We start from the raw sequence: 57,671 nt of genomic DNA, 5'->3' as shown, positions 1-57,671 counted from the left end.
TATGTTCGGATCGGACTGATCATTATCGCCTTGATCTTATTGTTCGGCCAACTCATTTACATGCTTGAACCGAAGCAATTCACGTCTGTGTTTGAAGGGGTTTGGTGGGCGGTTATTACGGTGGCCACGGTCGGCTACGGCGATTACGTTCCCCAGACGCCGCTCGGGCAGATTGCCGGCATGGTGCTTGTATTAAGCGGAGCGAGTTTTGTGACCGCCTATTTCGCCACGCTTTCTTCAGCCGTATTCAGCAAACAGCACCGCTATGTCGAAGGGAAGGTCGCCTTTAAAGGCAAAGGGCACGTCATTCTTATCGGATGGAATGAGAAATCGCATATGCTGCTGAAAGAACTGCAGCACATCGCGCCGTCAAAAACTGTCGTCCTGATTGATGATTCATTAAGGGAAGGGCCGCTTATTGAAAACGTCCATTTCATCCGCGGACATGCCGCTGATGACAGTACGCTCAATAAGGCGAATGTTACGGAAGCCGATACCGTCATTCTGACAGCGGATCAGCAGAAAAATGAATCCGAAGCTGATATGCTGTCGGTATTAACGCTTCTCGCCATCAAAGGGCTGCATCCGTCCGTTTATTGTATCGTGGAAATTTTAACGGAACGGTATGTCAAAAACGCCGAGCGCGCAGGAGCTAATAAGATTCTGTGCACATCACGGCTGTCGAGCCGGGTGATGTTTGAGCATTACCGGGTCAAGCTGCAGCTTGCCAAACCGCAAACGCTGTCAGATCTGACGCTGGAGAAAAAGGTTCGCATCATTCCCGTTCCCGGGGAATTAAAGGGGTCATCCTATCATGACTGTGCGCTCTATTATCTCAAACGGAATACCACGATCATCGGCATACAAAAAGAAGAGGGGCCGATGCTGACCCCTCCCCTGTCATACAAGGTGCTCGATACTGATCTGTTTTTGGCTCTTTAATGCAGCAGGACGTCTTCCAGCTCTTTCACAAGCGAGATGCCGATATCTGTATATGAGCGGTCAATTGCCGCATCCCGCCGTTTCGGCTCGGAGAATTGGTTGAATAATGACTCAAAAACACCGCCGCCTGCGTGATCATCCGTTTCCTGCTGATAGACGTGCCTCAGCAAAAAGGGTGTGCCGATTGTAACGGCGGCCCCCCGTTCATCCAGGTGTCCCTTATTTGCTTCAACAGGGATGCGGAGAAATAAATAGCCGTCCTGATCGGAAATTTTGTAATCAAAGAACCCGCGGTCATACTCCCAGCCGCCTCCGATGGTATAACCGATCGGTTTCAGCACCTGTTCCAATTCGCGGAGTAAAAACGATTGCCCTTCAAGTGAAGATGGAATGCTGATCATGTGCATATGCTCCTTTTTGTCTTTAGCGTCCCCGCTCTGCGGCATCTTCATACGGCGCCCGGGAAGAATCGGGAGCGGCAGACAGACGCCGGAAAGAGGTGACGGCGCATTCAATCAGAACATACGTCACAATTGCGGAGAGAACGGCTTCCGTTGAAATATAGAAAACGGCGGCATAGAGACAGCACTTCGTGATCAGCGACTGCATCCGGCCAATCTTCAGTTTCAGCCGGACCATGTCCGTAAACAAGCCGAGAGGGAAAGCGAAAAACAGGATGGTTTGTAAGAGGGATTCAGGAGACAGTTTTAGTGCCGAATAGACAATAACGGCGGAACAGACGGAAATGACGGCATGCTTACATAAGAGTCGTATCATTCATCAACACACCTTTCACGGTTTAAAAAAGGCTGACCCGTCATGCTGAGGGCCAGCCCTTCTTTTTATTTTTCAAGGCGTTTTTCAAGCTCTGCTTTTTTCTCTTCAAAGCCCGGTTTGCCGAGAAGCGCGAACATATTCACCTTATAGGCTTCAACACCCGGCTGATCAAACGGGTTGACTCCGAGCAGATAACCGCTCATCGCCACCGCTTTTTCAAAGAAATAGACGAGATATCCAAATGTATATGCATTAAGCTCCGGAATGTTGACAATTAAGTTCGGCACTTTTCCGTCTGTATGGGCAAGCATCGTGCCTTCGAACGCTTTTTTGTTGACGAAATCGACCGTTTTTCCGGCTAAGTAATTTAAGCCGTCGAGATCATTTTCCGCTTCTTCAATTGTCAGCTCATGCTTCGGTTTTTCAACGTTTAATACAGTTTCAAACAGATCGCGTCTGCCTTCCTGCACGTATTGACCGAGAGAGTGAAGGTCTGTTGAGAAGTTAGCGGAAGAAGGATAGATGCCTTTTTCATCTTTTCCTTCACTTTCGCCGAAGAGCTGCTTCCACCATTCCGCAAAGTATTGCAGCGCAGGCTCATAGTTGATAAGCATTTCAATGGTTCTTCCTTTATTATACAGAACGTTGCGGACGACGGCGTATTGGTAAGCCGCGTTCTCTTCTAATTCCGAGCTGGAAAAGTCTTTGCTTGCATCAAGAGCGCCTTTCATCATTTCATCGATATCAGCCCCGCTTACCGCAATCGGCAGAAGGCCTACCGCAGTCAGAACGGAGAAACGTCCGCCGACATCATCAGGAATAACGAATGATTCGAAGCCTTCTTCATTAGAAAGCGTTTTTAAAGCGCCGCGCTCTTTATCTGTCGTCGCGTAAATCCGCGCTTTCGCTTCTTCTTTTCCGTATTTTTCTTCAAGAAGTTTGCGGAAAATCCGGAAAGCGATTGCAGGTTCCGTCGTCGTGCCTGATTTAGAAATGACATTGATAGAGAAATCAGCGTCTTCTAAAAGATCCATAACATCTTTCATATAAGTTGAGCTGATATTGTTGCCGATAAAGATAACTTGAGGGTTTTTGCGCTTGTCTTTCGGCAGAACATTATAGAAAGAATGATTGAGCGCTTCAATCGCCGCGCGGGCGCCTAAGTATGAACCGCCGATACCCACGACGAGAAGCACGTCTGAATCTGATTTGATTTTTTCAGCGCTTTTTTTAATGCGCGCGAATTCTTCTTTATCGTAGTTTTCAGGGAGGTCCACCCATCCTAAAAAGTCGCTTCCGGCGCCTGTTTTTTCATGGATATTATGGTGTGCCGTTTTTACGAAATCACGTGCGTATGTAAGTTCATGTTCATTGAAAAAAGGTAACGCTCTTGAGTAATCAAAGCGTACATGCGTCATTTGCTTGTCCCTCCATCACGGTGAATTGTTTTCTCTTTCACTTTATATGAACTCACCCGCTAAATCAAGTCATGAAGAAGGCCGGATGAATACGGGATTTGCGCTAAAGATGCGTTCATTTTTTATACAATATCCCGGATTCGATATGGTTATATTTGTAATAATCGTGAGAGGGGTAACGAATCGAATGTTGATGATCCAGGAACGTATCACCTTTACTTTGGAGCAGGATGACATCCATCGCCAATCCCGATGGGCCGGTTCTTTTTATATAGTACTCCTCTTGAGAGGCTGCCGCGAAGGCATATTAAGGCATAAATGTCCATTTTTAAAAATAGTGTCTATATTTGGAGTATCATGTTAAGATGAAAGTGATTTTAAACCGGGAGGTGATTTTATGACTAAAACCATTGGTCTTATTTGCGGAAGTTTACGAAAAAACTCGTATAATCGAGCAATTGCTCAATCATTGATTGACTTCGATAATGCGGCTCAATTTCGTTGGGTTGAAATAGACAGTCTTCCTTTTTTTAATGAAGATTTAGAAATTGCCGGAGCACCAGACTCCGTAACATCCTTTAGAGCTGATATACAAAACGTTGACGGCGTCATCATTGTAAGTCCAGAGTACAATTCCGGAATTCCGGGGGTATTAAAAAATGCATTGGACTGGGCATCGAGACCGCGGACCTCTTCTGTTTTAAACAGAAAACCGGTTGGCTTAATCGGAGCAACCCCCGGAGGGTTCGGTACTGCCTTTGGTCAAACGCAAATGAGAGAAGTACTCGAAGCTATGCAAGTCAATGTTTTGCCATTTCAAAAAATGCTGATTTCGCAAGTCCATGAGAAAATTGATTCCGCTCAAAACATACTTACGGATGAACAAACAAAACGTTATCTTCAACGCTATTTACAACAGTTCATCCATTGGATTGATCATGCTCCGGTTCCCGTTCCAGATTAATTGAAGGATCATCACCCTCACGAAAAGTCACCTCAGAAATAACTTTCTATCTATACAGCATATGAATAGATTTACCGTTTTCAATTCACAAACTTACTTGCCTTAATTCAAGGAGGATTATAAAATGTCTGATCTTTATTCCCGTCTTTCAAAAGATGATGCTGCCGTGCTTTTAGTTGACCATCAAACCGGCCTTATTTCCGGTCTCGTGCGTGACTATGGCGTTGATGAATTTAAAAACAATGTATTGGCTCTCGGTGATACGGCTAAATTCTTTGATTTACCGGTTATTTTAACAACCAGCTTTGAAAACGGACCCAACGGACCGCTCATGCAAGAACTCGTTGATCTCTTTCCTGATGCGCCAAAAATAGCCCGTCCCGGACAAATTAATGCATGGGACAATGAAGACTTTGTTAAAGCCATTGAAGCGACTGGCAAAAAACAGCTGATTATCGCGGGGGTGGTAACAGACGTCTGCGTTGCTTTTCCTGCGCTTTCTGCCATTAAAGCAGGCTACGAAGTGTTTGTTGTGACAGATGCTTCAGGGACGTTTAATAAGCAAGTAGCAGATGCATCATTAACCCGTATGGCTCATGGCGGCGCGCAGCTTATGAACTGGTTCAGCGTAGCGTGCGAGCTTCAGCGTGATTGGCGCAACGATGTTGAAGGTTTTGGCGCATTAATCTCCAGTCATCTTCCCGGTTATCAAAACTTAATGGGAAGCTATATGGGGGCTCAGCGGGACCTTAGTACACAAAATGCATAAAAGGAGCGCTGATTGAATCAGCGCCCCTTTTTTAAATTCGAAGTATAGCAAGGCTCTTCATGATTTAGATTTTGTGTAAATAGATGATCGGCAATCGCAAAGTTAATTAATCCTTTTCTGCTAAATGTACAGAAACAGGGAGTCAAATCCGCAGCATGTGATTACATCTGCAGCTTGAAAATCTATTTCATCTTCACCCCGGCCGGGAATGTATCTTACAGTGACGCCTTTAAGATGGCAAGTACGTCATCTTTGTTCAGTTTTTGGAAATTGCCGAATCCGCCGTATTCCATTTCTTTTGCGGCGATGTCTGCGATCAGCTCAAGCTTGTCTTCACCGATGTCATAATCCGCAAGGCGGGACGGTGCACCGAGGCTTGTCCAGAACGCGGACAATTTATCGATCCCTTCAAGCGCAATTTCTTTATCCGTTTTGCCTTCAGTATCAATGTCAAACATGTTGAGCATCAGGTTTTTAAAACGGTCTACATTTGTATCCAGCGTGTATCTCATCCAGTTCGGGAACAGAATCGCAAGTCCTCCCGCGTGAGGGATGTCATACACCGCTGATACGGCGTGCTCCATCGTATGGGAAGCCCAATCGCCGAAATAGCCCATTTGCAGCGTGCCGTTTAATGCGATCGTACCCGCGTATAAAATCGTTTCACGGTGCTTATAGTTCTCAAGGTCTTCCAAAAGTTTCGGCGCTGTTTCAATTACCGTCTGAAGGACCGCAAAACACATTCTGTCCTGAAGCGGCGTGTTTTCAACATTGTGGAAGTATTGTTCAAATACGTGGCTCATCATATCCACCATGCCGTATACGGTTTGGTTTTCCGGAACGCTGAAAGTATTCTCAGGATCTAAAATGGAGAAACGCGGATGAGTGACATTGCTGCCCCATACGAATTTTTCGTTTGTTTCCCAATTTGTGATAACGGAATCAGGGTTCATTTCAGAGCCTGTCGCCGCAAGCGTCAGCACCGTGCCGAACGGGAGTGCGTCCTGCGCCGTTACTTTTTTGCTGTAAATGTCCCATGCGTCGCCGTCATATTTCGCACCGGCCGCAATCGCTTTTGTACAGTCGATGACACTTCCGCCGCCGACTGCGAGAAGGAAATCAATCTCATGCTGTCTGCACAGCTCAATTCCTTTATTTACCGTTTCCAGACGCGGGTTCGGTTCAACGCCCGCAAGCTCATGAACGGTTGCGCCTTCTTCTTTTAAGATGCCTGTTACTTGGTCATACAGGCCGTTTCGCTTAATGCTGCCGCCTCCGTAAACAAGCAGCACGTTTTTCCCGTATTGCTTCAGCTCTTTTTTCAATTGGTCGATTTGACCTTTTCCGAAAATCAGTTTCGTCGGATTGTAGTACGTAAAGTTCTCCATTTATCATGACCTCCAAAAAAATCGTAAGGGAATTACTATAACACAGAAAAAAAGGAGCTGCCAATCCGGCCGCCCCCTTTATGTTATTACAATGATGCTTTCAGTATCGCAAGCACGTCTTCTTTCTGCAGTGACTTGAACTGTCCGAATGCTCCGTTTGCCATCGCTTTATCTGCAATCGTATCCAGCTTCTCATCAGAAATATCATAATCAGCGAGTCTGTTCGGAGCGCCGAGGCTCGTCCAGAAATCAGACAGCTTGCTGATTCCTTCAAGTGCGATCTCTTCATCTGATCTGCCTGTCTCGTCTATATCGAAAACACGGACGGCAAGCTGTTTAAAGCGGGCCGGATTTTCTTTGAGCACATGTCTCATCCAGTTCGGGAACAGAATCGCTAAACCTCCGGCGTGCGGTATATCGTAAACCGCTGATACCGCATGCTCGATGTTGTGTGTGGCCCAATCCCCTCTTGCGCCCATTGACAGCATTCCGTTTAATGCGATCGTGCCTGTATATAAAATCGTCTCACGAAGCTCGTAGTTCTCCAGATCATTGATCAGCTTCGGCGCTGTTTCAATCACCGTGCGCAGAAGCGATTCACACATCCGGTCCTGATACGGCGTGTTTGACGTGTGGTGGAAATATTGTTCAAACACATGGCTCATCATATCGACCATGCCGTAAATGGTGTGGTCTTTCGGAACGGTAAATGTGTTTACCGGATCGAGAATAGAGAATTTAGGGTAAACGAGCGGGCTCCCCCATCCGTATTTCTCTTGTGTCTCCCAGTTTGTGATGACTGATCCGGAGTTCATCTCTGAACCGGTTGCCGCAAGTGTCAGCACTGTTCCGAACGGCAGCGCTTCTTTCGGCTGGTGTTTTTTCGTGACGATATCCCACGCGTCGCCGTCATATTTAGCGCCAGCCGCGATGGCTTTCGTGCAGTCAATGACACTTCCGCCGCCGACGGCCAATAAGAAATCGATGCTGTTTTCTTTACAGAGCGCAACACCTTTGTTCACCGTTGAGACACGCGGATTCGGCTCTACGCCTGCCAATTCATGTACGGTAACTCCTGCTTTTTTCAGCAGTTCGGTTACTTGATCATAAAGACCGCTGCGCTTAATGCTGCCGCCCCCGTATACGAGCAGTACGTTCTTTCCGTACGGCTTGATTTCTTCAGGAAGTTTTTCGACCTCTCCCTTTCCGAAAATCAATTTGGTCGGATTCCAATATGTAAAGTTTTGCATGACATCTCCTCCTTTGGATTTATATTATGCAGAAAGATGACATTCAATGTAAAGCAATCCGCTTTTTTGACGGCACATCACACGGTTTACAGACAGCGGCTTCCCGGGAAAGGCACTTGTACAGCTTGAGACAGTGTGTGATTTACACGGCGGAGAATGTAGTATGCATAGATTCTTTGCTTTGTCACAATCTATAACTGTTTCACGAATTCATAGAGGAGGTTGTTTACATGAGTGTTATTCAGCGTATCTGTCTCGTATTAACGATTATCGGCGCTATTAACTGGGGACTGATCGGATTTTTCCAATTTGATTTAGTAGCAGCCATCTTCGGCGGCCAAGGATCAGCTCTGTCGCGGATTATTTACGGTCTTGTCGGCATCGCCGGTCTGATCAATCTCGGCCTGCTGTTTAAGCCGAACGAAGAAACATCCCGCGAGGAAGCGGCAAATCCGGAAGTCAGATAAACATAAAAAAAGCACCGAACATACATATCCGGTGCTTTTTTTGATGATTATTTTTTGATAAGGTCTTTGCGGTTGGACTGTTCAATCCACTCTTCAAGCTTATCTTTCAATGTGTTGAAACCTTGCGGAGCAGATGTTTCTTCAGAAGCTTGAGCCGCTTTCGGTTTTCTTGGTTTGCTTTCTTTTCTTTCAGGCGCCGCTTGAGTCGCACGGATAGAAAGGCTGATTTTGCCTTTTTCTTCGTCAACCGCAAGTACTTTTACTTGTACTTCGTCACCGATAGAAAGGTGTTCGTTAATGTCTTTTACGAAACCGTGAGTGACTTCAGAAATGTGAACAAGTCCTTGAGTTTCTTCATCTAATGCAACAAACGCACCATACGCTTGTAATCCTGTTACTTTACCAGTGTACACACTGCCCACTTCAAATTTTGCTGCCATTCATAACAACTCCTAAGTTAAATTAAATACAGATTATACGCAATTTAAAATTATATCATACAAGTTTGTTTTTCGCAAAGAGAACTTTTTTACATGATCATGTTTAAGCACAAAAAAATGGGGGTATACTATGATTACGAAGGCTTTCTAGTATTCCCCCCTTTTATTTGGATGCGAACCGGGTTCGTATCTTTTTTTATGCCCTTTTTTCAACAAACCGTTTGATTCTGACGAGCGCTTCCTGAATCTGCTCAATGGATGTCGCATAGGAACATCTGATGTAGCCTTCGCCGCTCGGGCCGAATACATTCCCCGGAACGACGGCTACTTTTTCCTCAATGAGCAGCTGTTCCGCGAATTCTTCTGAACTCATGCCGGTCGACTGAATGGAAGGAAAGGCGTAAAATGCTCCGCCGGGGTGGTGGCAGCCGAGTCCGATTTCGTTCAATGTCTCCACAATCAGGTTTCGGCGTCTCCGATAGCTTTTCTTCATTCTTTCGACGTCTTCCTGGCCGTTTTTCAGCCCTTCAAGTGCCGCGTACTGAGCCATGGAAGGCGCGCACATCATCGCGTGCTGATGAATTTTGAGCATGGCATCCCTGATCACGGGAGGCGCCGCCGTAAATCCGAGTCTCCACCCCGTCATGGCAAATGCTTTGGAGAAGCCGGAAATAAGAACCGTGCGTTCCTTCATGCCGCGGATGGCCCCCATGCTCGTGAATGGCTCATCATACGTCAGCTCGGCATAAATTTCATCGGCAAGCACAATCAAGTCGTGTTTTTCAGCGAAAGCAGCGATGGATTCAAGCTCTTCTTTCGAATAGACAGAACCTGTCGGATTTGACGGCGAACATAGAAGCAGCGCTTTTGTTTTGTCCGTCAGGGCTGCTTCAAAATCGGCTGCTGATGCTTTAAAACCTTTTGCAGCGACAGTCTGAATCGGCACCGGCTTCGCCCCCGTCAGGGTCACGAGTGATTCATATGCGACAAAACACGGTTCGGGAATTAACATTTCCTCCCCGGGATTCATAATGGCGCGGACAGCGAGATCAAGCGCCTGGCTTGCCCCTACCGTAACGATCAGTTCACTGTCAGGCGAATAACTCAGGCCGAACCGCTGATCTAAGTAGCGGCTGATTTCTTCTCTCAGTTCATAAAGACCCGCATTTGCCGTATAAGCCGTATAACCCTGTTCTAAAGAAAGAATACTCGCTTCCCTCACGTTCCAGGCCGTCACAAAGTCAGGCTCTCCCACTCCCAATGAAATGACGCCTTCCATCGTAGCAGCCAGATCAAAGAATTTGCGGATGCCTGACGGTTTAATCTGCTGCACGTAGTCAGATAAATAAGAAGTCTTCGTTTCCATTTACGGAGACACCACGATTCTTTTGTCATCGTCTCCGCTTTCAAAGACTTTGCCGTCATGCTTATATTTTTTCAGGATAAAGTGCGTCGTCGTGGAAACGACGGACTCAAGGGTGGACAATTTTTCAGACACGAAGCTTGCCACGTCTGACATCGTGTTGCCGCGAATAACGACAGATAAGTCATACACCCCTGACATCAGGTACACTGATTCAACTTCCTGGAATCTGTATATCCGCTCAGCGACTTCATCAAAGCCGACATTTCGTTTCGGAGTGACTTTTACGTCAATCATCGCCGTGACGCCTTCCAAACCGTCGACTTTGCGCCAGTCGATCATCGCCGCATAATCAATGATGACTTTTTCCTTTTCAAGCTTTTCAATGATGCTTTTGACTTCTTCAGCGGGAATGTTTGCCATTTTCGCAATCGTTTCCGCATCAACGCGGCTGTTTTCGTCTAAAATTTCTAATATTTCTGTTTCTTTTTCGGTCAGCTTCATACGTTTCACACCTTTGCATTATCAAAAATCTTCATGACATTATATCACGATTTTCGACAAATGCTAAGAAAAACCCGAAAGAAACCAGAGCTAAAATCTGACAATCAAAAAAGACTTTACATTACAACAAAGAAAGGACGGCGAAGGCTCTCATGGAAGCTGTTTCACCGATTAAACGGGCCGCGATAGACGGAGTTGAGCTGTATTACGAGCATTATGAAAATCCCGGCAGACAGACACTCGTCTGCGTACACGGTTTTTTATCTTCGGCATTCAGCTTCAGAAAACTGATCCCGCTGCTCAGAAACCATTATGATATTATCGCCGTTGACCTGCCTCCTTTCGGGCAATCGGAAAAGTCACGGACTTTCGTATATACTTACGCAAACCTCGCCAAGCTTCTGATCGGACTTCTGGAAAAGCTCGGTATCAGCCGGGCCGCACTCATCGGCCATTCAATGGGCGGCCAGATTTCCTTATCCGCGTCTCTTCTCAGACCCGAGCTTTTTTCTAAAATCGTCCTGCTGTGCAGCTCGGGGTATTTAAAGCGCTCGCACCCGTCGATTATATTCGGGACGCATCTCCCTTGTTTTGACCTGTATCTTAAGTATTGGCTTTCAAAAGACGGCGTGCTGAACAACCTGTTAAATGTCGTTCACGACCGGACGCTTATCGATCAGGAAATGATTGACGGTTACGAAAAACCATTTACAGACCGCCAGATTTTCAAAGCGATGACAAGGTTTATCAGACACAGGGAGGGCGATTTAGAGCCCGAGGATTTGAAGAAAGTGCAAAACCCCGCTCTTTTAATCTGGGGAGAAGAAGACCGGGTCGTTCCGGTCTCAATCGGAAAACGGCTTCATGACGACCTGCCGGATTCCATTCTGTATTCACTCAAGGATACGGGGCACCTCGTACCCGAAGAGCGCCCGGAGTTTGTTTCGGAGCGGATTTTTGAATTTATTCAATAAAAAAACCGGCGGAACCGCCGGTTTTTAAGGGGTGCAGGAGCTGCTTTCTTTTATGGACAGAAGCTGCTCGGCGGCCTTTTGGCAGCCTTCGATCGGAAGCTTTTGCTCAAATGAAGCTTCAAAGATATCCTGAATGGCTGCTGCCAGCTTGTCGGCACGGTCTTCACTGTAGACGGCCTGAACGATGTCGACGGCTTCTGTCTCATAAAAATCTTCTCCATATTTAAACGGGTCCCACTTGGCAATGATTTTCATCATTTCCATGACCGCTTGGCTTTCTTCCATTTTCATCACCGCTTATAATAAAGTTTGCAATTCTATTTTATCATAGATACGCTGTGCAAAATAATGATACTACAGGAGTGACATACATGAACTTTGATCTTCGAGAAAACCGTCTTGGCACACAATCGGTGAAATGGGACAAGGCGGAAGCGTTATTCGGCGTATCGAATGCGCTTCCGATGTGGGTTGCCGATATGGATTTCCGCGCTCCCGAAGCGGTCACTGACGCCTTAAAAGCCCGCCTTGACCACGGCATATTCGGTTATACGTCTCCTGACGAAAACACAAGAGAAGCCGTCGCTTCATGGCTTGAGACGCGGCACGGCTACCGGCCCGATCCCGCAAGCATCGCGTTCAGTCCCGGTGTTGTCACGGCAATCAGCATGGCCGTACAAGCCTTTACCGAACCGGGCGATCCGGTGTTGATTCAATCACCGGTGTATACGCCTTTTTATCAGATGATCAAGGAAAACAAACGGCAGGTTTTACATAACCCATTACGGGAAGAAAACGGCGTCTACTGTATGGATTTTGAGGATCTTGAGAAAAAGCTGAACGATTCTGAGGTCAAGCTGATGATTCTTTGTAACCCCCACAATCCGTCCGGCAGAGCGTGGAGCCGGGATGAGCTTATGAAGCTCGGATCGCTGTGCGCCGCCCATAACGTCACCGTCGTTTCTGACGAGATACATTCCGACTTGATGCTGTACGGAAAGCCGCATACGCCTTTCGCTTCTCTGTCTGAGGAGTTTGCGCGGATTTCCGTTACTTGTGTCGCGCCGAGCAAGACGTTTAATATTGCCGGCATTCAGGCATCCGCCATTATCATTCCCGATCGTTATAAGCGGGCGAAATTCTCCGCCGCATTGCATCAGAACGGGATTTCCAGCCTCAACACATTTGCGGTTGCAGCAATTGAAGCGGCTTATACAAAGGGAGGCCCTTGGCTTGACGCGCTGATTCCTTACATTGAAGGGAATATGAAATTGGCTGAGGACTTTTTAAGACAAGAATTGCCGAAAGTCCGCATGATGAAGCCTGACGCTTCCTATTTGATCTGGATGGATTTCAGCGAGTACGGATTTTCGGATGCCGAGCTCAAAGAAAGAATGCTCAAAAAAGGGAAAATCATATTAGAGCCGGGAACAAAATACGGACCGGGCGGCGAAGGATTTATGAGACTTAATGTCGGCTGTTCAGCCGCTGCCGTAAAAGAAGGGCTTGAGAGAATGAAAGCAGCGCTCGCTTAGCAGCGGAAAGAACGCCTTTATCAGATGAGATAAGGGCGTTCGCTTTAGAGAAATATATACTTTTTTTTCCGGTAAAGATGTTATAATAGATTCATATTTACATAGGAAAGGATTTCGCATAAATGGAGATTGTAAAGGATTACCTGCTTCACTTCTCTTTTATTTTATTCCCTATTTTTCTTTATCAAGTCTTCTGGCTCAGCAAGCCCGATTTGCTTGTGCCGAGAGCGAACCGCCTGCTGGTCGCCGTATTTGCAGCGTCATCTTCCTTATTATGTACGGCTTTTCCCATCCAGGAGCTTCATTCCGTCCGTTACGGTTTGCAGCTGATTCCCATTATCGTCTGCCTGCTTTATTCCGGTACCGGCGCAGGACTTGCCGCAGGGGCGGCATCCGTTTTTTTTCAGCTCATATGGTTTGAACCTTCCGCTCTTTTTTTCTTATCCTTAATTCCTTTTTTAATCATCATCCCTATCCAGCTCCAAACGAAATGGCCTTTTTTTTCAAAGCGGAAGAAACTGCTTTTCGCTCTTCTCATCGGCTGCACTGAAACCGCCTTATTAACCGCATCTGTCTTCATCTATTCCGCGACCAATATTTTCAATTTTCAAAATCTACCTTCCGTTTATTATGAGGCGGCAGTATCTGTTTTTTTTCAAGTCAGCGCCCTTTTGCTGTGCATTTATTTGATTGAGATCATTGATGAGAATGCGTCCATGCGGGCAAGGCTGATTCACTCAGAAAAAATGGCCGTCGTCAGCGAGCTTGCGGCAAGCGTCGCCCATGAAGTCCGCAATCCGCTTACGGTCGTCAGAGGTTTTGTGCAGCTGCTGTTCAGCGGCGAGCAGCTTCAGGACAAATCCCACTCCGGATATCAGAAACTTGTGCTGTCCGAACTCGACCGGGCTCAGACGATCATTACGAATTATCTCGATATGGCGAAGCAGGATGACTATGAAAAAGAAAAGTTTGATATTTCTCTGCTCGTAAAGGAAACAGGTTCCTTAATGGAGTCTTATGCCCATTTTAAATCGGTGACCGTTACGGTTCGAAGCGAGCCTGATTTATATGTGTTCGGCGATGTAAAAAAACTGAAACAGGCCTTCATTAATCTGATTAAAAACAGTATTGAAGCCGTGCCCTCTGAAAACGGCCGAATCGAGGTCTCCGTCCAAAAACAGGAAGAGATGATTCTCATTCAGATTACGGATAACGGAATCGGCATGTCCGATGAAGAACTGCAGAAACTCGGCAAGCCGTATTATACGCTGAAAACGAACGGCACCGGGCTCGGGCTTACCGTGACATTCTCGATTATTCAGCATCATGAAGGCTCCGTCTGTTTCACCAGCGGCGAGCACTCGGGCACAACGGCCTCAGTCAGGCTTCCGGCAGCTGTTCACTAGCCAACCGCGTTGATCTTTTATAGAATAACTAGAGAGAGGTGAACGCTATGAATACGTTTGAAATCGGCACAATCGTAAAAGGGTTTTATAAAACAGGAGCATACATAGGGGAAGTGACAGACATCAGGCCCAATCACTATTTAGTGAAAATTAAAGCCGTTCTGACGCATCCCGCTCAAGGAGATCTTCATCATCCGAAGCAGGCGGATGTTCCGTTTTTTCATGAAAGAAGAGCGCTTGCATTCGGGGAACAGACAAACATACCGCATCAGATGGTCAAACCGTTTGATGGCGAGGTGCCTGATTATACGGCTTCCTTACAAGCGGCGTCTGCCCGGCTGAAAGATCAGCTTACAGCGGACGGCTCAGAATGGGCGGAACGTTCGCTCGCCAACTTGGCCGCGTTAGAGCGTGACTATTTTAAAAGAACTTGACCCAGTCGGCATGATTGGGTTTTTTTATGTGGCCCGGCGAAACAGTTCAGTCAGATCGACGCGATCACCGATCGTCGGAGGTTTCGGTTTTTCAAGATATTGTTTATCCCGCTCGACAAGCTTGAATAATTTGTATGTCGTCCGCGCATCATCCAGCGCTTTATGATGCGTGCCCGTCCCTTTATCGCCATACTCTTCTGCCGCTTTCCAAAGGCCGGTCAATGTTCTGTCGCCGAAGAAGTTTTTGTATTCAAGGGACAGATCCCGAAGTTCTCCTTTGAACGGAAAAGGGATATGGTTAAACATGCAATTTTGCTTTAACACTTTCATATCCATATTGCCCCAGGTGACGATCGTGCAGTTTTTATCAGGATCAAGCTCATTTAATTTGCGGATGAATTCATTAAACGTGATTCCGCCGTCCACGTCTTTTTGGGTGATGTTCAGAAAGGTTTTGCATCGTTTCGTCAGCTTCGGAAATTTTTTCGGTTTGATATAACTCGAAAACGTTTCAGTCACTTCATCATTCACCGTCTTGACAATCCCCGCTTCAATAATCTCGGGAAAGAAATTTTGCGGGCTGTATTTTCCGTCAGGCATCGTAAATTCAAAATCAATAATGAGCAGACTGCGCTGATCCACTTTTTTACACCTGCCTTTCCTCCGATCAAAAATGATATTTTATGATAGTATATCAGTTTCCCCTCTGAAACTTTCTTCATTTTCTAAAAATAATGAATTTTCCTATATCCGCATCGAAAATACAAATACCGGATTCATTCCTATATACTAATGATTAGATACACGAAAAGTAAAGAAGGTGATGTTATTTCTGTCCGTAAGAAGAACTTCGTCGTCATTTGGATTACAAATTTCTTTATTTCCGCCAGCATGACCATGATTGTTCCGTTTCTTTCGTTATATATCGAAACGATCAGCCCCCATTCGGGCGGGTATGTGCAGAGATGGAGCGGGTATGTGTTCGGCGTCACGTTTTTAATGGCATTTGTGATTTCCCCGTTTTGGGGAAGATTCGGCGATAAGCGCGGCTACAAAAAAATTCTCTTGATTACAGGAACCGGCATTGCCATCAGCATTTTATTGATGGGGTTTGTGACATCCGTTTATCAGCTGTTTGTCCTGCGGCTGCTTATGGGTCTAGTAACAGGCTTTGTTCCGACATCGCTTGCCATGATTTCGGCGCAGACGCCGAAAGAGACTGCCGGGAAGACGCTCGGCACGCTGCAGATGGGTCAGGTGTCAGGAACTTTATTCGGACCGATGCTGGGCGGGCTGCTCGCTGACAGCTTCGGGTTTACGTACACATTTTTTATTACGTCCTTTGTCATTTTCGCATCTGTGCTTCTCGTTTTATTTCAGGTGAATGAGCAGCCGCTCGGCGAGAAACAAAACAAGCGGAAAACCTATTCCAGAAAACAGGTGCTCTCCTATATTTTTCACCAGCCCGCGCTTTGGGCGATGATGGTGCTTACTATGATCGTGCAGACCGGCAATTTCAGCATTCAGCCGCTGCTCGCTTTATATGTCAATGAGCTGCACGGACCTGTTAATTTAGCTTTTTTCTCCGGAATGGCGTTTTCAGCGACCGGACTCGGAAGCTTATTGCTTGCCCGGAAATGGGGGGACTTCGGCGACCGCTTCGGCCACAGCCGGATCTTAATCGTGCTTTTGATTGCCTCAGCGGTGTTTTTCATTCCGCAGGCGCTCGCCTCCTCCCTCTCCATTCTGTTAGTCTTCAGATTTCTGTTCGGCATGGTCATGGGCGGCACGCTCCCCTGCATTACGGCCGCAATCCGCGTCAGGGCGCCGGGCAGCATCCAGGGAGAGGTGCTCGGCTATAACGTCAGCTTTCGTTTTCTCGGAAATGTGCTCGGCCCTCTGCTCGGAGGTGCGGTCTCGAGCGGTTTTTCCATTTCGGCTGCTTTCTACGTCACCGCCTTTCTCTTTTTAATAGGCGCGGGGCTTTTATGGATGGCGGGACATTTGCAAAAGGATACAGCGTCAAATGCGGGCTGACCGGCAGCGATCACGATTTCTTCTAAATTTAACCTTCTCGTATTCTTAAAAGAATGATACGATATGGCTAGAAATCAGGAGAAAAGAGAGTGACCATGGTACGTAAAATAATCGGATGGATTTTGCTGCTCGGCATTATCCCGTTGTTTGCATTTACAGTTATTGCTTCCGGCAAAGAGGTAAAACAAATCAAGCCTTTTGATCAGGTGCTCGATAAACATATTGATTTAAAAGCGATCAACCTGGTTCAAAACAGTTACATGTATGACAGGGACGGAAGCCTTGTTTCTGAGATTGTCAGCGATCATGAGAACCGCGTGATCGTGCCCTTTAATAAAATACCGAATGAGGTAAAACAGCTGTTTTTAACCTCTGAAGACCGTCATTTTTATGAGCATAAAGGGTTTGACTTTATGGGGATGGTCAGGGCGGCCGCCTCCAATTTCAAAGATCATAAAATTGATCAGGGCGCCAGCACCATCACCCAGCAGCTGGCAAGGAATGTGTATTTAAGCCATGAACGCACCTTCAGCCGAAAACTGACGGAGCTGGCCTATTCCTATCAGCTTGAGAAAAAATACAGCAAAGATGAGATTTTAGAAGGCTACTTAAATACGATTTATTTTAATAACGGCGTATACGGCGTCGGTTCGGCGGCACAATTTTATTTCAGCAAGCCGCTGAAATCTCTCACTTTGGGAGAGATGGCCTTTATCTGCGCTATCCCTAATAACCCTACATTATATGATCCTCTCAAGCATTTTGATTATACGAAAAAACGACAAGTCAGATTGCTTAACGGATTGAAAAAAGCAGGCGTTATATCCGGGAAACAGCTGAAAAAAGCCGAAAAGGAAAAGATCAAGCTTGATATAAACGAAAAAACAAATAAATATCCTGACTATGTTTCCTATGTAAATGATGAATTCACACAGCTTGTTTCATCATCCGAAGGCTATGACAAACGTCTTGAAAAAGCTTCCGGAAAGGCGAAACAAAAAATACAGAGTGAGCTTTCCGACAGGGTCAGCACATTGTTAAAAGACGGCGTGAAGATTTATACGGCGCTGAATCCGTATATGCAAAACCAGGTCGTCGCCCAAGTGAATCAAAATCTGCCGTATGCAGGCGTCCAGGGCGGAGCGGCCGTGATTAATCATCAGACGCATCAGATTATCGCGCTTTCAGGCGGGAAAGATTATCATAAATATGATTTCAACCGCGCCTATCAAGCATACAGACAGCCCGGTTCATCCATTAAGCCGCTGCTTGATTACGGACCTTACATTGAAAAGACCGGCGCAACGCCACACAGCAAGATTGACGCAAGCAAATTCTGCAGTGCGGATTACTGCCCGCAGAACTATAATAACCGCACGTACGGCACGGTCACGCTGGAAACGGCGTTTAAATACTCGTACAACACACCAGCCATCAGAATCATGGACCGCGTCGGCGTCAATAAGGCGTTCAGCTACCTTGAACCGTTTCATTTCGCGAAGCTGGTCAGCGCGGATTACCGTCTGCCTGCGGCGCTTGGCGGTTTTACAAACGGCATGACGCCGCTTGAAATGACCAATGCGTATACCACGTTCGGCAACAACGGCGTTTATACGCCGAGTCACGCGATTACAAAAGTGACTGATTTAAAAGGAAAAACGATATTAAAATGGAAAGATGAGCCGACGCAGGTATTCAGCGTGCGGACCAACATGCAGATCAAAGAAATGATGAAAGCCGTCGTCAAAAGCGGTACAGGAAAGAAAGCGAACTTTAAAGCTCCGTACGTCGGCGGAAAATCAGGAACGTCAAATGACTATCACGATATGTGGTTTGTCGGTCTGACGGACGCTTATACGATGGGGGTATGGGTCGGCAAGGATACACCGTCAAGCGTCGAATATCTTCATGACGCAAGCCCTCAGCTTTCGATCTGGAAAAACACGCTGCAGGCAGCTTACTAAAGATAACGGAGGGGATCCGCTTTGAAACCAGCTCAGCTTCCGGACCGCGTGCTTTTGTTTGACGGCGTCTGCAACTTATGCAGCGGCGCCGTTCAATTCATCATTAAACGCGATCCGACCGGCAAAATCTCATTTGCTTCATTGCAATCAGATACCGCCCGGGAGCTTTTGGCATCAGAAGGACTTCCGACAGAACAATTTGACAGCATGATTTTTATCGAAAACGGGCGGATATACAAAAAATCCGCAGCCGTGTTAAAGGTTTCACGTCATCTCCGCGGAGCCTGGCGGCTGTCAGCGGTTTTTTTCGCAGTGCCCCGCCCCCTCAGGGACAGAGCCTATTCTTTCATCGCCCGGCGCCGTTACAAATGGTTCGGAAAAAGGGAAGCATGCATGCTCCCCTCCCCTGAGATCAAAAACAGATTTCTGTCTTAACAAAAATGGCTAGCTTACACAGGTAAGCTAGCCATTATGCTATTATAAAGCTTGATAAAGATGTACAAAATACCGATAACAAAAGTAAACCAAAACAGAATCTCAAGCAATATAAAACCGATCAGCGAAACGATAGAGAGTGTCGAATAGATTCTGTACACCATGAAAATCAAATAAACGAGCGTAACAACGGCAAATAACGCCGCAATCCAAAAACCATTCTGCACGAGCGCAAAGGAAAGAATTCCTCCGCCTACATAAATTAAAGAGCCTAATCTGATTTTTTTCAGATTGTCCCCCTCAGGGTCATTTGTGAAAAACAAAAGAGACAGCTCTGTCACTGTGTTTGCAATCAGCTTCAAAGCCGAAAAGAGCATAAAATACACAAGGGCGAACGCTGCAAAAAGCGCCAGTCTGATCCCTTTCTCAGAGAAATAATCCAGCATCCCCTGATACATGCCGAGCGTCTGAAGTATCTTCATGACATAAAGCGAGGTAGAAATGGATAATGACGAACTAAAAAGCAGAATCGCAACGAGCGGAAAATAACCCGTCCAATAAGTATTTTTCATATAAAAAGTCCCTTTCTGTAATCTACCTCACTTATTATGGAGGACTTAAAACACATTGACAAGATAAAAAATACCATTTTTCCTCACTTTTACGAAATAAGGGCCTGATCTTCACAAACCGGCTTTTTCGGAGTAAAGTAGAACGCGGGAATGATAAACGTAAGGAAGGCTGTTATGAAAAAAACATTAAAATTGCAAACCCGATTAACGATATTCGTCTGTATTGTCGTCCTTATCGCACTTTGTATCACCTTTTTCACGATCAGCGTCCAAACAGCAGACCGCGTGAAAGAAGAAGAACGGACAACCGCGCTGCGCACCGCAAAGCTGGTCGCGGAAACACCGAGTGTCACGCAGGCATTGCAAACAAGAAAAGGGCTGAAAGAGCTCCGGGATTATACATTAGACGTCCAGCATACGACAGGAACCGAATTTGTCGTGGTGATGGATATGAACAGCATCCGCCTCACCCACCCCGACGCAAATAAAATCGGGAAGAAATTCACCGGCGGAGACGAACAGCCGGCGATGCACGGCCATATCAAAACGAGCACATCAGCGGGAACCCTCGGGAAATCCATGAGAGCCTTCGTACCGATCTATGGAAAAGATAAAAAACAAGTGGGCGTCGTTTCGGTCGGAATTTCGCTTAACAAAATACAGGATGTCGTCAGCCACAGTTTGAGACCGCTTTATTTCATCATCTGCGTAAGTATTTTTGTCGGCGTCATCGGAGCCGTCATTGTCGCCCGCACCGTCAAAAACATTATGTACGGTCTTGAGCCTTATGAAATCGCCACCCTGCTGGAAGAGCGGAGCGCCATGCTCGAATCAACGAAGGAAGGCATCCTGGCGGTTGACGCGCGGGGAAAAATTAAGCTTGCCAATGCGGAAGCGAAACGGCTTTTTATTAAAATGGGTATTCCGACTAATCCGGTCGATCAAGATGTGAACGATATTCTCCCGAAAAGCCGGCTGAAACAGGTGATTGAAACGAAAAAACCGCTTCAGGACAGGGATATCCGCATTAACGGGCTTGAGCTGGTCTTTAATGAGGTTCCGATTCATCTGAAAGGACAAACCGTCGGAGCGATCGCCACGTTCAGGGACAAAACGGAGGTCAAACATTTAGCAGAACAGCTGTCCGGTGTTAAAATGTATGCAAACGCATTAAGAGCCCAGTCTCATGAATTCATGAATAAGCTTCATGTCATTTTAGGGCTTGTCCAGTTAAAAGAATACGATGATCTCGGCACTTACATTAAGGACATTGCCATTCAGCAGAAGACGGAAACAAGCGAGATTATAAGTGATGTCAAAAGTCCGGTTCTCGCAGGGTTTCTTCTAGGAAAACAAAGCTACATACGCGAACAGGGTGCTGATCTGGACATTCAGCTCGGCAGCCTGATCCCGAATGCGGCAGATCCGGCCGTCATCCATGAGCTCATTACGATTATCGGAAACCTGTTAAACAACGCGCTCGACGCGGTGGCGCAGATGCCGAAAAAAAACATTACGTGCTCAATGCGGTTTCAGGATCGCCAGCTTGATATAGAGATTACGGACACGGGAGCCGGAATGTCTGCGGCAGACCAAGCCCGTATTTTTGAACAAGGTTATTCCACGAAAGGGACAAACCGGGGGTTCGGCCTCTATTTCACCCAGCAGGCAACAGAAAATTTAAAAGGCCATATGATTGTGACAAGTGAAAAGAATGAAGGAACGACTTTCAGTCTTCGCATTCCGTATGAACCGAAGGAGGAAAATGATGATTAATGTACTCATAGTTGAAGACGACCCCATGGTGGGTGAATTAAATAAACGCTATCTCAGCCAGATTGAAGGATTTCAGCTGAAAGGGATCGCATCATCCTTTCAAAGCGCGCTGCACGTGCTGAGCGAGCATCATATCGATCTCATCCTTCTTGACATTTACATGCCGGGAAAAAACGGGCTTGAGCTTTTAACGGAAATCCGCAAGCAAAATGAATCGGTTGATGTCATCGTCATTTCGGCCGCAAGCGAGCTGGACGTCATCAAAAAAACGCTTCGGTACGGCGCCGTCGATTATTTAATCAAACCATTTGAATTTGACCGCTTTCAAACCGCTCTTTCCGACTACAGACGCAAGCAGAAAGTTTATCAATCACACAGAAGCATGACACAGAAAGAATTGGATGCCGAGCTTTTTCAAAAGAAAGAAGCGGCGGAAAAGGTTCACCTTCCGAAGGGATTGACAAAAAGCACGCTTAAACTCATCTGGGCGAGCATTGAGTCTTTCGGTGACGGCTCTTTTACCACGGAAGATCTCGCCAAGCATACTGAAATCTCGCAAGTCTCCATCCGGAAATACCTTAAATTTCTGGAAGACATACAAGTGCTGAATGTAGAGATGGCGTACGGCACGATCGGCAGACCCGTCTTTCAATATCATATCAACACCGGCAATGTCAGCAGCATCAAACAATATTTATAATGTCAAAAAGCGCCGTTCCGCTGTGAACGGTGCTTTTTTACTGTCATATCCCGTGACAAAAGGCTTGAGATTCCTTTTTGATATGCTATATAAGGATAATGACCCGGCTGATCCTCCTCTGTTTTATCCAGATGAGGAAGCCGATTCATAAAATTGATATTTTTTAAAAAATAAGCAAATTTCTATTTATTTATGGCGGGTAAAATGATAAATTATGATTGGTTAGCAGATCTTTTCAGATAAGTCATAAGTCCCGAACCCGGAAGAGACAGCCGCTCAAGGCGGGAAAAAGAGAGACGTCTCATCATTATTATCAGAAAGTTTTTTCGATTCTGCATCCGGTACGGGGACTCAAGTCTGAATTGAACGGCACAGCCATATTTTACAGGGGGGTTATATCTTTGAAAAAACGCAAAATCGGAATGGCGATGGCGCTCATCGCGGCGGCCGGAACCATATTAAGCGCATGCGGTTCAAGTGACAAAGCAAACGGCTCCGGCAGCAAAAACTTTACCGTCGGCATGGTAACGGATATCGGCGGTGTCGATGACAAATCATTTAACCAGTCCGCCTGGGAAGGTATTCAGGCATTCGGAAAAGACAACGGGCTTACAAAAGGCAAAAGCGGTTTTGACTATCTTCAATCAAAATCAGATGCGGATTATACAACGAACTTAAATAAATTAGCGCGGGAACACTTTGACCTGATTTACGGCGTCGGGTATCTGATGCAGGATTCCATCAGCGAAATCGCCGATCAGCGCAAAGACACAAATTTTGCGATCATTGACGCCGTTGTCAAAAAAGACAACGTGGCGAGCCTTACATTTAAGGAGCAGGAAGGTTCATTCCTCGTGGGAGCGGCCGCTGCGCTATCGAGCAAAACGGGAAAAGTCGGATTCGTGGGCGGAATGGAGTCTGAATTGATCAAAAAATTCGAAATCGGCTTCCGCGCGGGTGTACAAGCCGCAAATCCGAAAGCGACCGTCGAAGTGAAATATGCGGGCGGATTTGACAAAGCCGATGTCGGTAAGGCGACGGCTGAAAGCATGTACAAATCAGGCGTTGACGTCATTTATCACGCGGCCGGCGCAACGGGAACGGGCGTCTTCACAGAAGCGAAAAATCTGAAAAAAGAAGATCCGAAGCGGAACGTATGGGTTATCGGTGTTGATAAAGACCAGTACGCGGAAGGTCAAGTCAAAGGCACAAAAGACAATGTCACTCTCACATCAATGGTCAAAAAAGTGGATACAGCCGTAGAGGACTTAACGAAAAAAGCGAGTGACGGGAAATTCCCGGGCGGCAAAACATTAACATACGGTTTGGCGCAAGATGCAGTTGGCATCTCGGATCACAAGGAGAACCTTTCTGACGATGTCATCAAAGCAACAGACGATTGGAAGAAGAAAATCGCGGACGGACTCGAGATCCCTTCAACTGAAAAAGAATTGAAATCCTTCAAGGCTGAGTAAGAATCAGGGGATAAGGAGACTTCCGTGCTTATCCCCTCTCTTTTATGAAAAGAGCGGTGAAGGAAAAGCTGCATCTCTTGCAGCTTTTCTTTTGCCAAGCTCTTTCTCATCAAAGTATCTCTGAAAAGGAGCGTCAAATCGGTGGATTATATCATTGAAATGCTTAATATACGCAAGGAGTTTCCCGGAATCGTCGCCAATGATGACGTCACGCTTCAAGTGAAAAAAGGCGAAATACACGCCCTTCTCGGTGAAAACGGCGCCGGAAAATCGACACTCATGAACGTTTTATTCGGCCTGTATCAGCCGGAAAAAGGCGAGATCCGGGTGCGGGGCGAACGCGTTCACATCAACAGCCCGAACAAAGCCAACGATCTTGGCATCGGGATGGTGCACCAGCATTTTATGCTTGTGGATACCTTTACCGTCTCAGAAAATATCATTCTCGGAAAAGAGCCGAAAACTTTCGGCCGGATTGACAGACAGCGCGCCGACCGGGACGTGCGCGATATTTCCGACCGTTACGGCCTGCACATTGATCCTGAAGCCAAAGTTGCCGATATTTCCGTCGGTATGCAGCAGCGGGCGGAAATATTAAAGACCCTCTACCGGGGCGCCGACATTCTCATTTTTGACGAGCCGACCGCGGTGCTGACTCCGCACGAAATTCAAGAACTGATTCAGATTATGAAAAATCTTGTCAATGAAGGAAAATCAATTATCCTCATCACCCACAAATTAAAAGAGATTATGGAAGTCTGCGATCGTGTCACCATCATCCGGAAAGGAAAAGGCATTACAACTCTCGATGTCGCACATACGGATCAAGATGAACTGGCAAGCCTGATGGTCGGACGCGAAGTGTCATTCAAGACGGATAAACAAGCGGCCGATCCGAAACAAGAAGTGCTTTCACTTTCTGATGTAACGGTTGAAGACGCGCGCGGCGTTGAGGCGGTCAAGCAGCTCTCCCTCTCAGTCAGAGCCGGTGAAATCGTCGGCATTGCGGGCGTTGACGGAAACGGCCAGTCTGAATTAATTGAAGCCATTACAGGTCTCAGAAAAACAAATGCCGGCACGATCACGTTAAACGGCAAACAGCTGCAAAACATACCGCCCAGGAAAGTCACTGAAGCCGGCATCGGGCATATTCCGCAGGACAGGCATAAACACGGGCTCGTCCTTGATTTTCCGATCGGAGAAAATATCGTGCTGCAAAGTTATTACCAAAAGCCCTACTCTTCTTTCGGCATACTAAATAAACACACGATTTATGACAAAGCGCGAAGCCTGATTGAAGAATACGATGTCAGAACACCTGATGAATATACGCCTGCGCGCGCTCTCTCCGGGGGGAATCAGCAAAAGGCCATTATCGGCCGGGAAGTGGACAGAAATCCGGATCTTTTAATTGCGGCCCAGCCGACGCGGGGACTCGATGTCGGCGCGATTGAATTCGTCCATAAAAAGCTCATTGAGCAGCGTGATGCCGGTAAAGCGGTGCTTCTGTTATCTTTTGAACTTGATGAAATAATGAATCTCAGCGATCGCATCGCCGTCATCTTTGAAGGCAGCATCATCGCAAACGTCAATCCGCTTGAAACAAACGAGCAGGAGCTCGGACTTTTAATGGCGGGAAGTAAGCAAATGGAGGCGGGGAAAACACATGATTAATCGACTTTCTCATCTGGCTGTGCCGCTGATTGCGATCATCCTTGGGTTAGCTGCGGGTGCGGTCATCATGCTCGCCAGCGGCTACAATGTCGTAAGCGGGTATTCGGCTCTTTGGAGCGGCATTTTCGGTGAAGTGTATTACATCGGGGAATCGATCCGGCAGATTACGCCATATATTTTGTCCGGATTGGCCGTGGCATTCGCATTTCGGACCGGCCTGTTTAATATCGGGGTTGAAGGACAGCTCCTTGTCGGCTGGACCGCCGCGGTGTGGGTCGGCGCTTCCTTTGACGCCCCCGCTTACATCCACCTTCCGCTTTCGTTATTGGCGGCCGCGGCTGCGGGCGGCATTTGGGGCCTGATTCCCGGATTTTTAAAAGCCCGTTTTTTTGTCCACGAAGTGATTGTCACGATCATGATGAATTATATCGCTCTTCATTTAACCAATTATCTCATTTCCGATGTCATGACGGACCACCGGGACAAAACAGACAAAATTCATGAAAGCGCGTCGCTCCGCTCGCCGTTTTTAGAGCAGCTGACAGATTACTCCCGCCTTCACTGGGGCATTCTGATCGCTCTGTTTGCGGCAGTTCTCATGTGGTTTATCATTCATAAAACAAAAAGCGGATTTGAATTCCGGGCTGTCGGCTTTAACCAGCACGCCGCACAATACGCCGGAATGAGCGTCAGAAAAAATATGATGTACGCCCTGATGATTTCCGGCGCCTTCGCGGGGCTTGCCGGCGCGATGGAAGGACTCGGAACCTTTCAATACGCGGCGGTTAAGGGCGCCTTTACCGGCGTCGGCTTCGACGGCATTGCGGTTGCGCTTCTCGGCGGCAGCACGGCAATCGGCGTTGTTCTGGCGGCATGTCTTCTCGGCGGCCTTAAAGTCGGGGCATTAAATATGCCGATTGAATCCGGGGTGCCTTCTGAAGTCGTTGACATCGTCATCGCCATTATTATTTTGTTTGTGGCATCAAGCTACGCCATCCGTCTCATCCTTGATAAATTGAAGAAAAAGGGGGCGAAGTAAGTGGACTTCCTGCAGATTTTATCCATTATTGTCCCGGCAACACTCGTATATGCGGCTCCGCTTATTTTAACCGCTCTCGGCGGCGTGTTTTCTGAAAGATCGGGAGTTGTCAACATCGGTCTTGAAGGACTGATGATTATCGGCGCCTTTACAAGCGTCATGTTCAACTTATTTTTCGGACGCGAGCTTGGCGCCGCCGCTCCGTGGCTCGCTCTGGCTGCGGCTATGATTGCCGGCGGACTGTTCTCACTGATCCACGCGGCGGCCGCAGTTTCTTTCCGCGCCGATCAGACGGTAACCGGTGTGGCGATCAATATGCTCGCGTTAGGAGCGACACTGTTTATCGTCAAGCTGATTTACGGAAAGGCGCAGACTGATAAAATCCCGGAGCCCTTTTACAAAACGAACATTCCCGGGTTAAGCGATATTCCGGTTTTAGGAAAGATTTTCTTTTCCGACGTCTATTATACGTCGATTTTAGCCATCGTACTGGCCTTTGTTTCCTGGTTTATTTTATTCAAAACGCCGTTCGGCCTCCGCATCCGTTCTGTCGGGGAACATCCGATGGCGGCCGATACGATGGGAATCAACGTGTTCGGCATGCGCTATATCGGCGTCATGATCAGCGGGCTGTTCGGCGGGCTCGGCGGCGGTGTATATGCTTCCACGATCGCGCTTGATTTCACCCACTCCACCATTTCCGGGCAAGGCTTTATCGCTCTTGCCGCGCTGGTTTTCGGCAAATGGCATCCGATCGGCGCGCTCGGGGCTGCACTGTTCTTCGGGTTTGCACAGAGTTTGAGCATTATCGGCTCGCTTTTGCCCCTGTTCAAAGACATTCCGAATGTATACATGCTGATGGCTCCTTACATTCTGACCATTCTCGCGCTTGCCGGCTTCATCGGCCGCGCGGACGCGCCTAAAGCCAACGGCATCCCTTACATTAAAGGAAAACGCTGATTGCCACACAAAAAGAGTTCCGCACCCTGGTGCCGGAACTCTTTTCATCTATATACGATTCTGATATACTCACGCGGCTGAAACGGCGTTTGCATTGATTCAGCCGCACTCAGCTTGTCTTCTGCGTATTCCGCACCGAGAAAAAAACGCTCCCATTCATCTGCCTCCGTCTTCTGCCTCCCTTTGCAGAAATCATCCGCTATGAATGTTCCTGCAATAATAGAACAAAATATTCCAATACAGGCCGCCGCCTTTCTCTTCATAATGACCAGCTCCTTTTTTAAAAGCTTGATCTGAAAGATAAATGTATATACAAAGATCAGGATATTTGATAAATTTATTTTAGGTTCAAAAGACCACAAAAACACAGAAAGGAATACATTATGCCGTAGCAGGGTAAAAAAAAGTGCGATATAATTTGTACTGGGTCCTATGACCGTGAATTGATTGATTCATTCTTACATAAAGCAGTTGCTTGATGAAAAAACAAGCAAAGGAGGTCTTCTGTTGCAGCTGTTACATTTCGCGATTTTGGCGCCTTTTTTATTTGCATTTATCGTTCCCTTTCTTTATAAACGGGTAAAACAAGTCCATACAGGCTGGTTTGTGCTGATAGTGCCCGTTGTGCTGTTTGTTTACTTTATCAGCAAGCTCCCTGTCACAATGGCTGGGGAAACCGTCCGGTATGCGGCCGAATGGATTCCGTCCCTCGGTATTAACTATACCGTTTATATTGACGGACTCGGGCTGTTATTCGCTTTATTGATTACGGGCATCGGCTCTTTGGTGACGCTTTACAGTATTTTTTACTTATCGAAGGACAAAGAAAAGCTCGGCCCCTTTTATGTGTACCTGCTGATGTTTATGGGCGCGATGCTCGGCGTTGTGCTCGTCGATAACGTTATCGTTCTTTATATGTTCTGGGAGCTGACAAGCCTGTCATCCTTCTTATTAATCGGGTATTGGCATAAGCGGAAGAAATCACGCTACGGTGCGGAAAAGTCACTGCTGATTACCGTCGGCGGCGGGCTGTGCATGCTCGGCGGCTTTATCCTGCTGTATCTGATGACGGATTCTTTCAGTATCAGGGAAATGGTCAACCAGGTGCATATTATCGCAGGCCATCCGTTCTTTATTCCGGCGATGGTTCTCCTGTTATTGGGAGCCTTTACGAAATCAGCGCAGTTTCCGTTTTATATCTGGCTGCCTGATGCCATGGAGGCGCCGACTCCTGTCAGCGCCTATCTGCACTCGGCTACAATGGTGAAAGCGGGCATTTATGTGATTGCCAGATTCAGTCCGGTTTTTGCATTTTCACCCGTCTGGTTTTGGACGGTTGCCTCAGTCGGCCTGATCACGATGGTATGGGCTTCCTTCAATGCGATTAAACAAACCGATTTAAAAGCGATTCTGGCATTTTCCACAGTCAGTCAGCTCGGTATGATTGTATCGATGCTCGGCGCAGGAGCCGCCGCACTTCATTACCAGCATTCAGAGTATTTTACGGCGGCTGTCACCGCGGCTGTGTTTCACTTAATTAACCATGCTACTTTTAAAGGAAGTTTATTTATGGCGGTCGGCATTATCGACCATGAAACGGGAACACGGGACATCCGCAGGCTCGGCGGCCTGATGGCGCTTATGCCGGTAACGTTCACCGTTTCACTGATCGGAACGTTTTCCATGGCGGGCCTCCCTCCGTTTAACGGCTTTTTAAGTAAAGAAATGTTCTTTACAAGTATGCTGCGGATTGCTCATGCAGATATTTTCAGCCTGGATACGTGGGGCGTGCTGTTCCCCGTTCTCGCATGGATCGGGAGCGTCTTCACTTTCATCTACAGCATGAAGCTGTTTTTCAGAACGTTCAGCGGCGCGCGCAAACCTGATCAGCTTGAAAAGACGCCGCATGAAGCACCGCTCGGCATGCTGATTTCGCCGGTGATCCTTGCCGCTTGCGCCGTCAGTCTGTTTTTTGCACCGAACGTTTTGTCTTACAGCCTGATTGAACCGGCGATGAACTCCATTTATCCGGCTCTGTTAACCGGCGGAGATACATTCCATGTCCATATTTCCCGGTGGCACGGGGTGACGGCTGAGGTAATGATGACCCTCGGCATCATCATTGTCGGCACGATCGGTTACGTAACGCTGTCTAAATGGGAGCGTTTGTACGGTCTGTTTCCGAAAAAACTGACGCTGAACAAGCTTTACGATGCGGTGACAGGCAGTATGGAAAAAAGATCTTACCAGCTGACGTCATCGTATATGACCGGATTTTTGCGGGATTATCTGCTGTATATTTTTGCGGCGTTTATCATTCTCATCGGAGCGGCGTTCGTCATGAAAGGCGGCTTTTCCATGACAGTGAAAGGCATGGCTGAAATCGGCCTGTATGAAATCGTGCTGTCCCTCGTTATGGTGAGCGCAACGATTGCGACTGTGTTCGCCAAATCGCGGCTGACGGCCATTATCTCACTCGGTGTTGTCGGGTACACACTCGCGCTGTTTTTCGTGATTTTCAGAGCGCCCGATCTGGCGCTCACGCAGCTCGTCATTGAGACGATATCCGTCGCCTTGTTTCTTCTTTGTTTTTACCATCTGCCGAAAATGCGGCGGAAAAAGAAGACAAGAACATTCCGGATGACGAATTTTATCATTTCTCTCGGCGTCGGCGTGATCGTGACAATGCTCGGAATCGCGTCTTCCAGCGAAAAAACAAAAGACAGCATCTCCTCCTTTTTCACCGCTTACAGCCATAAGCTCGGGGGAGGAAACAATATCGTCAACGTCATCCTCGTTGATTTCAGGGGATTTGATACGATGTTTGAAATCACGGTGCTGTCGATTGCCGCACTCGGGATTTACGGCATGATCAGAACAAAAGTAAAAGAGGAGGGAGAAGAGCGTTGAGACAGCAAAAAACAAACGACATCATCCTTCAGACGGCAACGAAGCTTGTATCTTTTATCATTCTGCTTTTCTCTTTCTATTTATTTTTATCGGGGCATAACGCTCCCGGCGGAGGATTTGTCGGCGGACTGATTACGTCTTCGGCCATCGTGCTGTTGCTTTTGGCCTTTGATTTAAAAACCGTCAAATCGATTTTGCCTGTCAATTTTATTTATGTGGCGGGCGCGGGTCTGCTTATCGCGATTGCAACGGGTGCAGGTTCGTTCTTATTCGGAGCACCCTTTCTCACCCATACATTCGGCCATTTTCATCTCCCGGTGCTTGGGAATACGGAGCTTGCGACGGCCACTTTGTTTGATTTAGGTGTGTATCTCGTTGTTGTCGGCGTGACGATGACCATTATTCAAACGATTGGAGAGGAAGAATAGTGGAAATCTTAATGTCTGTCATTGCCGGTATTTTGTTTATGGCGGCAACCTACCTGCTGCTTTCTAAAAGTCTGCTGCGCGTGATTATCGGCACCGCGCTTTTAAGCCACGGCGTCCATTTGCTGCTCCTGACCATGGGCGGACTGAAAAAAGGCGCTCCTCCCATACTGGGCGGAAAAAGCACGTCGTTTGTCGATCCGCTGCCGCAGGCACTCATACTGACGGCGATCGTTATTTCGTTCGGCGTCACGTCCTTCCTGCTTGTGATGGCGTTTCGCGCCTATCAGGAACTGAAAACGGACGATATGGATCGAATGAGGGGAAATGATCAACATGAATAACTTTGTGATATTGCCTATTCTGGTGCCGCTGCTTGCCGGAGTGCTGCTGATTTTTATGAACAGGCGCGTGATGCTGATGCGGATATTCAGCACTGCCGCTTCCTGTGTCTCCATCGTCATCAGCGCCGCTCTCGTTCAGACTGTTTTCACACACGGAATTCAGACGCTGACACTCGGCGGATGGAAAGCGCCGTACGGCATTGTGCTCGCCTCGGATCAGCTCGCCGCACTGCTTGTTTTGACGACCGCCATAATCGGGCTGCTCGTCATCCTGTACTCCTTCCGCTCCATCGGAGAAAAAAGGGAGCGCGCTTTCTATTATTCAGGGGTGCAGTTTCTTCTGGCCGGCGTAAGCGGAGCGTTTTTGACGGGTGACCTGTTCAACATGTACGTCTTTTTTGAGCTTCTGCTTATCGCGTCCTATATGCTGATCGTGCTTGGCGGAACGAAAATTCAATTAAGAGAATCATTGAAGTATATCGTGTTTAACATTGTGTCATCCGCGTTTTTTGTCATCGGCGTCGGTTACTTATACGCGGTGACGGGCACGCTGAATATGGCTGATCTAAGCGTAAAAATAAGCGAATCGGGCCAGACCGGGCTGATCACCGTCATCGGCGTCCTTCTTCTCGTCGTTTTCGGTTTAAAGGGCGGGATATTCCCGCTGTATTTCTGGATGCCGGGCTCTTATTACGCCCCGCCGGCTGCAATTTCGGCTTTATTCGGGTCTCTTTTGACGAAAGTCGGTCTGTATGCCATTTTAAGAGTATTCACCCTGATCTTTATTCACGATACGGGCTTTACCCACCAATTGATGATGTGGCTTGCGATGCTGACGGTGTTATTCGGCGTAATCGGATCTATCGCCTTTTCGGATGTCATGAAAATCGTCATCTACAATATTATTACAGCCGTCGGCGTGATTTTGTTCGGCATTGCCATGAACACGCCGGCCTCCATTCAAGGAGCGGTTTATTACTTGATTCACGATATGCTGATTAAAGGAGCGCTGTTTATGCTTGCCGGCACGCTTATCGCATTGACAGGCACTGCCAGCCTGCATAAAATGGGCGGACTGATCACCCGTTATCCCGTTTTAGGATGGATGTTCTTTATTTCAGCCATATCTTTGGCCGGCATCCCGCCGTTCAGCGGATTTGTGGGCAAGCTGAAGATCGCGGAAGGCGGGTTCGATAAGGGGGAAACATTGTTTTCCGTATTGATTCTCTTATCAAGCCTGCTTGTGCTCTATTCCGTGCTGAAGGTTTTTACGACGGCTTTTTGGGGGGAAGAAAAAGAAATCCCCGGCGCAGGCGGACGGTCCGCAAAAGGACTTCTTTATCCGGCAGCCGCTTTTCTCCTTTTGTCGCTTCTGTTCGGGCTCGGAACCGAATGGGTTTCACCGTATGTTAATCAGACGGCTGAGAATCTGCTGAATCCGGAAAAATACATTGAAGCTGTTTTGAAGGAGTAGATGGCATGGCTTTTCAACTATTATTAAATGTTCTTCTCGCTGTTTGCTGGATGTTACTCACAAACAGCCTCAGCGCGGCGGGTTTTTTGACCGGATTTATCGCGGGCTTGGCGGCGCTGTTTTTTTTCCGGCGCTTCTTCTCGCGGCCGTTTTACATTTGGAAAATATGGTCGGTCATCAAACTGATGCTGATCTTTATAAAAGAATTATATTTGGCCAATGTCAGCGTGCTGAAAACCGTTATATCGCCGAAACTGAACATCCGCCCGGGCATTTTCGCGTTTAAGACGGAATTGACGGAGGATTGGGAGATCACGCTGCTCTCGCTGTTAATCACTTTAACACCGGGTACGCTCGTGATGGATATCTCCGATGACCGGTCGATTCTCTATATACACGCCATGGACATTGAAGATGCGGAGAAAGCGATCCATGACATCCGCGTCTCTTTTGAGAAAGCCATTCAGGAGGTGAGCCGCTGATGTTTACGTTTATTCTGCAATTATCACTCGGCATTATGGCGGTTTCGACTCTTCTGTACGTCATTCGCGTCATAAAAGGGCCTACGATACCGGACCGGGTCGTCGCGCTTGATGGGATCGGCATTAATCTGATTGCCATGACCGCGCTTGTATCCATTCTCTTAAACACATCGGCCTTTTTGGACATCATTCTGCTGCTCGGCATTTTATCGTTTATCGGCACGATTGCCTTTGCTAAGTTTTTGGAGAAAGGAGAGATTATCGAAAATGATCGAAATCGTTAAATGGGCCGTCGCCGTTTGTATTCTGATGGGATCGCTGATCTGCCTGGTCGCGTCTTTCGGCACACTCAGGCTTCCTGATGTGTATACGCGCGCCCACGCCTCTTCAAAAGGCTCGACACTCGGCGTTAATTTGGTATTGCTCGGGGTGTTAGGCTACTTGTGGATGCTGACCGGAGAAATTTCTGTAAAAATACTGCTCGGCATCATTTTTATCCTGCTGACGGCGCCGGTCGGAGCGCACCTCATATGCAGGGCCGCGTACAATTCGGGAGCGGCGCTTGATAAAAGAAGCGTTCAGGATGATTACAAAGGGATCAGAAACTTTGTGATCAAACGAAAAGAAGATTCATATTTGTAAAAACAAACAGCCGGACGATTCAGGGTTCCGGCTGTTTGTTTATTTTGTTATAACAGCCAGCGTGCAGCGGGAAACACAGATCAGCCTTTCCCGTTCATCGAAAATGTTAATCTCGTACACAATGGTTGCCCTGCCTGTGTGAACGGGTTTCGCAATCGCTGTGACCGTCCCGCCCTCTTTCACGGATTTCAAATGATTGGCATTAATCTCAAGCCCGACACACGCCTGTTTCGACCTGTCGATAAAATGCTGGGCCCCGACACTTGCAACAGTCTCCGCCAGCGCTGCTGACGCGCCACCATGCAGATATCCGAAAGGCTGCACCGTCCTCTTATCCACCGGCATCACCGCTACGCATCTCTCCGGCGTGTTTTCAGTGATTTCAATACCGAGTGCACCGAGCAATGTATTGTTCAGATTCATAGGTCATTCTCCCTTCAAGATTTATAGTACGTTATCTGACTTGGCGATCAGCACCGCTTCAGTGCGGGAGCCGACATTCAGCTTGTTAAAAATGGATGTCAGGCTGTATTCAATCGACCGCTTGCTTAAGTGAAGCGCATCTGCGATTTCCTGATTGGTCAAACCTTTTTCGACCTCTTGGAGAATATGGCGCTCTCTCTGTGTTAACCGATCCTGTTCACTTTGAGGGGAAGAAGACGTTTTTGTTTTTTGCTGGGTCATCAGCTGTTTGAAATAGGAGAAATCAACTAAAATCTGTCCGTTGAGCACGTGATATATGTATTGCATGATTTTCTCTTTAGATTCGGTTTTGCTGATGGCGCCATGCAGGCCCGCGCGGATGGATTCTTCAAAATAATCTTCAACCTCATAGCCTGTGTAGACAATGATTTTACAGAGAGGATTCTCTTTTAAGATTTTCTTGGAAAGCTCTATGCCGCTGATGTCATCACCCAGATTTAAATCCATTAATATGAGATCGTAAGCTGAAAAATCATGCCGGAGAACAAATTGTTCACTGGCATCAGGACTGAGGCAATCGACAGAAAGATTCGTGTCCGTTTCCAGAATCGTCTTGGTGCCCTCCATGACAGCCGGATGATCATCAATCACTAGTATCTTTTTCATGGTTTCCTCCCTTTTACTCACTCATTTCCATTTTATTAAAAAGACTTGGCTTCTGCCAAGTCGATTTGGTGATAAATTGGTTACAATTCCATTTCAATATCCGCTTTAAAACCGTTTCCTTCACTTGTGTCGATTTTCATCCGTCCGTCAAGCGCACGGACGCGCTCCTTAATACCCGAAAGACCCATGCTCATCGACTGCCCGCCGCCTTCTTCCTGATTGCAGCCGACACCGTCGTCTTCATAATGCAGAATCACTTTATTTTGAATGCTGATCAGCATAATCAGCACCTCATTCGCCTGTGAATGCTTCATGGCGTTCGAAAGAAATTCCTGAATGATGCGGTACAAATTCAGCTGCGTATCCAAATCCAGCGCCGCCGTAAACCGGCCCGTATTCAGACGGATATGAAACGGCGCACGCTCCTGCTGCTGCGCGGCAAGCTTGGATACCGCCTTGACCAGACCCAAATCATACAGCAGCTGAGGACGCAGCTCATGGCACGTCTCCCGGGTCATCAAAATGACATCCGACATCTGCTCATTCATCTGATGAAGCTTGTCCTGCACCTCTAACTGGCAAGGCTCCTCTTTCTTAAAATCGGCCAGAAACAGCTCACACTGGCGCTTCAAAGAAATCAAGTCCTGCAACACTGAATCATGCAGATCACGGGCCAAATCCGACCGTTGCTTTTCCTCGATCGTAAACATCAGCTTTTTGAGCCAGACCGGGTTTGAGCCTTGTTGTTTCAGGTCTTGTAAATGGTTCATGAGTTCTTCGATCTGTATCACATTTTCCATAGAGACACTCGTATAGAAAGACAATGTCTTCAGCCATGAAATCTCATCTCGTGTCAGTCTCGGTGTATTAATAGTGGACAAACAAAGCAAAACATAAGAACTTCCCCCGCGTTCTCCTATCTTGATTAAAAAACCGCGGTTTAGCTCAATGATTTTTCCAATCTCTGAAGTAACTTTCTTAAATTCTTTTGAATACATTTCCCAGTCAGGCTCATTGTCCTTTTTATCATGATATAAAATGTCACCCTCAGAGGTAACTTCAAAGACATAAGCTTTACTGACAAGCAGAACATCCAGAATCGTCTTTTTTAGTTCTTTAAACATTTGTTTTAAAGATGTTATGCTTCTGATAAGCTGAGTATATTTGAATATACTATCTTGATAATTAAATTTTTCAGAAAAACGTTTTAACCGAAATTTATAATCCATTACTTCTTTAAAATAAAAAATGACAAATATCATAATAAAGAAAAATACAGTTTGCTGAGCAGGATTCATTTGTATATCTATTGACTCGAACCAAGCTGAAATCCCAACAATAAAAAGGGCTGGAACTAAGGCAAGCAAGCCATAGTACCTCATCCTGCCTAAAATGAATTCAATATCAAAAATTTTGTTAGCTACGAACTGGTATACCAACCCCAATGGGATAAGCACGAGCAGGGATGCCGCTGCCAACGCATCTAATATATAACTTCCTGTCAAAATAATTGGGATTACATAAAAAAGCAAAAAGGGCAAAAAAGAGAGCGTGTTTGTTAAAATTAAAATCTTAAGAATATAAGCATGTTCTGAATACTTGAATTTATACAGATGATAGAAAACAGATATAAATGCATAGAGAGTCACGAAGAAAAACGATACTAAATTTAAATTTGTTGTGAAGTCATATGAATAAATATGTCGAAACGGTTCGTTTAAGAGATTAATTATCGGTATGATATATAGAAAAGAAATCAAACGATTGGCAAATTTTTTACCTAATTCCTTGAAATACTCTTGAATAAACTGGAGATAAAATATAGGTGAGGCAATGAAGGTAAACAAATTTATATATCTGTTAAATTCATGACCTCTTGAGGGACCACCAGCACTCATATAAGCTATTGAGATATCTAACAGGAAGAGAATTAGGACATACCCAGCTATCGATTTTCTGGTTTGACTCACCTTTACAATATAAAATATACATATTAAACTCAAAAAATAAAATACAAGGGGCAGGACAAATAAAAAGTAACTGTAGTATCCATTTAAATTAACAATATCAAAATCATCTAAATGAATTTGCTGTCCATTTCTTTTTATATCTAAGCTTTTAACGTGATAGAGAGTATCCCCTTTTAGATATTTTAAAGATGGTTTTTTATTATTAATTTTGACAATCATATCACCTTGTTTTAAACCTACAAATTTTCCATACGAGGTTTTTGACATTTCAGCAACTTCGAGTACTTTATGCTTATTTTCTACAATTTTCGTGCCTACAATAATTCCATTTATGTTAATAAAAGCGACATAACAAACATAGATAACACTTAAAATAATAATGGATATTGTAAATGGCTTTATAAGCTTCTTCAAGATTTACACCCTTCGCTTATTATTCATTATCCCATTTTTTATTGTCCGCACCCATCATTAAATAATTCTCAAACCCTTTAATGATAATTTGAGTTTGTATAGAGTCATAACCGATAAGGCTAGCTTCATTGCTTTTCAGTTTCTTTAATACATCCGGATAATTCAAAAAATAATTTATTAAATTCTGCATCTTCATCATCCTTCTTATTATTCTTATTATTCAACAAGTGTTTTTTTATTATTTTTATCTTCTTTATATCTAAATTTAAATTTTCAACTTCAGTTTCACACTTATACATGTATAGTTGGTATAAAACCGAAACATATTGAGATGCTCCAGAATCATACAGCTTTTGAATAAACTCTTTTTTATTAAGCCGCAGTTGCGAATATAATTTTTGATCTGAGAATATACAAAGCAATTCTTGAGAAGACTTATTAAACAAGCGCTTAAGATATAAATTAATCAATGTATGTTTATCTTTCAGAATATCACTAGTATTATCCTTAAAAATAGCATGATAATCGCCGGAAATTTGTTCAAATATCCCTTTATAATAGGAATAACTTTCAACAGACTTATTGAATTCTCCAGTTGCTAAAAGCGTACCAGTAACATTTGCTAACGCAAATAAACTTCCGCATTTTAACTTGATTACCTCTAAACATTCATCTTCTGTCTTTGGTTTATTGATCAAATCATCATGTTGACCCTGCATTGCATCTTGAATATATTTTAATACATACTTAATCACTAAAGGATTCGTACTAATCGAATTAATGCTTTGCAATCCTGCTGTGTATAATGAAAATGCTGCACTTAATGCTAGTGAACGATCTATCTTCATCCAAGGAGCATCTCGATTATCCTCATCTTCCAGATCATCAATTATATCGGAAGTAAGTGTAAGAATTTCAATAGCGGCACCTAAGTTCACTGCGGTTTCTTGATTTTCGCCGTCAAAGATCACATAATGCAAAACAGCTGATTCAGCTAGAGAAAAATTTTTTTTTGGTTCAATAAAACTGAGAAGGAGCTGCATTAGATGTTCATTAAATATGTTCCGCTCTATTATACTCTTCATTTTATTCTTGATTTGGTCAGCATCTAAACACATTTGCTCAATAATTGTCTTCACCCTCCCATTCTATTTTACTAAATGCAGGTGATGAAAGACAGCAGGTTTTTCGTTTTTTAACAATCGTATAATACTTTATCCATGAAATGGATAAAAAATGCACAAAAAAAAGACTTGTTTCCAAGTCTTTTTAAGAAATTTTCATTGCATATGAGAATTTATCGAGCTGATCAATGCTTTTGTTAATGTTTCGTAATGAGTCGGTTGTTTCTCTGATATCATTTTCAAGTCGGAATAATAATTGCTTTACTTCTTCTAATTTGTTTTCCACCGTTTCCACACTCCTTTTTTTGAAAGATCAATGAATTGTGTATGGTGAACGAGTCCTAGGTATTTGATCTGTTACTAATAGTGTAAACGTTTTTGCGGGATTTTTCACCGAAAAGTATGTGTAAAAGTATCTGCGTGACACCGCAAACCGAGGTAATCCCATAGTCCCGAACGGAGCATTTAGCGAACAGGACTATATAACTACCAGAAAGGCAGACGTTTAGGATGAAGCAGACCAATCTGGCGGTTCTGCTGTTTTTTTAACGGTTTTCCGACAAACCGGCAAGGACTATAGTCCCTGCCGTCGCAATTTCAAAACAGAATGGGCGAACAACGTCGCATAACCACCGACAAACACCGAAAAGACCGCAACCCCCGCATTGTGGTCTTTTTGCATGTCATAACTCGTTATCACGCCGCCTATACTCATGTATAACGAATGTTTTCTCAGGAAGGAGGCCGCCGTATGCATTATGTGTATCCATGCTTCCCTGTTTTCGCCGCGCCATACCGGAATCCTGCGCCCAGTCCTCCGGTTCACGCAGATATTTTGACAGCGTCCGCAAAAGAAGCTGCGGGCATGCTGGAGGATGCGCGCCTGCTCCTTGCGCGGCTGTCGGCGTCAAAAGAGCTTGCGCGCCGCATCCTCACCGCAGCGCAATCATCTGACACCGCAGCGGTCAAGCGGCTCATTAAGCAGACCGGCATCAAAAATGATTTTGACGTGACGTATAATCCCGACGGCATCCGTGTCAGTCTGATCAGAGAGCAAAGCCGGTTTATCATCGCCCTCAGGTGGTCGGCTTAAAGCGGCTCAATCCACGATCAGCTGCCGGCACCATTCGATCGCCTGTAAGTAACATTCATACGCTTCTTCTTTGTTCAGTTCTTTTCCCCACTCGTCACAGTCCCAGTTGTTGCATTCAATGGCTTTGACGAGCGCGAGCATCTTATAATAATCGTTTTCATAACCGAGCAGCGCCTGTCCGACTTCATCGATTAAAGGCAGTTCTTTGATGATATCCTCCAGCTCCCTGTGGAGAAGCGTATCGATGAGCGAAAACATGCCGATCAGCATGTAAGAAGAGGGCTGGGGCCTTCCGGTTCTTTTCGCCAGCAGTTCGCACAGTTTGGCCCTGATTAAGGAAATCTTAATGATTTCTTTTTGGCTTGAGTGGCTTTTCGCCGTTAAATCTCTGAATGAAAGAATGTAAATCAAGCGCTTAATCTCATTCAGCCCGAGCATCATGATGGCCCGCTGGATGCTGTCTATCTTTTTTTTCAGCCTTGTTTGCGATCCGTTTAAAAAACGCAGAATCTGATACGATAAGCTGACGTCCCGCTCTATGTATTCCGTCACGCGCTTTATATTGGGCTGGTCATTGTTTAATTCGCTTAAAAGCTGGTAGTAAGAATGAAAATGAAACGTCAGATCATTTCCGCTGATGACACGCGGTTCACTGAAAAAATATCCTTGAAACAGGTGAAAGCCGTCTATGGCCGCCTGTTTATAATCTTTTCTCGTCTCCACTTTCTCCGCTAAATAAATCAGACTTTTACAGCTGTACGTCTGAATGATTTTTTTGCGCTCCAGACGCGAGGATTGCAAAAAGTCGATTTTTAAAATATCAATATATTTCATCAGCTGTTCCACTAACTCTTCATTTTCCGGATTGATGGCGTAAAAATCATCAAGTGCTAATGTATATCCTAATTTCTTCAGCTGTCTGCATCTTGAGATGAGTGCCGGAGTGATCGGTATGTCCTCAAGAATTTCGATAATAAGCTGGTCAGGATCAAAGGAGGTAGGGAGATCTGAAAACATCAGGCTTTCTGTAAAATTCACAAAGCAGCGTTTCCCCTCAGTCAGCTTTTCGATTCCGATGTTGATAAAGCTGTTAATAATGAGATCCGTCGTAGCTTTATCTCCGTCAGCGGCCGAATAACGGTTCTCTTCGCTCTCCCGGTAAAGAAGTTCATAAGCAACAACCTGTTCGTTTCTGTTGAAGATAGGCTGTCTCGCAACAAACACCTTCATTCATTTACCCCCTTAGATGCGGCCTTCGAACATAAGTATATCAAATAATTTGACGAAATTTGTCTAAATGTGAAAAATATTATCACAACAAAAAGGCCTTTCCAGAGAAAGGAAAGGCCGCTTTGTCTTCTATTCAAGTTCCCGTTTCAGCTCGCTTTTGATTTCATGAATCCGCTGCATCTTGTTGCTCCAGCAGTCTTCGCTTAAATCGACCGGATATTCTTCCGGCTTGCTGATCCGTTTGTATTCCTCCCACAGTAGTTTGAGGTTATCCTGCACGTATTGCTGGATGTCGGTAATTTCGGGATTATCATAGCATAAAACGCCGTTTTCAAAGATCGGCTCATGCAGGTCTTTCGCATAGAAATCAGTGACGAATTTGCTGACGAACGTGTGGACGGGATGGAACATTTTTAAACGTTTCTGATCATTTACCCGCTCGTCATAAAGCGCGATATAATCACCTTCCGAGTGGTGATTCAGCTTGTTGATAATCCGGTATACTCTCTTTCTTCCCGGCGTTGTCACTTTTTCAGGGTTTGACGAAATTTTAATGGTGTCGGTCAGTTTGCCGTCCTCTTCAATGGCGACAAGCTTGTAAACCGCGCCGAGGGCCGGCTGATCGTATGCGGTAATCAGCTTCGTGCCGATGCCCCACGTATCGATTTTCGCTCCTTGGGATTTCAGATTTAATATCGTGTGCTCGTCAAGATCGCTTGAAGCAATGACCTTTGCGTCTGTGAAACCCGCTTCATCAAGCATTTCACGCGCTTTTTTTGACAGGTACGCCAAGTCCCCGCTGTCCAGGCGGATGCCGATGAAGTTGATCCGGTCGCCGAATTCCTTTGCGACTTTAATCGCATTCGGCATGCCTGAACGGATCGTATCGTACGTATCTACGAGAAATACGCAGTCTTTGTGGGTCTCCGCATATTTCTTAAATGCCGTATATTCATCGCGGTACGCTTGTACGAGCGCATGAGCGTGCGTGCCGGATACCGGTATATTAAAACGCTTTCCGGCTCTTACATTACTCGTTGCGCTGAAGCCGCCGATCAGAGCCGCTCTCGCTCCCCACATAGCCGCATCCATTTCATGGGCGCGCCGCGTTCCGAATTCGAGGGCGTCTTCGTCACCGACAACGCCTTTAATGCGGGCCGCTTTCGTGGCGATTAATGTTTGGTAATTCACAATGTTAAGCAGAGCCGTCTCAATCAGCTGGGCTTCGATCAGGGGCGCTTCGACCCGCATAATCGGTTCGTTGTTAAAAACGAGCTCGCCTTCTTTCATGCTGTAAAGAGATCCGGTAAAAGAAAGATCCCGTAAATAATCAATGAAATCATCAGCATAGTGCAATTCCGTTTTTAAATAATTCAGATCGCTGTCGGTAAATTTGAAGTTCTCCAAGTATTCGATTGCTTTTTCTAAGCCCGCAAATACCGCATAGCCGTTTTCAAAGGGAAGCTTTCTGAAAAAAAGCTCAAAAATCGCTTTTTTCTCATGAATGCCGTCTCTCCAGTACGTTTCGGCCATATTAATTTGATAAAGATCTGTATGTAAAGACAAACTGTCGTCTTTAAAACCATGCTCCACCAAAATTATTTTCCCCTTCCTTACTCTGCCACTTGCGCTCCGATGCTGTTCTTAAAATGGGACAGGGCCCATTCATGCCCTTCCGGATTAAAGCTGGCCACAGCGTTTTGATGAATGACGATCTGAAAGCCCTTGTTGTAGGCGTCAACCGCCGTGTGAAGAACGCAGATGTCCGTGCACAGGCCCGCAAGATGCAGCTCAGTGATCTGCCGTTCCCGCAGTTTCAGCTCTAAATCCGTTCCCGCAAAAGCAGAATATCTCGTTTTTTCCATATAATTTACGTTTTTTGCGTGTTTATGTTTCTCATAAAGAGGCGATAGCCTTCCGTACAGCTCTTTGCCCTCCGTGCCGTTGATATTATGCGGAGGAAACAGGCGTGTCTCGGGATGAAAGTCATCGTCTGCATCATGCGAATCTACCGCAAAGACAACGTAATCACCGTTTTCTATAAATGCTTGCGTCAAACTGACAATCGTATCTTCAATCTGTCTCGCGGGTTCTCCGCAGGTTAATGCCCCGTTCTCTGCTGCAAAATCATTCGTATAATCAATGCATATAAATGCTTTTTTCATAGCCGGCCTCCCCGCCATTCATATGAAAACCATTATATCCTATCTCCACTTGTAAGTGAATTGGCATTGTAAAATGACAAACGGTGTTTTGCCCTTTTAAGATTTCAGGAGTGAGCGCTGAAAAATGTCATCCTGTACGTAAATGCCGTCAAGGTTCACGGCATAATCGGCGGCAAAAACCAGGCCGAGCGGCGTTTCGAATTGAAGGTCCGATATGACGGAGCTTCGGACACCGGCAAGTGCGGCAAGCTTCATATATGGTGAATAAGCATGATACGGGAGCCTTCCGTTTATATAGAGCACCGCGTCTTTTCGGCTTTTCAGCGCCTGTTTCACTTCTTCATAAGGCTGCTTTTGCAGCACCTGCCCCTTCGTCAGGGCAATGATGACTCTTTCACGCAGCGAGCCTAAAAATAAATGGCGTTCATCCGGTTTCGTCTGCAGAGGGCCGTACATCCCCTGCTGTAAATAAAGGTCAACCGTTTTGTCGCTCATCGGCCTGTCCCTCCTCAGCTTGTTTTACAATTATCTCCCCGGACGGGACGCGGTAAACCGCTTCGTTACATTTCAGCCACCCAATGGGAGATCTTGCCGGCGAGCTCTCCGGCGGGCTCTTCTTCAATCAGCTTGCTGAATGATTGTAAAAGCCGCTGCGCCAGCGCCTTTTTCTCTTCCTCATAGGAAATGATCGTGCTCCACTCAAGTTCCGGAACGGCTACAAGGGTATGCTGTTCTTTTTTATTTTCATGCAGATATACATCACCGATCATTCCGGACTGCACGGTAATATTCGCTTTTCTGATTTTCATAAAAATTCCCCTTTTATAAAGACTGATTCTATTATACTACAAAAAAGCGACAGCCTCCTAAAAGGAGGCTGTCACGCGTTAAACCAATCAGGTTCGTCAAACACATCGATGTCTTCAAAGCGCGTTTTGCTGAATTTATTAGTAACTTTGATAAAATCTCCGGAATGAAACGCCCCTGCCCCCGCGCCTGAGTGGTCAACGGCTTTGGGAGAAATGGCAAACACGTCACCGAAGCTCGCCGCAGCGTCTCCGGCTAAACTCATAATATAAATCGGTCCCACAATTGCAGGCATACCCACACCTCCGCTTTTCTTTACAGCATTTTATGCGCTGCATCGGGAGTTGTGCCCGTTTTTATTTCGGCTTGCGGCTGTCTTCGAGCTTTGACCGCTGACGAAGTTTGATAAGCCGGACGATATTTAAGACAAAAGCTTTTAAAACCGCGTAAACCGGCACGGCCAGAATCATTGCGAGAATGCCGCCGAAACTGCCCGCTCCGATAAGCAGAAGAATAATGGTGAGCGGGTGGGTATTCAGCCGTTTCCCGATGACAAGCGGAGAAAGCAGGTTCCCGTCAAGCTGCTGGACGACAACGACAACAATAACGGCAAACAGCGCCTTAGCCGGCGAATCCATAAACGCGATAATCACCGCGGGCGCCGCCCCGAGAAACGGCCCCAGGTACGGAATGATATTGGTGACGGCGATCACCATCCCGAGAATTAACGCATACTGCAGGCCGATGATCCAATATCCGATAAAGCATGCCGTTCCGACAAAGAGACAAATCAGCAGCTGGCCTTGGAAATAGGCGGCCAATGTGACATATAAGTCGTTAAATATTTTCCTGCCTTCCGCCCGGTAGGAAGAAGGCAGGATTTTGACCGCCAAGAGCGGAAACCGCCGGCCGTCCTTCAGCATATAAAACAAAATGAACGGAACGGTGATCACGACAAGCGTGATATTCGTAACGACGCCGAACACGGCCGACAGGCTTGCCGTAATATTTTGCGGAAGGCTTTGTAAAAATCCCGTCAGAGACTGCTGGATTTTTTCTATCGACACATAATCCTGCGTCATCATCCACGTAAACCATTTGGAATGGGATAATTGCGCCGTCAAGACTTGAATCTGATGAATGTAATCAGGGAAATTGTTAATCAGCCCCGTGACCTGGGAAGCCACAATCGGTCCGATGGCGGTGAACATAAAGGCAATCAGGCCGATGAAAACGAGATAAATGAGCAGGATCGCCAATGTCCGGGGGATTTTTTTCTCAAGCAGGCGCACGATCGGATTAAAAATGAAAAACAAAATGCCCGAGATCAAAATCGGGAAAAACAGAGTGGTGATAAAACCGAAAAACGGCTGAAAAATAAACGAGACTTTCGTTGATACGTAAATAATGAGCAAAACGAGCAAAATTTGCAGCGTCCAAAAATGGACCTTTGATTTCAACAAGCGGTTTCCTCCTATTGTTATGTGAACTTGTACTGTGATTGTACCAAAAAAAGCCGCCGTGCATCTATGTATCTCAAAAAGAAGACGCACCGGGGTTCTATAGGGCCGCCTCCGGTTTGCGCCTTATTCGGGCTGTTACACGCGTTCGGTATAATCAGGCATGACGGAAACCACATGGCGGTTTCTGATATAAAATACACGGTCATGCGTTTCTTCAATGGCGATGTGATCCGGAGTGGCATCAATCAGCCGTCCTCTGATAATGCGTCTGACGGTTTGAATAATAAACCTTGAGCCGATAAGCTTATGGATGGTCTGATAAACGTAAGGGTCCACTAACGAGACGATTTGCGGGCTTCCTTGATGGGCCATTTTCGCTGATCCCCTTTACTATGTTTTCCTTCAGCATATGCAGCGGACAAAGGCTTTGACACAGTACGTCTATCGGAGCGGAAAAGGTGTTAGTGAGCATGCGGAGTTATGTAAGGGGAAAAGGCCGCATGAGTGGCCTAGACTGAGCTTCTTATGGGATATTGGGCTTGGTCAATTAACTGATCAAGCTTTTGGATTTGTTTGAGCGCGGCCGTGTGATCCATTTGGCGGTAATGGTGATGTCCGCCGGGTTCTTCATCGAGTTCATCCGCTTGTTTCACGATTTGCTGGAGCGTATTCTTGTCCAGTTCGCCTTCAGGCAGATAGGAATCGGTGTGAAGCAGAATCGCCAGCGCAATGTCCTTCGCCGCTTTCGGTTCTTCACCGAGCCGGATGAGCAGCTTATGCGCCCGTTCCGCGCCTTTAATGGCATGGATATCGTTTCTTCTGTACTTTTCATAATCCCATTTGCCGTCTGTGTACCATTCATAATGGCCGACGTCATGCAGTAAAGCCGCTTTCGCCGCCAGATCCGGGCTGACACCTGCTTTTACGGCAAGACGGTATGCATGAAACGCGCAGGCGATCGCATGGGCGACACCGGAACGCTGTAAATACTTTTGTGCGATTGGATGGGTGAAGACATCCATTAACGTTACATTTCTCATGGAAACCCCTCCTTATTTATATTTTTAGAATCCTAACATAAATCGAGAAGAAACTCAATTCATCTGATACATTTCTTATACCCCTTATACGTTGTTTCATTCATCATATGCCGCCGGACTCCGAAGTGATTGTACAAACAAAAAAGAGCAGCGTGAACGCTGCTCTACAAAAATTCTTTGATATCGTATATCCGTCCGTTTTCCGGCTCGCCCGCGATCAGTGAGTGAATGACGCCGGCGATGTATTCAGGACTTCTGAGGTTTTTCGTTTCTTTCAGATTGCGGAACCGTTCGATGTCATGAAAATCTTCTTTTGACGAAGAACGGATGACAGCCTGCATGTCTGTATCCATCACTCCCGGCGAGAATGATATCATGCGGACCGGCAGCTCTTCATCTTCCTGTTCAAACCCGAATGTTCTCGTAAACATCTCAAGCCCCGCTTTTGAGCTGCAATACGCGCTCCAGCCTTTATAAGGATTTTTCGCCGCGCCCGATGTGATGTTGACAATTGTTTTGCTGCCGCTGAACGCTTCGAAACGCTTTGTGAACATTTGGCTGAGCAAAACGGGCGCCGTCAGATTAAGGGTGTAATGACGGTTCAATTCTTCGGCGGAAGCCTCTTTCGCCCGCTTGATCGGTTCCACCATTCCGGCATTGTTGATCAGTGTGACGGCGGAGTACCCCTTCTCCTCTGCTTGATCAAGAATCGCCTTCATCTGCCGCCCGGTATCTGCCAGGTCGGTTAGATCAACACTGTATTCTGTCAGTCCCTCGCGCTTTTCCCCGCTTATCGTTCTTGAAAGCGCGGCGACTTCGGCTCCTTCTTGAAGCGCCTGTTCCGTAAGTGCCCGGCCCAAGCCTTTTGACGCGCCTGTTATAAGAAAAAACTGCATGAAACTCCTCCTTTTTTTCTTATTTTACGGGCTGTCTTCCCGCAAACACAAGCGATTCGTTTACCGCTTTGCCTTTTCCTGCGCCGTGACTTTCGGGATCAGATAGATCATGGCCGCAATCCCGAGGAGGATCAAGACGGCATAAATGACAGGCAGCAGAAAAGAAGTCTTTTTCTCTTCCGTTTCCATATCTGCCGAGGTACGCCTCACCGCCGGCTCGGCAAATGTGATACCCAGTTTTTTCGATTGCGCTTTGATCGTATTCGGCTCCGTGTCTGACGATGTAAACAAATTTGATATCAGTTTGTCATCCGGGTTTTCGGCCGGCTGATCAAACGTGATATCCTTCTGTTCTTTCGGAAGCGCCGTTTTTTCCTCAGAGTAGGCATCGTCGTGCAGGTAATCCGTACGAATTTCAATGTCTTTCTTTTCATATTCATTCGGCTTGACATCAGTATTTTCCTCATTCGCGGCTGCGGCTTGGGGAAGGAAAAGGAAAAAGGAGAGAGCAAACAGCAGCAATCCTTTTTCCATGAACGTGTTACGCCTCATAAGACTGATCACTTTCCTCCGTTTTTTCCGCAAACAGCCGAATGACGAGCGGAAGCGCCGCCGCAATCAGCGTAATGATCGCAAGAACCGTTACCCCCATCGCAAACAGATGGCCCGTTCCGTATTGAATATCGATATAGACTTTCGAAACCGGACTGTCAAAGGTGAAGTTCGGCATAATCAGGTCGATCAAAGGCGCCACATAAAAGAGAATGAGCGCTGATGATGCGATCCATCCGGTAATCGAGCTGAAGACAAAGGCTGCCCGGATAAAAGCTGAACTCGCCGCAAGCAAGAGAATCGTAAAGACTGACCATTTAATCGTCTGATCGTCCGGAAGCGAGTAGATATTCAGACCGAACAGACTGATCATCAATCCGACCATAATGTTTAAAATCCCAAAGAGCGCGCCTTTGACAAGAAGCGGCGCCTGCTGATAATACGAGCTGAAATAGCCGATCAGAAGACTGCTGATCAGGACGATCACCAAAATGACGACCGGCGGAACATTCTGAACCCGGTCTTCCGGCACCTCTCCGCTGATTTTAAGCGGGTTGGCGAGATAATCATAAACGTAGCCGTTTTCCTGTCCGTCAACGAGCGCGTTCCCTAAAATGCCGTACACGTCATTTCTGATCAATTTCGTGGAATTGACGTTTTTGCCCCAGTTGCTGTTCAGGGTGTCCGCTTTTTGCTGGACGTCATTTACGCTTTGCTGCATATTGTCGGTATAGCTGATGATGCCGGACTGGCGTTCTGACAGATGGCCCATCGTGTCAGACATTTGCAGGACTTCGCGGCCGACGGTATCCTGAGCGCCGAGCGCCATCGTTCCGGTTAATCCGTCTCCGCTGAATGCGGCCGCTTCCTGCACAGCGCCTTCAGCCAGCTGATCGGATGCTTTCGCCGCGCTGTCTGAAATGCTGGCGAGCTCATCGAGCACTCCGGCTTGTTCATCTCTGATATACGAGCTGTAGTTATCCGAGTATTCGGTCATGCCTTTAATGAAATTGCTGATGTCTTCATCTGTCTGCATCTTGTTGTTTTTCAGGTTTTCCCAGCTTGCCGTTTCCACCGGTTTGATGGCGAGAACGGTTTGAACTTCGCCTTGCTGGGCTTTCAGCACCCTGTTTTTCACATCAGGCAGCGAGCCCGCGTCAAGAGAGTGATAGAGTGTCGCCTCATACAGGGATAAATCATTATAGTAACTCATTAAATCGGATATTTCTTTTGTATTGATATCAGCGGCAAATATCTGTTCAAGAGCAGATTTGCGGCCGCTATCCAATGACGGGTAGTTCAAAATGTTCTGTTCTGTTCTTACAATCATTCTGTAAATGGTATTGAAGTCTTGTTTTCTCTTTTCTACTGTTTTTTCAAGATCTTCCTGTAATTTCTCCGCCCGTTTTTCAACTTTGGCAATCTGCTTTTTAAGGCCTTGGATTTCTTCATCAAGAGCATCGAGACGTTTTTTCAGTTCTTCATTATGAGTCTGCTGTTTCTCTTCCAGCTCTTTTTCAATTTGCTGAATCCGCTCTGCGGCTTGGTTCAGCCTTTCTTTCGCCTCAGATATGTCTGTGCCGCCGTCCCCTTCAGAATCGTTCGGATCGTCCGCCGGCTCATCAGCAGGCGGAGTGACGTTTTTAGCGGCTGTCGCGGTCTGGACGGTTTTTGGCTCCTGATCGCCTGTGTTATCAGAAGCAGGCTGCTCTTCTTTTGTGCCGTCTTCCGTTTTTCCGTCTTCTCCGGGATTCGTTCCGTTATTCGGATCGGTATCGCCGGAGTTTTCACCGTCATCGCCTTGGCCCGGGTTTTCGGGTTCCGGTTTTTCTTTTTCCGGTTCTTTTAATCCGTCAGAAATGTGATTGATTTCAGCGGAGATGCGTTTTAACTCGTCACGCTGATCGTCAAGGTCAATTTTCAGATCGCCGGGTTTTTCTTCTTCCGGTTTTTCTTCTTCTTTCGGTTCATCCGAGCCGTCATCCCCCGGGTCCTTTTCCGGAACGGTTAATGCCTGCCGATCCCTTTTCATAAGGGTTTGGATGCTGTTCAGTGTTTCAAATCTTGCTTGAGCTTTATATTGAGTCAAATAATTGTCCAGTAAATTGGATTGAATATTCGCCATCCCGCGTTCCTGATCAGGAACCTGCGCTTCTCTCACCTGTTGGGCGGCAAAAAGAGCCGATCCCGTCTGGGCAAGCTGTGTCTGCGCCTGGTTTATGCCTGAAGACAGCCCGCTCATCATCGTGCTGAACTGGTTGGCGGCCTGCTGTGCTTTAATGGCATTCAGTCCGGTTGTGATTTGCTTTTGATTTTGTTCCTGCGCGGCCATCAGCAGTTTTTTCTGATTTTCTTGATATTGTTTATAGCGCTCGACCGTATCGGCAAAGTCTTTGAGCGTGGTTTTGGCTTCATCTGCCGAGGTCAATTTTTCTTTTGCCGCGCCCTGCGCTTCATTCATTGATTTTTTCAGTTCGTCAATCAGGTCTTTTTGCCGTTTGATTTCACCTGCCAAGTCATTGGAGCTCGGCTTGTAAAAATTGTACATAACGTTTTGAAATTCTGATTCTTTATTGACGATCTTGTCAAAATCGCCTCGGACATTGTTCACTTTTTGTGAGACGAAATTCCAATATAATGCCGACATTTTTTTATTCATTGATTTTTGGGCGTCTTCTAGCTCACGCTGCACTTTTTCTTTGTTGACGGCGTTCAGGTTGCTTTGAATATTGAATGTCAGCGTGGCTTTTTGCGGACGCTCCTTGTCATAGCTTAAGATATCTTTTGAAAAATCGGATGGAATGTAAACGACGGCGTCATACTTCTTAGCCGCCAGGCCGTTTTCAGCCGCGCTCCTGTTGACAACCGTCCATGAATAATCCGGACGGCCGCCGAGAGCGGCCGCTACTTCTTTGCCGAAATGGACGGATTCCTCTTCCTCATTTTCATCTGTTTGTAAGCCCATGTCTTCATTCACGACTGCGATTTGGCGGGTGGCGTTGATTTTTTGTTTTCCCGGGTCATCGCCGATAAACCGGAAAAACAGCACCGGCAGCAGCAGAATGATGACGACCGCGGCTATTAATTTGATCAGGCTTTTTCGTTGTTCAGTCATCTGACGGCCTCCCTTTCCGCTGAACATAAAGGTATTTGGATTTTTTGCTCCTTCCCGTTTTCAACCAAATAGCCGAAGCCCGGCTGAATGTCCGGTTCCTGCCTTTGGTAAGGCAGCGGAATGACATTTTGTTCGGATTTTTTCACAAGCAGCATCGCGTGGCGGATCTGTTTCATTTCCGTCGTTAAGGAATCATAGCCTTTTGAGAATTCGCTGTGATTGCCCGCCGGAATAAAACTGAAGCCCACATGCGCGTAAGATTTCATAAACATCGCCAGTTTGTCCTGAATGGCGGTGTCGATCGTCTGCTGGAATCTTGTAATGCCGTCGGCCATTAACACGACCGGAGAGAAACTGAGTTTGTGCACATCGCCATTTTTGACGGCCTGCGCATACTGAGCTTCGCGCTCCGTGAAAATGGCTTCTGCCGTTTCGATCCACTGCCGGACGTCTTCTTTTGTGTCCAGATAGCTGACCTTTGTTTCCTGCGCATACTGCGACAGTCCGCGGTCAATCGAGTCAAACAGCCCGACCCGTTCCGTACCTTCACGCAGCAGGTGATTCAGCATCACTTTCAGGATGTTTGTTTTTCCACGCTGTGTCTGGCCCAAAATAAGACAATGTTTATTTTTGCCCAGATCAAAGTACACAGGGCTGACCTTTTCCTCATGAAGCCCGACAGGAATGCGGAACGGTTCTTGTTCCGGGCCGAGACGGAGTGAAAATTCGCCGGCCGTCAGCCTATCCGGAAGCATCGGAATCGGGTCTGGGCCGGCTGTTCCGGCGTGGCGTTCAGCTAATGCTTTGACATCGGCTTTCAGCGCCTGGAACATCTCGAGGTCATTTTCCGCTTCAGCCGGAAGAAACATTTGCGCGAAATACAGTTCTTCTTTTTGGATCATGACGCGGCCCGGGATCGGTTCGAGACTGAACGGCGGACGCCCGTAAATGGAGTATCCTTCTGACTGATCCATTAAATAATGGACGACTTTCGTTTTTATGTTGTTTAACAGCGACTGGCGGACGGCGTTTACCCTCGTTGCGGTCAGCAGGAAGTAAATGCCTAAGCTTTGCCCGTCGCGTGAAATCTGGATAAATTCGCTTTCCAATTCATGCATTTCATCTTTTACGATGTCGAAATTGTCAATTGTGATAAATATAAACGGCAGCTCTTCTTCACTGAGCGAATTGTACATTTTGATATGGCTGACTTCTTTTTCTCTGAACAGCCGTTTCCGCCGCTCGATTTCTTCCTTGATGCGGATCATGAATTTTTCGATCTTTCTCATTTGATCCATTAAGAAATAGTCTGCGGTGTGCGGAAGCTTTGCCAATGGCAGAAGCGTGCCGTTTCCGAAGTCAAAGATGTACATATGAAGCTCTTCCGGCGTGTATCCTTCCGCGAAGTTCATCAGGAAGGTGATGGCAGCCACTGACTTGCCGTAGCCGGATGAGCCGAAAATGCCGATGTTGCCGTCATCCATCATCGTATAAGCGAGAGGCGCCTGTCTTTGCTGATCAGGCTCATCCACGCAGGCGATGAAGAACCGGTCTTTTTCCTGCGCAGGGTAAAGCGTGCGCGGGATACGTTCGGCAAGCGGCGGAAGCCACGGGCTCGGCAGCTTTTCAATGCCCATTTCATTTTGAATCCGCTCGATTTCTTCGACTACGGCTTCTATTTCTGCCGGGGCGTCTTTTTTCGCCGCATCATCCGCATCCACCTCAGACAGCGGAATTAAGCCGGTATCGGTAACGATGGCAATGTCATCCTCGGTGCCGTATACATCTTCCATGTAAGGGGCGCCGCTCCAGGCAGACTGGAACTGCTCATACACTTCGTTATTTCCGACTTGCAAGTAGCCGCGTCCGGTGACCGTAATATTCGCCGCATCACTGTTTTTCAGGATTTCTTTACTGTCACTTGCATCCTGCACTTTCAGCGCGACCTTAAAGCGTGAGTTGCTCCATATTTGGTCGTCAATGATGCCGCCCGGCTTTTGCGTGGCGAGAATTAAATGCACACCAAGGCTCCGTCCGATGCGGGCCGCGCTGACAAGCTCCCTTATAAAGTCAGGCTCTTCGCTTTTCAGCTCGGCGAATTCATCTGAAATCAAAAACAGGTGCGGCATCGGAATATCCGTTTCTCCCTGTTTATACAGCTTTGTATAGTCATTGATGTGATTGACGCGATATTGATCAAACAGCCGCTGCCGTTTTTTCAGCTCGCTTTTAATGGATGCAAGCGCCCTGATACTGAAGTTTCTGCTTCCTTCAATATTCGTGATGGTTCCGAGAAGGTGCGGTATCTTGCGGAACGGCTGGGCCATTCCTCCGCCCTTATAGTCAATCAGCAAAAACGCCGCTTCATGCGGGTGGAAATGAACGGCCAATGACAGGATGTACGTTTGCAGAAATTCACTTTTCCCGGAGCCGGTCGTTCCCGCCAGCAATCCGTGCGGCCCGTGCGCTTTTTCATGCAGGTTTAAATAGACGATGTCGTCTTTTCCTTTATAGCCGATCGGAACAGCCAGCGATTTTGCAGACTCACTTGTCTCCCACTTCTGCCTGATGCCGATTTCTTTTACTTCCTTCGCATGAAACAGCTCCAGAAATGAGACCGTTTCAGGAATGGAATTCGTCATTCCGACCTGATGGTGCAATGTCCGAAGCGTCCGGGAAAACCGCTCGTTGTTTGTCCGTTCGTGCCTGTCCAGCTTAAACGGGATCTGTACCGCTTTTTTCTGCTGAATGAGAATGTCTCCCTCATCTTCATTAATGTAGCGTACGAGGGTGTGAATGTTTTCCGCCAGGCTTTCCTTCGTTTCCGCGGCGATGATTGCCGAGATGCCGAGATGCTCATGCCGGCCTTCGATGTATTCTAAAATGACGTGCTCTGCGATCAGCTGCTGATTTGTGATGACAAAGACAAAATGCGGCTGGAAGATCTTCTTTTCTTTATCTTCTTCCAAATCCCGCTCCCGCAGCAGCTCGTAAATGGACGATAACAATTGATCGCGGGTCTGTTCATTGTAAATAAATCCTTTCGCATACATATGAGGCAGCTGAAATTGCGGCAGCCACTTCATCCATTCCCATTCCTTATATTCGTCCTCATGAAAGATAAAGACAAATCGCAGGTCATGGTAGCTGTTGAAGAACGCGAGCTGGCCGATCAGCTGGTGAATTTCATTTTTGACGATCTGGGGTTTCCCGACAAGCCCCATCGGCCCTTCTTGTAAATCAACGGTCACGGGCGCATGGCGGATATCTTTATACACACGCTGCATGTGCTGCGACTGCTCCATCAAGTCATCCACATCACGGTTCGCCAGGTCTCCGCCGCTCATTGAAATCTCGTAGCTTGCCGGGACCGTGCCCGTTCCAAGCCGAAGCATCAGAAAATCCCTGCTTTCCAGCGATTTCTCCCAAATGCGGCCGCTGATTTCAGAAGTTAAATATTTCATTTTTTCAAACGGGGGAAAATGATGCGTCAGCACTTGCAGCTGTTTTTCCGACAGCGTCTGAAGCTCTTCCCGTTTGCTTTCCAAATACTGCTTGTACACACGCTCCCGTTTTTCCTCCCGTTTTTTCCGCTGGTTTTTTTCACGGAAATACTGCACGGTGGACGTAATGAGAGTCATCATAAACATCGCCAAAGAGACAAGGATGAATATGCCCCTCGGCTGTATAATGGCGACAACCCCCATTACAATCAGCATGACCAAAGGAGGCAGAATGACGAGCCACAGCCCCCGGTTATTCTGTTCGCTTTCCTGCGAGGGAAAGCTGAATGAAACGCGGTCTTCTGGAAGATCGTAGACCATGCGCGGCGTTCTTCGATATTGCGGGTATTTCTTTTTCATTTCGGTGCTTGGTTTTACCGTTTTGGTTAAACCGGTTTGAAGCTTTTCGTGATGAACGACTTCTAAAAGGTCGTCCTCCGTCAGCCTCACACGCAGAAAATTCCACAGCAGCTCATCTCCCGTGCGGAGCCTTTCGGGAGCTTCTGCAAGCTTTCCGTTCACATAAACGTCCTGGCCATCAGGGACGACAGACCAGCATCCTGCCGACTTTCGCAGATAAAAAGCCCCTGTTTGAGCGGAGGACGGCTCTTTGTATATATCCGCTTCCTCTGTTTCTGATGAGAAAACGATCTCATCCTTCCCGCCGATAAAATAGACGGAGGATTCTTCCCGGTCAGGGGTGAGCAGAAGCCGCATCGTCTCTTCTTCAATCCGGCAGGGCATTTCATTTCCTATTGTCAATTCGCCGGCACAGTTATTTCCCAGGAAAACATCATAACGATCTGTTTCTTTTCGATAAAGGGTTGCGGCGTTTTGCCGTAACGGAAGTGTGCCGAACGTGATTGTATCTTTCATATCCGGACCGATCGTAATCGGCTGAGACGGCGGGAGTTCAGACAGCTGAATCTTTTGTACGTGCTCTCGGTAAAAGACCCATAACAGACTCATATGGCGAACCTCCTGACAGCCTGATCGTTACCTGCGGCCATTTGATGTGTGCTGTTATTTTTTTTCATCTTTTTTCTCATCTTTCTTGTCGTTCTCTTTGTTATCTTTCGCTTTGTCTTGTTTGCTTTCATCCTGTCCGGCGGAAGCTTCGGCGGTGTCACCGTTTTCCTTCGCTTCTTTATGCTGTTCCTCCGCCTCTTTTTTCGCCTTCGCAAGCTCGCTTTCCACGGCGTCCAGTTCTTTCTGCTTTTCGTCGTCTTTCATACTGTCATCCGCTAATAATTGCTGTTTATATTTTGTAAGTCCGAGCCAGATGTACGGGTTGTACTCAAGATTGCGGCCGATTTTGATGGCTTCTTCATTTTCCCCTCTGCCGATATCAATCCAATAAAGGAAATGCTTCGGGTCTGATTGCAGCGTGACCAGATTCCCGATGTTTTTCCTCTGCTCTTCCCTCAGATTTTCAACTGCCACATAAGAGGAAGCAAGCTCATACTGCACAGATTCCGGGAGGCTTTCCGCATCGTATTTAGCGAGTGTGTCAATGACTTTGCTGTACTGCTGATTTAAAAAATAGCGGTTGCTTTCTGTAATTGCCTCTTGCTTCGGCTGGGCGAAAAACAGAACGTATAAGGAGTAAAGAAGTGTCGGCACAAGGAGGACGGCAAGCGCCAGACCGGCGTATCTTTGGATTTTCCATTTCTTTTTCGGCAGTTTTATGTATGTCTTGTCCCTTTCTTCGAGGGAATCAATTGCGGTTTGAATGGTTTCTTCCAGTTCTTCAATCGTCTCCGCCTCTAGCACGCTTTTCACCTCAGGAGAGAAGTGAAGCGTCTCCTTGTACTTCAAATATTCATCGAAGGTGTACGCCCCGTCAGCTGCAAGCGCCGCACAGGCTTTGAGCTCTTTTAACACCCTTTCTCTATCTTCCTCATAAGGCGGAAGGCTCTCCTTTACGCCGTAATGAAGAAAGTAAGGCGTCAGCGCTTTATCAAACACGATATTTTCAGGGGCGGCAATCAGATTGAGACGTTTCAGCTTATGCTGTTTCACGGCTTGGACGAGACGGTAGGCAAATTGCCACCTGCTTTTTTTATCTTTTCCTTTTATATAGCGGAAAGCCTGATAAGAAGAAGGAGGTTTGATTGTGATGGTTACTTCGTCTTCTGAAACTGAGACCTCTTTTTGAAAAAAAGGATCAGCATCTTTAATCACGTTTGCTTCCAGCCCGTCAAGAAGCTTGATTTTTTCCCGCTGGAAGGTGAACGTGAAGCCTGATTCGGTTTCTTCCCGGACGGCGTCTAATTCTGTTTCTAAATAAGATCTGTTATGACCTGTCATTCCACCATGTCCTTTCATAAAATTTCAAGGCGGTCTCCGTTCGTAATGCCGCAGTCAGATAGTTTTTGTTCTCCGGAAAAAACCGTTTCTTTATTGACCACTCTGATCCAATAGCCTTCACGCGGCGGAACGGATACATGCTGAGCCTGCCGGGCAATATCAATGACTTTTTTCACAGAATGGTAATCTGACAATCTGAGATCGAAGACGCTGCCGTTATAATGTGTTAAATCTATTGTAATATCGATATACATATTCATATCACCCTTACATAGAAAGAGCGCCGTCTTCTTGATTGAATCAGGCGCTCCGTTTCTTCATTCATCTTATTATCCGCGAATTTGGTTAGCGATATCTTGGTCAGTAGACTCAAGCGTATTTGCCGTTTGATCGAGCTGATGATTCACATCTTGCAGCAATTCAGACATTTTAATAAATGAAGGTTTCAGCTGCTCATATTGATCCGCAAATGCTTCACTTGAAGCACCTTCCCACATGCCTTTCAAATCAGAAATCATGCGGTTCAGGCGGTCAACCTGATTCATGACTTCCTGACTTTCAACGCCATATTGCTTAGCCATCGCTCTTAGCTCTTCGGGTGTGACACGAATTAATCCAGACATATTCCTTATACCCTCCTGTGTCATCAGCCTAAATATGGGCTAATTCACTTATTTTTTGAACGTCATTATTATAAAAACAACCATTCGGCACAGTCAAACAAATCTGTTTTAATTTTACAAAATGAGTCTTATGATATATTCGATTTTTCGGCACATTTACACATTTTGTAAATATAATAGTATGATTTTCTTATTGTTTTCGATTTCATCGAATGATCTTATTGTCCTAGTCCATTTCCCTGCAAAGATGCCTTTCAGTCTGAAAAGCAAGATGGTAAGATCAAGATATGAAGCTATGAAAAAGTAGGGATACAGATGACCAATCCAAAGGATCCATTTAAGTACAGTTTCGACAGGCTTGAAGATGTTGCCGACCATATCAGTGAAGTTCTTCAATGCCCCATTACAATAGAAGACGTTAATCATAAACTGCTTGCATACAGCACGCACAGCGATTGTACAGATCCGGCCCGGACGTCGACGATTATCGGGCGGAGGGTGCCGGAAAAAGTCATCAACAAACTGTGGAAAGACGGAACCATTCCGGCCCTTTTAAAAACGGACCAGCCGATCAAAGTGAAAGAAATTGACGAGGTGGGCCTGAGCAACCGCGTGGCGATTTCCATCTGGAAAAACAGTCAGGTTCTCGGATTTATTTGGGCGCTTGAGATCAAAAAAAAGCTCAATGACGAGGATCTGAAGACACTTCAGCTGGCAGCCAAAGCGGTGCGGAACAA

59 protein-coding genes (2 of these 59 cut by a window edge) are annotated in these 57,671 nt (G+C 46.5%); 26 read left to right on the top strand and 33 right to left on the bottom strand.

The features are described from left to right. Positions 1-942 carry the 3' portion of a potassium channel family protein gene (locus G9F75_RS16035; protein WP_014418741.1) on the top strand. The gene continues 45 nt to the left of window position 1, outside the view, so only the last 942 of its 987 coding nucleotides appear in the window; its start codon lies off the left edge, out of view; its stop codon occupies positions 940-942. Here G9F75_RS16035 and G9F75_RS16030 read toward each other — a convergent pair. The 3 genes from G9F75_RS16030 to G9F75_RS16020 form a co-directional block, all read right to left on the bottom strand. Further along, positions 939-1,343, bottom strand: coding sequence for a YugN-like family protein (locus tag G9F75_RS16030; protein WP_015418088.1), 405 nt, complete (start codon positions 1,341-1,343; stop codon positions 939-941). The two genes, G9F75_RS16035 and G9F75_RS16030, sit on opposite strands and share 4 nt — an antisense overlap. A 22-nt stretch (positions 1,344-1,365) precedes the next feature. Beyond that, complete coding sequence (locus tag G9F75_RS16025) at positions 1,366-1,719, bottom strand: transporter (RefSeq protein ID WP_260399142.1); 354 nt, start codon at positions 1,717-1,719, stop codon at positions 1,366-1,368. A 65-nt stretch (positions 1,720-1,784) separates the two neighbouring features. Next, complete coding sequence (locus G9F75_RS16020) at positions 1,785-3,137, bottom strand: glucose-6-phosphate isomerase (RefSeq protein ID WP_007408647.1); 1,353 nt, start codon at positions 3,135-3,137, stop codon at positions 1,785-1,787. A 397-nt stretch (positions 3,138-3,534) separates the two neighbouring features. On the opposite strand from G9F75_RS16020, the gene G9F75_RS16015 reads away from it, so the two are divergent. Together G9F75_RS16015 and ycaC are read left to right on the top strand one after the other, a co-directional pair. After that, positions 3,535-4,101, top strand: a complete 567-nt coding sequence (locus tag G9F75_RS16015) for an NADPH-dependent FMN reductase (protein ID WP_167409229.1) — start codon at positions 3,535-3,537, stop codon at positions 4,099-4,101. A 124-nt stretch (positions 4,102-4,225) separates the two neighbouring features. After that, positions 4,226-4,870 carry an isochorismate family cysteine hydrolase YcaC gene (gene ycaC, locus G9F75_RS16010; RefSeq protein WP_014418745.1) on the top strand — a complete coding sequence of 215 codons (645 nt, stop codon included), beginning with the start codon at positions 4,226-4,228 and terminating at the stop codon, positions 4,868-4,870. 215 nt (positions 4,871-5,085) lie between these two features. On the opposite strand, the gene G9F75_RS16005 is transcribed toward ycaC, so the two are convergent. Next, positions 5,086-6,258 carry an iron-containing alcohol dehydrogenase gene (locus tag G9F75_RS16005; RefSeq protein ID WP_003152109.1) on the bottom strand — a complete coding sequence of 391 codons (1,173 nt, stop codon included), beginning with the start codon at positions 6,256-6,258 and terminating at the stop codon, positions 5,086-5,088. Positions 6,259-6,344: 86 nt separating this feature from the next. Then, positions 6,345-7,508: an iron-containing alcohol dehydrogenase gene (locus tag G9F75_RS16000; RefSeq protein ID WP_014418746.1), complete on the bottom strand. Its 1,164-nt coding sequence runs from the start codon at positions 7,506-7,508 to the stop codon at positions 6,345-6,347. A 230-nt stretch (positions 7,509-7,738) separates the two neighbouring features. Here G9F75_RS16000 and G9F75_RS15995 point away from each other — a divergent pair, with 230 nt between their 5' ends. Continuing rightward, positions 7,739-7,975, top strand: a complete 237-nt coding sequence (locus tag G9F75_RS15995; RefSeq protein WP_003152104.1) for a DUF378 domain-containing protein — start codon at positions 7,739-7,741, stop codon at positions 7,973-7,975. Between the two features lie 47 nt (positions 7,976-8,022). On the opposite strand, the gene yugI is transcribed toward G9F75_RS15995, so the two are convergent. From yugI to G9F75_RS15980, 3 genes are all read right to left on the bottom strand, one after another. Then, positions 8,023-8,415, bottom strand: a complete 393-nt coding sequence (gene yugI, locus G9F75_RS15990) for a S1 domain-containing post-transcriptional regulator GSP13 (RefSeq protein WP_007408653.1) — start codon at positions 8,413-8,415, stop codon at positions 8,023-8,025. A 196-nt stretch (positions 8,416-8,611) separates the two neighbouring features. Then, on the bottom strand, positions 8,612-9,781 hold the full coding sequence (locus G9F75_RS15985) for an aminotransferase (protein WP_025285179.1): 1,170 nt from the start codon (positions 9,779-9,781) through the stop codon (positions 8,612-8,614). After that, the gene (locus G9F75_RS15980) at positions 9,782-10,282 is read right to left on the bottom strand and encodes an Lrp/AsnC family transcriptional regulator (RefSeq protein ID WP_003152098.1); all 501 of its coding nucleotides are present in this window, start codon (positions 10,280-10,282) and stop codon (positions 9,782-9,784) included. It lies immediately after the preceding gene. Positions 10,283-10,434: 152 nt separating this feature from the next. Here G9F75_RS15980 and G9F75_RS15975 point away from each other — a divergent pair, with 152 nt between their 5' ends. Beyond that, on the top strand, positions 10,435-11,256 hold the full coding sequence (locus G9F75_RS15975) for an alpha/beta fold hydrolase (RefSeq protein ID WP_021495356.1): 822 nt from the start codon (positions 10,435-10,437) through the stop codon (positions 11,254-11,256). A gap of 24 nt (positions 11,257-11,280) precedes the next feature. Here the strand turns inward: G9F75_RS15975 and G9F75_RS15970 are convergent, their stop codons facing one another. Then, the gene (locus tag G9F75_RS15970) at positions 11,281-11,541 is read right to left on the bottom strand and encodes a DUF1871 family protein (protein ID WP_014418748.1); all 261 of its coding nucleotides are present in this window, start codon (positions 11,539-11,541) and stop codon (positions 11,281-11,283) included. An 86-nt stretch (positions 11,542-11,627) separates the two neighbouring features. On the opposite strand from G9F75_RS15970, the gene G9F75_RS15965 reads away from it, so the two are divergent. The 3 genes from G9F75_RS15965 (at position 11,628) to kapB (ending at position 14,631) form a co-directional block, all read left to right on the top strand. Beyond that, positions 11,628-12,791 (top strand): MalY/PatB family protein, encoded by a 1,164-nt coding sequence (locus G9F75_RS15965; protein WP_121984665.1) that lies wholly within the window; start codon positions 11,628-11,630, stop codon positions 12,789-12,791. A gap of 122 nt (positions 12,792-12,913) precedes the next feature. Further along, entirely contained in the window at positions 12,914-14,197 is a 1,284-nt protein-coding gene (locus G9F75_RS15960) for a sensor histidine kinase (RefSeq protein ID WP_022553702.1), read from the top strand. A gap of 47 nt (positions 14,198-14,244) precedes the next feature. Further along, complete coding sequence (gene kapB / locus G9F75_RS15955) at positions 14,245-14,631, top strand: kinase-associated lipoprotein KapB (protein WP_014418751.1); 387 nt, start codon at positions 14,245-14,247, stop codon at positions 14,629-14,631. Between the two features lie 24 nt (positions 14,632-14,655). Here kapB and kapD read toward each other — a convergent pair whose 3' ends face one another. After that, complete coding sequence (kapD, locus tag G9F75_RS15950; RefSeq protein WP_003152084.1) at positions 14,656-15,273, bottom strand: 3'-5' exonuclease KapD; 618 nt, start codon at positions 15,271-15,273, stop codon at positions 14,656-14,658. A gap of 150 nt (positions 15,274-15,423) precedes the next feature. Between kapD and G9F75_RS15945 the strand changes: the two genes are divergently transcribed. The 3 genes from G9F75_RS15945 to G9F75_RS15935 all read left to right on the top strand — a co-directional run bounded on the left by G9F75_RS15945 (position 15,424) and on the right by G9F75_RS15935 (position 19,067). Continuing rightward, the gene (locus G9F75_RS15945) at positions 15,424-16,668 is read left to right on the top strand and encodes a multidrug efflux MFS transporter (protein WP_014418752.1); all 1,245 of its coding nucleotides are present in this window, start codon (positions 15,424-15,426) and stop codon (positions 16,666-16,668) included. Between the two features lie 89 nt (positions 16,669-16,757). Then, a complete protein-coding gene (locus G9F75_RS15940) occupies positions 16,758-18,632 on the top strand; it encodes a transglycosylase domain-containing protein (protein WP_014418753.1) in 1,875 nt (624 codons plus the stop codon). Between the two features lie 21 nt (positions 18,633-18,653). Then, positions 18,654-19,067, top strand: a complete 414-nt coding sequence (locus G9F75_RS15935) for a thiol-disulfide oxidoreductase DCC family protein (protein WP_022553703.1) — start codon at positions 18,654-18,656, stop codon at positions 19,065-19,067. Positions 19,068-19,081: 14 nt separating this feature from the next. On the opposite strand, the gene G9F75_RS15930 is transcribed toward G9F75_RS15935, so the two are convergent. After that, positions 19,082-19,639, bottom strand: coding sequence for a YufK family protein (locus tag G9F75_RS15930; protein ID WP_007408662.1), 558 nt, complete (start codon positions 19,637-19,639; stop codon positions 19,082-19,084). A 174-nt stretch (positions 19,640-19,813) separates the two neighbouring features. On the opposite strand from G9F75_RS15930, the gene malK reads away from it, so the two are divergent. The 6 genes from malK to nupQ all read left to right on the top strand — a co-directional run bounded on the left by malK (position 19,814) and on the right by nupQ (position 27,263). Further along, positions 19,814-21,415 carry a malate sensor histidine kinase MalK gene (malK, locus tag G9F75_RS15925; protein ID WP_014418754.1) on the top strand — a complete coding sequence of 534 codons (1,602 nt, stop codon included), beginning with the start codon at positions 19,814-19,816 and terminating at the stop codon, positions 21,413-21,415. Beyond that, positions 21,408-22,115 (top strand): response regulator, encoded by a 708-nt coding sequence (locus G9F75_RS15920; RefSeq protein WP_003152077.1) that lies wholly within the window; start codon positions 21,408-21,410, stop codon positions 22,113-22,115. The genes malK and G9F75_RS15920 overlap by 8 nt, the downstream gene beginning before the upstream one ends. 401 nt (positions 22,116-22,516) lie before the next feature. Beyond that, positions 22,517-23,590, top strand: a complete 1,074-nt coding sequence (locus G9F75_RS15915) for a BMP family lipoprotein (RefSeq protein ID WP_007408665.1) — start codon at positions 22,517-22,519, stop codon at positions 23,588-23,590. Positions 23,591-23,731: 141 nt separating this feature from the next. Further along, positions 23,732-25,264: an ABC transporter ATP-binding protein gene (locus G9F75_RS15910; protein WP_128496836.1), complete on the top strand. Its 1,533-nt coding sequence runs from the start codon at positions 23,732-23,734 to the stop codon at positions 25,262-25,264. Further along, positions 25,257-26,303, top strand: a complete 1,047-nt coding sequence (locus G9F75_RS15905) for an ABC transporter permease (protein WP_128496838.1) — start codon at positions 25,257-25,259, stop codon at positions 26,301-26,303. Before G9F75_RS15910 ends, G9F75_RS15905 begins: the two co-directional genes overlap by 8 nt. Continuing rightward, positions 26,304-27,263: a guanosine ABC transporter permease NupQ gene (gene nupQ, locus G9F75_RS15900; RefSeq protein WP_003152071.1), complete on the top strand. Its 960-nt coding sequence runs from the start codon at positions 26,304-26,306 to the stop codon at positions 27,261-27,263. Between the two features lie 44 nt (positions 27,264-27,307). Here the strand turns inward: nupQ and G9F75_RS15895 are convergent, their stop codons facing one another. Next, positions 27,308-27,526, bottom strand: coding sequence for a hypothetical protein (locus G9F75_RS15895; RefSeq protein ID WP_100262140.1), 219 nt, complete (start codon positions 27,524-27,526; stop codon positions 27,308-27,310). Between the two features lie 244 nt (positions 27,527-27,770). Between G9F75_RS15895 and G9F75_RS15890 the strand changes: the two genes are divergently transcribed. From G9F75_RS15890 to mnhG, 7 genes are read left to right on the top strand one after another with little or no spacing between them, the layout of a single operon-like run. Further along, positions 27,771-30,173: a Na+/H+ antiporter subunit A gene (locus G9F75_RS15890; protein WP_127010594.1), complete on the top strand. Its 2,403-nt coding sequence runs from the start codon at positions 27,771-27,773 to the stop codon at positions 30,171-30,173. After that, positions 30,170-30,601 carry a Na(+)/H(+) antiporter subunit B gene (locus tag G9F75_RS15885; RefSeq protein ID WP_007613424.1) on the top strand — a complete coding sequence of 144 codons (432 nt, stop codon included), beginning with the start codon at positions 30,170-30,172 and terminating at the stop codon, positions 30,599-30,601. The genes G9F75_RS15890 and G9F75_RS15885 overlap by 4 nt, the downstream gene beginning before the upstream one ends. Beyond that, positions 30,601-30,942, top strand: coding sequence for a Na(+)/H(+) antiporter subunit C (locus G9F75_RS15880; protein ID WP_003152063.1), 342 nt, complete (start codon positions 30,601-30,603; stop codon positions 30,940-30,942). Before G9F75_RS15885 ends, G9F75_RS15880 begins: the two co-directional genes overlap by 1 nt. Next, complete coding sequence (locus tag G9F75_RS15875) at positions 30,935-32,416, top strand: Na+/H+ antiporter subunit D (RefSeq protein WP_167409228.1); 1,482 nt, start codon at positions 30,935-30,937, stop codon at positions 32,414-32,416. The genes G9F75_RS15880 and G9F75_RS15875 overlap by 8 nt, the downstream gene beginning before the upstream one ends. Before the next feature lie 5 nt (positions 32,417-32,421). Continuing rightward, positions 32,422-32,898, top strand: a complete 477-nt coding sequence (locus G9F75_RS15870) for a Na+/H+ antiporter subunit E (protein WP_154817911.1) — start codon at positions 32,422-32,424, stop codon at positions 32,896-32,898. After that, a complete protein-coding gene (locus G9F75_RS15865; RefSeq protein ID WP_012118311.1) occupies positions 32,898-33,182 on the top strand; it encodes a Na(+)/H(+) antiporter subunit F1 in 285 nt (94 codons plus the stop codon). The genes G9F75_RS15870 and G9F75_RS15865 overlap by 1 nt, the downstream gene beginning before the upstream one ends. Further along, positions 33,166-33,540 (top strand): monovalent cation/H(+) antiporter subunit G, encoded by a 375-nt coding sequence (gene mnhG, locus G9F75_RS15860; protein WP_003152056.1) that lies wholly within the window; start codon positions 33,166-33,168, stop codon positions 33,538-33,540. The genes G9F75_RS15865 and mnhG overlap by 17 nt, the downstream gene beginning before the upstream one ends. Positions 33,541-33,579: 39 nt before the next feature. Here mnhG and G9F75_RS15855 read toward each other — a convergent pair whose 3' ends face one another. From G9F75_RS15855 to degQ, 5 genes are all read right to left on the bottom strand, one after another. Continuing rightward, positions 33,580-33,963, bottom strand: a complete 384-nt coding sequence (locus G9F75_RS15855; RefSeq protein WP_014418761.1) for a hotdog fold thioesterase — start codon at positions 33,961-33,963, stop codon at positions 33,580-33,582. 21 nt (positions 33,964-33,984) lie between these two features. After that, the gene (comA, locus tag G9F75_RS15850; RefSeq protein ID WP_014418762.1) at positions 33,985-34,629 is read right to left on the bottom strand and encodes a two-component system response regulator ComA; all 645 of its coding nucleotides are present in this window, start codon (positions 34,627-34,629) and stop codon (positions 33,985-33,987) included. 80 nt (positions 34,630-34,709) lie between these two features. After that, positions 34,710-37,013, bottom strand: coding sequence for a sensor histidine kinase (locus G9F75_RS15845; RefSeq protein WP_021495364.1), 2,304 nt, complete (start codon positions 37,011-37,013; stop codon positions 34,710-34,712). 125 nt (positions 37,014-37,138) lie between these two features. Next, complete coding sequence (locus G9F75_RS15840; RefSeq protein ID WP_233662477.1) at positions 37,139-38,098, bottom strand: class 1 isoprenoid biosynthesis enzyme; 960 nt, start codon at positions 38,096-38,098, stop codon at positions 37,139-37,141. A 184-nt stretch (positions 38,099-38,282) separates the two neighbouring features. After that, a complete protein-coding gene (gene degQ, locus G9F75_RS15835) occupies positions 38,283-38,423 on the bottom strand; it encodes a degradation enzyme regulation protein DegQ (RefSeq protein WP_003152043.1) in 141 nt (46 codons plus the stop codon). 465 nt (positions 38,424-38,888) lie between these two features. Here degQ and G9F75_RS15830 point away from each other — a divergent pair, with 465 nt between their 5' ends. Beyond that, positions 38,889-39,230: a YuzC family spore coat inner layer protein gene (locus G9F75_RS15830; RefSeq protein ID WP_014418765.1), complete on the top strand. Its 342-nt coding sequence runs from the start codon at positions 38,889-38,891 to the stop codon at positions 39,228-39,230. A 6-nt stretch (positions 39,231-39,236) separates the two neighbouring features. Here the strand turns inward: G9F75_RS15830 and G9F75_RS15825 are convergent, their stop codons facing one another. The 16 genes from G9F75_RS15825 to G9F75_RS15750 form a co-directional block, all read right to left on the bottom strand. Continuing rightward, positions 39,237-40,460 (bottom strand): EAL and HDOD domain-containing protein, encoded by a 1,224-nt coding sequence (locus tag G9F75_RS15825; protein ID WP_121984662.1) that lies wholly within the window; start codon positions 40,458-40,460, stop codon positions 39,237-39,239. A 129-nt stretch (positions 40,461-40,589) separates the two neighbouring features. Beyond that, positions 40,590-42,056 (bottom strand): nicotinate phosphoribosyltransferase, encoded by a 1,467-nt coding sequence (locus G9F75_RS15820; protein WP_014418767.1) that lies wholly within the window; start codon positions 42,054-42,056, stop codon positions 40,590-40,592. Positions 42,057-42,073: 17 nt separating this feature from the next. Further along, the gene (locus tag G9F75_RS15815) at positions 42,074-42,625 is read right to left on the bottom strand and encodes a cysteine hydrolase family protein (RefSeq protein ID WP_003152033.1); all 552 of its coding nucleotides are present in this window, start codon (positions 42,623-42,625) and stop codon (positions 42,074-42,076) included. Between the two features lie 96 nt (positions 42,626-42,721). Beyond that, complete coding sequence (locus G9F75_RS15810) at positions 42,722-43,120, bottom strand: YueI family protein (protein WP_003152031.1); 399 nt, start codon at positions 43,118-43,120, stop codon at positions 42,722-42,724. 65 nt (positions 43,121-43,185) lie between these two features. Then, the gene (locus tag G9F75_RS15805; RefSeq protein WP_003152028.1) at positions 43,186-43,434 is read right to left on the bottom strand and encodes a YueH family protein; all 249 of its coding nucleotides are present in this window, start codon (positions 43,432-43,434) and stop codon (positions 43,186-43,188) included. 71 nt (positions 43,435-43,505) lie between these two features. Beyond that, positions 43,506-43,727: a spore germination protein gene (locus G9F75_RS15800; RefSeq protein WP_014418768.1), complete on the bottom strand. Its 222-nt coding sequence runs from the start codon at positions 43,725-43,727 to the stop codon at positions 43,506-43,508. 61 nt (positions 43,728-43,788) lie between these two features. Continuing rightward, positions 43,789-44,895 (bottom strand): AI-2E family transporter, encoded by a 1,107-nt coding sequence (locus G9F75_RS15795; protein WP_014418769.1) that lies wholly within the window; start codon positions 44,893-44,895, stop codon positions 43,789-43,791. A gap of 135 nt (positions 44,896-45,030) precedes the next feature. Beyond that, positions 45,031-45,267 (bottom strand): DUF2642 domain-containing protein, encoded by a 237-nt coding sequence (locus G9F75_RS15790; RefSeq protein ID WP_014418770.1) that lies wholly within the window; start codon positions 45,265-45,267, stop codon positions 45,031-45,033. 137 nt (positions 45,268-45,404) lie between these two features. Beyond that, positions 45,405-45,935: an HD domain-containing protein gene (locus G9F75_RS15785; RefSeq protein ID WP_007613450.1), complete on the bottom strand. Its 531-nt coding sequence runs from the start codon at positions 45,933-45,935 to the stop codon at positions 45,405-45,407. A 164-nt stretch (positions 45,936-46,099) separates the two neighbouring features. Then, positions 46,100-46,831, bottom strand: a complete 732-nt coding sequence (locus G9F75_RS15780; protein WP_021495370.1) for a (S)-benzoin forming benzil reductase — start codon at positions 46,829-46,831, stop codon at positions 46,100-46,102. A 60-nt stretch (positions 46,832-46,891) separates the two neighbouring features. Further along, the gene (gene essA, locus G9F75_RS15775) at positions 46,892-47,365 is read right to left on the bottom strand and encodes a type VII secretion protein EssA (RefSeq protein WP_021495371.1); all 474 of its coding nucleotides are present in this window, start codon (positions 47,363-47,365) and stop codon (positions 46,892-46,894) included. Between the two features lie 7 nt (positions 47,366-47,372). Continuing rightward, positions 47,373-50,498, bottom strand: a complete 3,126-nt coding sequence (esaA, locus tag G9F75_RS15770; protein WP_167409227.1) for a type VII secretion protein EsaA — start codon at positions 50,496-50,498, stop codon at positions 47,373-47,375. After that, a complete protein-coding gene (gene essC, locus G9F75_RS15765) occupies positions 50,495-54,970 on the bottom strand; it encodes a type VII secretion protein EssC (protein WP_167409226.1) in 4,476 nt (1,491 codons plus the stop codon). The genes esaA and essC overlap by 4 nt, the downstream gene beginning before the upstream one ends. Positions 54,971-55,024: 54 nt before the next feature. Continuing rightward, positions 55,025-56,311 (bottom strand): type VII secretion protein EssB, encoded by a 1,287-nt coding sequence (gene essB, locus G9F75_RS15760; RefSeq protein ID WP_014418774.1) that lies wholly within the window; start codon positions 56,309-56,311, stop codon positions 55,025-55,027. Positions 56,312-56,325: 14 nt separating this feature from the next. Continuing rightward, positions 56,326-56,565, bottom strand: a complete 240-nt coding sequence (gene yukD, locus G9F75_RS15755; protein ID WP_003152015.1) for an ESX secretion system protein YukD — start codon at positions 56,563-56,565, stop codon at positions 56,326-56,328. Between the two features lie 75 nt (positions 56,566-56,640). Then, a complete protein-coding gene (locus G9F75_RS15750) occupies positions 56,641-56,934 on the bottom strand; it encodes a WXG100 family type VII secretion target (RefSeq protein ID WP_003152013.1) in 294 nt (97 codons plus the stop codon). A 315-nt stretch (positions 56,935-57,249) separates the two neighbouring features. Between G9F75_RS15750 and G9F75_RS15745 the strand changes: the two genes are divergently transcribed. Then, a protein-coding gene (locus G9F75_RS15745; protein WP_167409225.1) for a sporulation transcriptional activator AdeR crosses the window boundary here: on the top strand, positions 57,250-57,671 show its beginning. It continues 808 nt past the right edge of the window; only the first 422 of its 1,230 coding nucleotides appear in the window; the start codon lies at positions 57,250-57,252; its stop codon lies off the right edge, out of view.

The sequence above is a fragment of the Bacillus sp. EKM208B genome (genome assembly GCF_011800725.1).
GTDB lineage: Bacteria > Bacillota > Bacilli > Bacillales > Bacillaceae > Bacillus > Bacillus velezensis.
The sequence above is the reverse complement of the archived record's forward strand: the minus strand, read 5'-3'. Positions and strand labels throughout refer to the sequence as shown.

What these genes read in the sequence shown, in the direction of transcription:
- G9F75_RS15815 (WP_003152033.1), bottom strand. Translation starts at nt 42,625, where the DNA reads ATGAAAAAAGCATTTATATGCATTGATTATACGAATGATTTTGCAGCA.
- G9F75_RS15895 (WP_100262140.1), bottom strand. Translation starts at nt 27,526, where the DNA reads ATGAAGAGAAAGGCGGCGGCCTGTATTGGAATATTTTGTTCTATTATT.
- G9F75_RS16025 (WP_260399142.1), bottom strand. Translation starts at nt 1,719, where the DNA reads ATGATACGACTCTTATGTAAGCATGCCGTCATTTCCGTCTGTTCCGCC.
- G9F75_RS15985 (WP_025285179.1), bottom strand. Translation starts at nt 9,781, where the DNA reads ATGGAAACGAAGACTTCTTATTTATCTGACTACGTGCAGCAGATTAAA.
- G9F75_RS15930 (WP_007408662.1), bottom strand. Translation starts at nt 19,639, where the DNA reads ATGAAAAATACTTATTGGACGGGTTATTTTCCGCTCGTTGCGATTCTG.
- G9F75_RS15975 (WP_021495356.1), top strand. Translation starts at nt 10,435, where the DNA reads ATGGAAGCTGTTTCACCGATTAAACGGGCCGCGATAGACGGAGTTGAG.
- G9F75_RS16015 (WP_167409229.1), top strand. Translation starts at nt 3,535, where the DNA reads ATGACTAAAACCATTGGTCTTATTTGCGGAAGTTTACGAAAAAACTCG.
- G9F75_RS15800 (WP_014418768.1), bottom strand. Translation starts at nt 43,727, where the DNA reads ATGCCTGCAATTGTGGGACCGATTTATATTATGAGTTTAGCCGGAGAC.
- G9F75_RS15780 (WP_021495370.1), bottom strand. Translation starts at nt 46,831, where the DNA reads ATGCAGTTTTTTCTTATAACAGGCGCGTCAAAAGGCTTGGGCCGGGCA.
- G9F75_RS15980 (WP_003152098.1), bottom strand. Translation starts at nt 10,282, where the DNA reads ATGAAGCTGACCGAAAAAGAAACAGAAATATTAGAAATTTTAGACGAA.
- G9F75_RS15865 (WP_012118311.1), top strand. Translation starts at nt 32,898, where the DNA reads ATGTTTACGTTTATTCTGCAATTATCACTCGGCATTATGGCGGTTTCG.
- mnhG (WP_003152056.1), top strand. Translation starts at nt 33,166, where the DNA reads ATGATCGAAATCGTTAAATGGGCCGTCGCCGTTTGTATTCTGATGGGA.
- G9F75_RS15785 (WP_007613450.1), bottom strand. Translation starts at nt 45,935, where the DNA reads ATGAGAAATGTAACGTTAATGGATGTCTTCACCCATCCAATCGCACAA.
- ycaC (WP_014418745.1), top strand. Translation starts at nt 4,226, where the DNA reads ATGTCTGATCTTTATTCCCGTCTTTCAAAAGATGATGCTGCCGTGCTT.
- G9F75_RS15960 (WP_022553702.1), top strand. Translation starts at nt 12,914, where the DNA reads ATGGAGATTGTAAAGGATTACCTGCTTCACTTCTCTTTTATTTTATTC.
- G9F75_RS15945 (WP_014418752.1), top strand. Translation starts at nt 15,424, where the DNA reads ATGATTAGATACACGAAAAGTAAAGAAGGTGATGTTATTTCTGTCCGT.
- G9F75_RS15970 (WP_014418748.1), bottom strand. Translation starts at nt 11,541, where the DNA reads ATGGAAGAAAGCCAAGCGGTCATGGAAATGATGAAAATCATTGCCAAG.
- G9F75_RS15875 (WP_167409228.1), top strand. Translation starts at nt 30,935, where the DNA reads ATGAATAACTTTGTGATATTGCCTATTCTGGTGCCGCTGCTTGCCGGA.
- G9F75_RS15810 (WP_003152031.1), bottom strand. Translation starts at nt 43,120, where the DNA reads ATGAGCGACAAAACGGTTGACCTTTATTTACAGCAGGGGATGTACGGC.
- comA (WP_014418762.1), bottom strand. Translation starts at nt 34,629, where the DNA reads ATGAAAAAGATACTAGTGATTGATGATCATCCGGCTGTCATGGAGGGC.
- yugI (WP_007408653.1), bottom strand. Translation starts at nt 8,415, where the DNA reads ATGGCAGCAAAATTTGAAGTGGGCAGTGTGTACACTGGTAAAGTAACA.
- G9F75_RS15840 (WP_233662477.1), bottom strand. Translation starts at nt 38,098, where the DNA reads ATGAAGAGTATAATAGAGCGGAACATATTTAATGAACATCTAATGCAG.
- essA (WP_021495371.1), bottom strand. Translation starts at nt 47,365, where the DNA reads ATGGAAAAAGGATTGCTGCTGTTTGCTCTCTCCTTTTTCCTTTTCCTT.
- G9F75_RS15870 (WP_154817911.1), top strand. Translation starts at nt 32,422, where the DNA reads ATGGCTTTTCAACTATTATTAAATGTTCTTCTCGCTGTTTGCTGGATG.
- G9F75_RS16020 (WP_007408647.1), bottom strand. Translation starts at nt 3,137, where the DNA reads ATGACGCATGTACGCTTTGATTACTCAAGAGCGTTACCTTTTTTCAAT.
- G9F75_RS16000 (WP_014418746.1), bottom strand. Translation starts at nt 7,508, where the DNA reads ATGCAAAACTTTACATATTGGAATCCGACCAAATTGATTTTCGGAAAG.
- yukD (WP_003152015.1), bottom strand. Translation starts at nt 56,565, where the DNA reads ATGTATATCGATATTACAATAGATTTAACACATTATAACGGCAGCGTC.
- G9F75_RS15920 (WP_003152077.1), top strand. Translation starts at nt 21,408, where the DNA reads ATGATTAATGTACTCATAGTTGAAGACGACCCCATGGTGGGTGAATTA.
- malK (WP_014418754.1), top strand. Translation starts at nt 19,814, where the DNA reads ATGAAAAAAACATTAAAATTGCAAACCCGATTAACGATATTCGTCTGT.
- G9F75_RS16030 (WP_015418088.1), bottom strand. Translation starts at nt 1,343, where the DNA reads ATGATCAGCATTCCATCTTCACTTGAAGGGCAATCGTTTTTACTCCGC.
- G9F75_RS15790 (WP_014418770.1), bottom strand. Translation starts at nt 45,267, where the DNA reads ATGGCCCATCAAGGAAGCCCGCAAATCGTCTCGTTAGTGGACCCTTAC.
- esaA (WP_167409227.1), bottom strand. Translation starts at nt 50,498, where the DNA reads ATGACTGAACAACGAAAAAGCCTGATCAAATTAATAGCCGCGGTCGTC.
- essB (WP_014418774.1), bottom strand. Translation starts at nt 56,311, where the DNA reads ATGACAGGTCATAACAGATCTTATTTAGAAACAGAATTAGACGCCGTC.
- kapB (WP_014418751.1), top strand. Translation starts at nt 14,245, where the DNA reads ATGAATACGTTTGAAATCGGCACAATCGTAAAAGGGTTTTATAAAACA.
- essC (WP_167409226.1), bottom strand. Translation starts at nt 54,970, where the DNA reads ATGAGTCTGTTATGGGTCTTTTACCGAGAGCACGTACAAAAGATTCAG.
- G9F75_RS15825 (WP_121984662.1), bottom strand. Translation starts at nt 40,460, where the DNA reads ATGAAGGTGTTTGTTGCGAGACAGCCTATCTTCAACAGAAACGAACAG.
- G9F75_RS15805 (WP_003152028.1), bottom strand. Translation starts at nt 43,434, where the DNA reads ATGAAAATCAGAAAAGCGAATATTACCGTGCAGTCCGGAATGATCGGT.
- G9F75_RS15855 (WP_014418761.1), bottom strand. Translation starts at nt 33,963, where the DNA reads ATGAATCTGAACAATACATTGCTCGGTGCACTCGGTATTGAAATCACT.
- G9F75_RS15905 (WP_128496838.1), top strand. Translation starts at nt 25,257, where the DNA reads ATGATTAATCGACTTTCTCATCTGGCTGTGCCGCTGATTGCGATCATC.
- G9F75_RS15995 (WP_003152104.1), top strand. Translation starts at nt 7,739, where the DNA reads ATGAGTGTTATTCAGCGTATCTGTCTCGTATTAACGATTATCGGCGCT.
- G9F75_RS15750 (WP_003152013.1), bottom strand. Translation starts at nt 56,934, where the DNA reads ATGTCTGGATTAATTCGTGTCACACCCGAAGAGCTAAGAGCGATGGCT.
- G9F75_RS15830 (WP_014418765.1), top strand. Translation starts at nt 38,889, where the DNA reads ATGCATTATGTGTATCCATGCTTCCCTGTTTTCGCCGCGCCATACCGG.
- G9F75_RS16005 (WP_003152109.1), bottom strand. Translation starts at nt 6,258, where the DNA reads ATGGAGAACTTTACGTACTACAATCCGACGAAACTGATTTTCGGAAAA.
- G9F75_RS15965 (WP_121984665.1), top strand. Translation starts at nt 11,628, where the DNA reads ATGAACTTTGATCTTCGAGAAAACCGTCTTGGCACACAATCGGTGAAA.